Here is a 57,671-nt window from a genome sequence, read left to right on the forward strand (position 1 = left end):
TCGGTGACGTTGGCGTTCGGCGTCAGGGCCGCTGTCCAGGTGATGCCGCCGTCGCTGGAGCTGAGGTTGCTGAGCGCACCGTTGGCGACGCTGAAGTCTGCTATGCCAAGCCCGGTCACCGCCTCGCTGAAGGTGATGGTGACGCTGGTGTTCTGGTCCGCTCTCAAGGCGCTGTCGGCAACCACGATGCTGGCGCTTGGACGCTGGGTGTCGATGGCGTAGTTGTTGGAGTCGGTGCTGCCCGTGCCGGTGTTGCCGGCCAGGTCGGTGATGCCGGTATTGTCCAGAGTGATCAGGTTGGTCGTGTCGGTGACGTTGGCACTAGGCGTCAGGGTGGCGGTATAGGTGATGCCGCCATCACTGGAGCTAAGGTTGCTCAGAGCCCCGTTATCCACTTGGAAATCCGCTGTGGTCAGTCCGCTCACCGCTTCGCTGAAGGTGATGGTCACTGTGGCCGTTTCACCAGCAGCCAGTGCGCTATCGCTCAACTGGATGGTCGCGCTCGGGCGTTGGGTGTCGATGGCATAGTTGCTGGAACTCGTGGTGCCACTGCCGATGTTGCCAGCGGCATCCTGCACACCGGTGTTGTTCAGGGTGATGACATTGCTGCTGTCGGCGATATTGCCGCTGGGCGTCAGGATCGCCGTGTAGTTGATGTTGTCCGTAGTGCTCAGGTTGCTCAGGGTGCCGTTGGCAACGTTGAAGTCTGCCAGGCTCAGGCCCGTCACGGCTTCATTGAAGGTGATGGTCACTGCGGTGGTTTTACCGATGGAAAGGGCAGTGTCAGTCACCACTATGGTGGCCGTCGGCCGTTGGGTGTCGATGGCGTAGTTATTGGAGTCGCTGGTGCCGGTGCCGGTATTGCCTGCAGCATCGGTGTAGCCAGTGTTGTCCAGGGTAATCAGGTTGGTCGTGTCGGTGACGTTGGCGTTCGGCGTCAGGGTCGCTGTCCAGGTGATGCCGCCGTCGCTGGAGCTGAGGTTGCTGAGCGCACCGTTGGCGACGCTGAAGTCTGCTATGCCAAGCCCGGTCACCGCCTCGCTGAAGGTGATGGTGACGGTGGTGTTCTGGCCCGCTCTCAAGGTGGTGTCGGCAACCACGATGCTGGCGCTTGGACGCTGGGTGTCGATGGCGTAGTTGCCCGAATCGGTGCTGCCTGTGCCGGTGTTGCCGGCCAGGTCGGTGATGCCGGTATTGTCCAGGGTGATCAGGTTGCTGGCGTCGGTGACGTTGGCACTGGGCGTCAGGGTGGCGGTATAGGTGATGTTGTCCGAGGTGGACAGATTACTGAGCGCGCCGTTGGCCACACTGAAGTCGCCTGTGCTCAGGCCGGTCACCGCTTCGCTGAAGGTGATGGTGACGCTGGTGGTCTGCCCGGCTTTCAGCGCGCTATCACTGACCACGATGGTCGCCGTGGGGCGCAGGGTGTCGATGGCATAGTTGGCCGAATCGGTGCTGCCGCTGCCGATGTTGCCGGCCAGATCCATCACGCCACTGTTGTTCAGGGTGATCAGGTTGCTGGCATCGCTGACGCTGGCATCTGGTGTGAAGGTGGCCGTCCAGGTCAGGCCGCCATCGTTGCTGCTGAGGCCGCTGAGGCTGCCGTTGGCCACGCTGAAGTCGGCGATGTCCAGGCCCAGCACCGCCTCGTTGAAGGTCACGGTGACGGTGGCAGTCTCGCCGATGCGCAGCGCTGTGTCGCTGAGGTTGATGCTGCTGGCTGCCGGGCGCACACCATCCACCACCAGGGCCTTGTTGGCGCCCAGGGAACCGCTGGCCCCAGGTGTCGGCAGGGTAAGGAGGGCAGCCTGGCTGGTGCCGTCCTGAATGCTGCCGCCGTTGAGGCTCAGGGCCGCAGTGGAGGCGTAGTCGAGGTCGGCGGAGCTGTCACCGGCCTGTACGGTGTAGCTGAAGCTCAGGGTGTCGCTGCCCGAGCCGGAGACGTAGTTGAGTACGCGGTCGGTGCTGCCGGTTTCCAGGGTCAGGGTTGGGCTGCCGCTGACGTTCACGGCGCTGCTGAACTGGACGGTGACGACTATGGTGTCGCCGATTTTGTAGGTGCCGTTGGCCGTGCTGGACGAAACGCTGGTGACCGTCGGGGCGGTGGGGGCGGTCAGGGTCAGGTCATTGCCAGTGCCGCCGGCGTAGCGGGTGGTCAATTGGGTGCCATTGCCTGCCGCGTTGAAGGTGCCACCCTCGCTGAGGCCACTGAAGGTGCCGGTGATCGCATCGGCGGCATCATTGAGGATGACCTGGTAGGTCTCGCCATTGCCGGCCGCATAACCATGGTTGACCGCCAGGGTCGCATCTACAACCTCGACGGTGCCGTTCACCACGACTTGGTCGTAGCCGGTGCCAGCACTGGCGCCGTTGATATCCAGTGCCAGGGTGCTGCCTGCATCCAGGGTCAGGTTGCCATTGACGGTCATGGTGTCGGCGCCGCCGTTGCCTGGGGAGAGGGTGCCGCCGTTCTGCACGGTGACATCGCCACCCAGGGTGCCGCCGCCGGCCAGGGTGGCGCCATTGGCTACGGTGGTGGTGCTATTGGTGCTGCCGTCGACCAGCAGAGTACCGGCGGAAACGGTGGTGGCCCCACTGTTGGTGTTGCTGCCGGAGAGCGTCAGGCTGCCGCTGCCGGTCTTGGTCAGGCCGCCGCTGCCGCTGATCACCCCGGAGAGCGTCGCGGCGGCGCCAGCATTGAGGGTGGCCACGCCGGTCAAGGCCAGGGCATTGTCGATGGTGGTGTTGCCGGTGATCTGCAGGGTGGTGCCGTTGGCCAGGTTCAGGCTGCCGGCGCCAAGGTTGCCGTCACCGGCGACGCTCAGGGTGCCGGCATTGACGTTGGTGCTGCCGTTGTAGCTGTTGCTGCCGCTCAGGGTCAGGGTCGCGGCGCCGGTCTTGGTCAGGTTGTTGCTGCCGCTGATCACGCCGGAGAGTGTGGTATCTGCGCCTGTGTTGACCGTGGCGTTGCCGCTCAGGGCAATGGCGTTGTCGATGGTGGTGGCGTTGCTGGTGGCCAGGGTGCTGCTGGCAGCCAGGGTCAGTGTGCCGCTGCCCAGGTTGGCGTCGCTGGCCACGCTCAGCGTGCCGGCGCTGACGGTGGTGGCGCCGTAGCTGTTGCTGCCGGACAGGGTCAGGGTGGCGGCGCCCGCCTTGGTCAGGGTATAGGCACCGCTGACCACGCCGGACAGGGTGGCGTTGGCCGCTGCAGAAACCGTGGCATTGCCGCCGAGGACGATGGCGTTGTCGATGGTAGCTGCGCCGGTGAGGGTCAACGTGGTGCCGGCGGCCATATTGACCGATCCCGAGCCCAGGTTGCCGTCGCTGCTTACGCTCAGGGTGCCGGCATTGACATAGGTGGCGGCGTAGCTGTTGCTAGCGGCCAGGGTCAGAGCGCCTGCGCCGGTTTTCGTCAGGTCGTACGCGCCGCTGATGGCGCCACTGAGGGTGGCGGCGTCGCTGTTGTCGATGGTGCTGTTGCCGGTGAGGGCGATGGCATTGTCGATGGTCGTGGCGCCGGTGATTGCGAGTGTGCTGCCAGCCAGGGTCAGGTCGCCCGCGCCGAGGTTGCCATCACCGGTAATCGACAGCGTACCAGCAGAGACGGTGGTGGTGCCGCTGTAGCTGTTGCTGCCGGCCAGGGTCAGGGTGCCGTTGCCCTGTTTGACCAGCGAGCCGCTGCCGGACACTACGCCACTGACCGAGGTGGACGTATTGTCCCCGCCGGCGGACAGGGTATAGCTACCGAGCTGGATACTGGCGGTGGCGGTACTGCTGGCCAGGCTGCCGATGGTCTGATCCGAGAGCAGGGTCAGTACGCTGTTGCCGTTGACCCGTACCGCACTGCTGCTGGACACCGAGGCCTCGCCGTCGAGCTTCAGCCAGCCGTAATTGAGCAGCGTGGTACTGCCGATGTAGCTGTTGTTGCCGGAGAGGGTCAGCGCATGGCTGGCCGAGCCTGTCTGGTTGACAGACAGGCCACCGTTGCCACTGATATCGCCGGAGAACGTGGTGTCTGCGGTCTGTAGGGTGGTCAGGGTATTGCTGCCCAGGGTTATCGAGCCCGCACCGGAGAGGTTGCCGATGGTTTCGCTGCTCGATAGTGCCAGAGTGGCGCCTGCGGCGATGGACACGTTGCTGCTGTCGGAAAGGGCACTGCCTCCGGCAACAGTGAGCGTGCCGGCGCCGATGGTAGTGGCGCCGGAGAAGGTGTTGCCGCCGCCGCTCAGGGTCAGGTTGCCGATCCCTGCCTTGGTCAGTGCGCCGCTGCCGGTGACCAAGCTGACGATGGACGCGGTATCCCCCGCACCGTTACTGAAGGTCTGGGTAGTGCCGCCGGCCAGGGTGAGGGTGCCGCCGGTGAGGGTCAGGCCGCTGACCTGATCCAGGTCGAAGGTCAGGCTCTCGTTGATCGACACGCTATTGAGGTTGAGCGTCTGGCCGGCCAGGGAGGCATTGACGACGATGGTCTGGCTGCCGGTGGTGTCGGTGGCGGCGATGGCCACGGCTTCGCTGAAGCTCACACCGTTACTGACGTTGATGGTGGCCGTGTCGGTGGCGTTGGTTACGTAGATGAAATCGCTGGTGACCGTGGTGGTGGCGTTGGCGCTGGCTCCGGCGCCGTCATTGAGGGTGAAGCGGATGTTGGCATCACCGGCAGGGGTGTCGCTGCGGTAGGTGATGCGCTGTGCCACGTCGTTGATCAACGTCGTGGTGGCGTTGGTGGCGCTGCTGGTGAAGTTGATGGTCAGCACGCCACCGGTATTGGTGAAGGTGGCGAAGGTCTGCCCGTTCGCTTGCAGGTCGCTGCCGCTGACGGTGAACAGAGCGCCAGCGCTGGTGGTGTCGAAACCCAGTACATCGCTGCTCACTGCCGTGCCGTTGCGCTGGATCACCAGGCTGGCGCCGGACCAGTTGCCGTTGCCGCCGTTCAATGCGCCCAGCTCGGCATCGGTCAGGCTGGCGTTGCTGCCCAGGTCGAGGCGCACGGTGTTGCCGACGCCGTTCCAGGCCACGCTGTCGCCGTTGAGATTAGCGATGCTCGGTACACCGTTGGAGGTCAGGCTGATTGCGCTGCCAGGGCTGACGCCGACGCTGGTAGAGTCGCCGGTATTGGCGCTACCGCTCCAGTTGGACCGGTTGGTGATCCGTGCCAGCCAGGTCGCACGGTCGGCGGCAGAGGTGGGGCCGTTGTACTGCACGTTGTCTTGCTGGCTGGCACCGCCAGGTAGACCTACGGCATTGGTGCCGTTGGTCAGCGCGTTCTGGCTGCCGGCGCCGCCAGGGAGTGTCGAGTCTCTGAGGCTCGTAAAGCCCGAGGCGGTGTTCCAGTTATTGGCATCGATGTTCGAACCGGCACTGTTGTTCATGCCGAAAATGAAATAGGGATTGGCATCCGAATCCTGATAAATGAAGACACCGTCGCCAGCGAGGTTCATCGGATCGGCGACCGAGTAGCCGGTTATCACGATGTCGCCAGTGAGGTCGGTGTTCGCCGTTACGTTGGTCAGCGTCGTAATATCATCCGAGCCACCTAGGTACAGGTTGAGTACCGTGCCGGCATTGATGGTGCTACTCGTCGTCCAGGTGATCAGCCCGTCGCCGGTGTTCGTGCCGGTAAAGGCATTGCCCGCCGCATTCCAGCCCCAGTCGGTGATTTTAAGGGTGGTGCCGGCGGGAATGTCGACCAGCGTGGCGAAGGTGATCGTATCGTTCAGGGCGTTCCAGCCGAGAACGACCATATCGCCGGCATTCAGCGTATTGAGCACATGGCTGTAACTCGCATCGGCAAACAGGCTGGCGGCTTCGATGGCGCCGGTGCTGGTCTCCAGTACCCAGTCGCCGCCTTTGCTGGCATCGCCTGTCCAGTCGTTGGAGGCCGCGATGTCGGCGCCCGTGAAGGTGGCGAGTTGCTCGACGAAAACGGCCCCGTCCTCCCCCTTGCTGGTGTCGCAGCCGTAAATCAGGAAGTCACCGTTTTCCGCCAGGCTGCTGCCGATGGCAGAAAGCTGGCTTTGCGCGCTGGCCATATTGTCCAGACCGAGCCGGGTCGAGCCGACCTGCAGGCTGGCCTCGCCGCCGTGGGAAATGAAGTGGATGGCATCGATGCCGGAGCGACCATCGAGGTAGTCGGCCATCTGCTGCAGGCCATCGCTGCCGGCGTCCAGCACGACGACTTCCGTACCCGCGACCAGGCTATCGAGCAATGGCTGCTTGTCTTGGACGCTGGCGTCGATGAACACGACTTCATGGCGCTCGCCCGGTGTGGTCGAGGAGGGGGCGGCAGCCAGGTGTTCGGCTGTTGCATCGCTGTCGTGTGCGCCCGTTGCATCGGCGTTTGCGGCGACGCTCGCGTCTGCGGCTGTGGCCGCCACGGCGCCGTCGAACATCATGCGCGGCTCCAGGGACATGGCCAGAGGGACTTTGGTCACGGTTGCAGGGGAGCTAGCCAGAGATTTTTTGTTGCGAGTCCAGAACATGGTTTGCTCCCGGTGATGACAGCGTGACGCATCTAGGTGGGTGGAGGGCTGCGATAAGACCAGTCGGGTGTTGGGGCAGCGTCGTCATGGCGCTGAGCCTGCGTGATGAAAGCTGTCAGTTGCTACGCACAGGGAACACTCCCGTCAGCGCAATGATGAAGTTGGTGCCCAGGTAGGGGGTGCGAATCCCCACTGGGACGCTGCCAGCGGTATGTGTCGCGGTGGCTTGCACGGGGGCAGTGAAAGGTGCCAACGTCGTGTTTGCTGCGCTGTTGTACAGGCTGACTTCTGCGCCTGCGATTGCATCCACTGGTTTAGCCAGAACCGATGAGTTACCTGGAAGCTGAGCGCTGCCGTCTTCAGTGGAGGCCGGAATGGCTATGCTTGCCACGCCTGTGATGGATAGGGAGAACGCGGGGATATTGTCGTTTGACAGGGTGACAGTTTCCGCACCGCCGGTTGCGGCTTGAGCCACTGGCTGCAATCCAGTGCCCGTACCCATGCCGACGGGGGAGCGGCCCTGAAAATTGGGTAGGCCGAAGGTCGTTGTTCCGTTACCGCCATACAGGGTGCCTAGCACGGCATACAGCGCATCGTTCTGCGCGATCGCCATGATCTGCCCCTGACACATGGCATAGCCTTGGGGCGTGTAGTTACCGCCGAACATCTTGATTTCACCCAGGAATGGATCACTCATTTGCAGCTCCTTTTGCTTCGACGCTGGCGGATCGAGTCCGCCTGGATTCAATCCGGCTTTTCGCTATGGAACGAGGCGTGGAGTACCTTGCGCCCATCACGGCAGGGCAGCCCCGGGGTCATCAGCAAGAGCCAGCCTTCTTCGTTCTGGTGCGATACGCGAAAGACCGCCTGTGGCAGCTCATGGCCGACCGGCAGGGCGAAGTGGGCAGAAAAACACTGATGCCGAGGCGTCATCGGAATACCTTCGGACACCTCGATGAGCTCGACGTCGAGCGCACGATCAGGGCTGATCCAGAGTTGGAAGTGCTGCCCTGCGTTCTGCATGAGCATTTCCTGTGTCGGCATGCTGTACACGATGCATTCCTTGGCTATGGGGTGTTGGCCTGGTTGGCGGGGCGCAGCATCTTGAAATAAACGCCATCTGCTCCCGTGACCTCGAAACCCATGCGGCGATAGAGGTTTTGCGCGGGGTTGTAGCTTTCCACGTACAAGCCGGTATCGAGCCCCTGAGCGTCTGCGCGCGCGAGCCATTGCGCCAGTAACTGACTGCCTAGCCCCTGACCTCGATAGGAGGGGATGAGGCTGATATCGATAATTTGTAGATGGATATCACTCCATAGGAGATAGGCGCGCCCAATGGGCGTGCCGGCGGACTCTATGACCTGAAAGTCGGCATGAGGAAAGTGTGCCTGGTAATAATTATGCTGTGCAGCGAACTGTTGGTTGAGAAAGGCACTTTTGGATGATTGGTCCCATGGTAGCGCTTCGAGCTCACTCATGCGTGAGCTGCAATAGAGATCCTCTAGGAAAGATAAATCTCCGTTATTTATCGGGCGAAGATGAATCTTGTTTTTTTTATCCACAATGCAGGTTCCCTTGCGAAACGTCCCGCACACGTGCCCGGTGGCTACAGTCTGCCCGGGGGCATGAGGTGACTATAATGTAGTCATTGCTTGTCGTCATTACATTCGTTTGCGCAATCTGCACTATTTTTTATCGGGCAATTTTCCGTCGTCTCTATCTTTTATTCAGGCCGAGCGGCGCCTAGACCGAAGTACAAGCGCTGCACTGCGACCGGTGTTGAGACAACGTATCTGCACGCGATATCAGGTCTTTCGGGGCCCTCGAGTATGCGTTAGCAATTCCTCCGTAGGGGAAGGAAGTGCCTGCGGCAGTCGCAAGTGTCTCGGCATGGCATTCCGACTCATCTGGCTCTCCCTATGGCTCTCTTTCAAAAGCCGCTTTCCCGCACACCGAGCGCGGCGATTCGCCGCCAGGCCGCGCCCAGCAGGGATTGGTTTTGCCCCTCGAGCAGCACCACGCCGCGTAGTGGATGATCGGGATGGATGCCGTCATCGAGCAGCGTCAGGCGCACCCCATACTGCGCCTGTACGGGCTCGGCACGCTGCTGGGCGTCGCGGCGCACGGCGATAGGGCCGCCGTGGTCCGAGCTGAGCGCCTCCAGCTCCAGGTAGGCGGCGGCGGTGGGGTTCACTTCGTCCAGGCGCACCGGCATGGCCGGGCGTGCCGGGTCATCGGCAATGAAGCGCCCGCTGCTGCCGGCCTCGACCCGCCAGAGGTTCTCTTCTGCCAGGTAGCCGCGCAGGCGCAGACCGGGTTCGACGATGCGCGCCAGTGTTTCGCTGGGATGCAGCCAGCGACCCGGTCTCAGGTCGCGTTGCAGGTCGCGCACCATGCCGGCCTGTGGCGCCCGCAGTTGCAGGCGCTCACGTTGCGCGGCGTGGCCACGGTATTCGGCCACGGCCTCGGCCAGGCGCTGTTCGAGAACGCCGGCATCGGCCGCCGTCTCGCTGCGCGCCGACAGACGACGTAGCTGCAGCTGCAGGATCTCTATCTCCCGGCGGACGATGGCTTGACGCGAGTCCAGGTCGGGCGAGTCCAGTTCCAGCAGCAGGTCGCCCGCCGCCACGCTCTGCCCGTCCTCTACGTGCACCGCCTTCAGGCGCGCGGCCACCGGGGCGTGCAGGGCATGGGTACGGGAGGCTTCGAGCAGGGCGGGTATCTCCACCGAGCTGCGCCAGGGCACGACCAGCACCAGCAGTATTGCGCCCAGGCTCAGGCCGGTGAGCAAGGCCTTGCGCGGGTTGGCCTGTGCGCGGCGTTGCCACCACTCGCCCAGTTCACGCCAGATCGGCAGGCCGATGAACCAGAGCAGCTCCACCAGCATCAGGAAGATGCCGAGCACCTTGAAGAACAGGTGATAGACCGCCAGGGCGATGCCGAGGAACAGGATCGCGCGCCAGATCCACGCGCCATAGCCCCAGATCAGCAGGCGCCGGGCCATGCTGGGCGACCAGGGCTCGGGCGCCGGCTCGCCATAACCGAACAGTGCTTCGCGCAGGCGCCAGCGACACAGGGCGAAGGCGCGTTGTTGCAGGTTGTCCACGCCCCACAGGTCGCTGATCAGAAAATAACCATCGAAGCGCATGAAGGGGTTGAGGTTGATCACCAGGGTGGTGATCCAGGTGGCGCTGGCCAGCATGAAGGCCGCGGTGCGCGCCGGGCCATCCGGCAGCAGCGACCAGGCCAGCAGCGCCAGCACCGCCAGCAGCAGCTCGGCGAGCACGCCGCCGGCGCCGATCAGCAGCCGCGAACGGCGGTCGCGCACGCGCCAGGCGTCGCTGACATCGGTGTAGAACATCGGCAACAGCACCATGAACGCCAGGCCCATGCTCTGCACCCTGCAGCCGGCGCGCTTGGCCATGAAGGCATGGCCGAATTCGTGACAGAGCTTGGCGAAGGTCAGCGCCACGCCGAAGGCCAGGGCGCCGCCGAGGCTGAACAGATGGGGAAAGGTGGTGAGAAAGCGCTGCCAGTCGCGGATCACCAGGAACAGGCCGAGGGCGAACACCAGCGGCAGCCCCCAGCGCAGCAGCCAGGGGCCGTGGCGTTCCAGCACCGGCCAGGCGCGGTTGAGGAAGGGATCCGGGCGCCACAGCGGGATGCGGAAGAACAGGTACTGGTGCAGCACGCGCTTCCACGGGCTCTGGCGTTGGGCGGCGGCTTTCATGGCATAGCTGGCGCGCTGCTTGTCATCCAGAGCGGCGATCAGGTCATGCTGGCTGAGAAAACCCAGCAGCTCTTGCAGTTCCTCGGCGCCCAGGGGCTGACCGGGCTCGGCGTTGGCCGCTGCCAGCACGCGCTGTGGCTCGCCCAGCGCCCAGTGGCGCAGCAAGCGCACGGCGGCGGCGCCGAGCTTGAAGTAGCGCCCGCGTAGCGGGTCGGCCAGCGTCCACTGCGGCGCGCCATTGAGGCCAGGAGCGGCTGGCGAGAGCTGCAGGTCGGGGCGCAGCGCGGGCAGCATCACAGGCCCAGGCTCTGCCGCGCGGCGGCCAGGGGCCGGCGCAGCAGGTAGTAGGCCAGTGGCGCGCGGTCGCCGAACAGCTTGGCGGTGCCGCGCAGGCCGATGCGCGGCGGCGCGTCGACGAAGGCGGCGTCGAGACGGTAGGCCAGTTGCCCGGCGGCGGTGCTCTGCGCCTCATAAGCGGCGCGCTCCAGCCGCGCCTGGTGACGGTGCAGCGGATCGCTGTCGAGAAACAGTGCCACTTCGGCGCCAGGTTCCAGGGCGATGGCGTCACCCACCGGCAGCTCGATGCGCAGTTCGGCCTGCTCGGGGTCGGCAATCTGCATCAGCCGCTCGCCGGTCTGCACGGGTTTGCCGGTCAGGCGTTCGGCGTCGGCGAACACGGCGATCCCTGCGCGCTCGGCGCGCACCTCGCTGCGCGCCAGCAACTGCTGGGCATAGTCGCGTTCGGCACGCTTCTGCTCGACGCGCGCGGCGAGCAGGTCCAGGCGGGCGCTGGACTCGGCATCGGCGAAGGCGCGTTGGCTGTTGGCCTTGAGTTCGGCCTCGGCCACGCCCAGGGTGCGCTCGGCGACATCGGCCTGGGCCTTGAGGCTGGTGGCATCGAAGCGCACCAGCACGTCTCCGGCAGCCACCTGCTGGTTGGGTTTGACCAGAAACTCGGCGATCACCCCATCCAGAGGTGCGGCCACCACGCGACCATTCAGGGGCACCACTTCGGCGGGGGCCAGCACCGACTGGCGTACCGGGATCAGCAGCACGAGGGCGAGTGCGGCGGCAAGCGCCAGCAGCTTCTTGCGCGGCCAGCGCAGACGCCAGGGCTTGCGCGGTTGCAGGGCCAGCCAGGCGTGGGCGTAGCTGTCGGCCAACTGCGCCAGCAAGGACTGTTCGGCCTCGTTGAAGGGCTGCTCACGAGCCAGCCACAAGCCGCCGAAGGTTTCGCCGTTGCGGTTCTTCAGCGGCAGCCAGTAGGCGTGCGAGGCGGACAGCTCGTTCATGTCCAGGCGCGTCTGCTCGTCCAACTGCGCCGGGTCGACGTTGTGGTGCTGATCCAGCCGGTGCTGTTTGTGCAGGGCCCCGGCCGCGCGCTCGACGAAAGCGACGAAGGGAGCGTGGGGCTCCACCACGCTGACGCCGGTCAGCGCCCGCACCTTGCCGGCGATCAGCAGGGCGGCGTGGCGAAAGCCGAACAGCGCCTGGCCGTCATTGACCATGGCGAAGGCCAGTTGTTCGGTGGTGGCCGCCTTGCGCGCCTGCTGTTCGAGCCCGAGGAACTGGGCGAAGATGCGCTCCGCCGTAGCGGGCGCTGGCGCATTCATGGCGCCTCCTGGAACTGCGCGGTGCCGCTCATGCCGGCTAGCAGGCCCTTGGCGTCCTCTGGCAGGCTGCCGATCAGCAGCAGGGTCTGGCTGCCCTCATCGATCCGCGCGCCCAGGCGTTTGATCCTGGCCTTCAGCGGTTTGCCGGTTTCGTCGGGGATGAAATCGAACGCCTGTCCCGCTTGCAGGCGGCTGAGCCAACTGGAGGGCACCAGCAGATAGATTTCCAGCGTGGTGTTATCCACCACCTCCAGCAGCGGCGCGCCACTGGCAACGCTCTCGTGGGGCTGGGCACGGCGTTGCACCACGTTGCCGGCGAAAGGCGCGGTGACGCTGCAGCGTCTGACCTGCACCTGATACACCTGAGTTTCGGCCTGGGCCTGGGCCTGGCGGGCTTCGGCCAGTGCCACCTCGAAGCGGCCAACCGAGTTGAGGGCGGCCAGTTGCTTGTTGTGATTCAGTTCTTCACGGGTGGCCCGCGCGGCAGCCTGGGCGGCGTTGAGCTGAGCCTGGTAGGCGCTGCAGTCGAAGCGGGCGAGCAGGTCACCCTTGGCGAAACTCTGGCCGTCGCTGTAGGGCATCTCGACGATGCGCCCGGCCAGCTCGCTACTGATCACCGCATGATTATGGGCGCGCAACACGCCGCGGACCTGGCGCTCGCCGTCTTTGGTGGTGGTGTTGGTGGGGGCGAGGGGGCCAAGCAGCGAATCCTCGGCCCAGAGCGAGGGGCTCAAGGAGAGCGCGACAAGACCAAGAGTCAGCCAACGGGCAGAGCGAAGCAGCATGTCACACATCCTTGCTTGATAGATCCGTAGTCTATGGCAGGGCGGAGGTGTGGCAAATTCATCTAAAGGCGACAAAAAAGGGGGTTATTCGTCACGCTCTCGAGAGGGTAGATCCTACGCCTGGCGCGGGCGCCCGATCACGGGCGCCCGGCTCAACTTCGGGGGGCTAGCGCAACTTCGGAGGACTAGCGCGGAGATCGGACGGCTGGGGCGAATGCCTTGGGGCTCACTCCAGATCCTCGTCGAGCTCCTCGGCGGCATCCTCGTGAGACATGCGCAGACCGTGCGGCGGCAACGGCATGTTGTCCAGCGTCACCGTGCCCTCGGCGCCGAGCTTGATCCGGCCTTCGAGGAACCAGCGCACCGCTATCGGGTAGATCAGATGCTCGCGGGCGTGGACCTTGGCGATCAGGGCGTCGAGATCCTGCTCGGGCTCGACCTTGACCGCGGCCTGGATCACCACCGGCCCGCCATCCAGCTCTTCGGTGACGAAGTGCACGCTGACACCGTGTTCGGCGACGCCGTCGTCCAGCGCGCGCTGGTGTGTGTTGAGGCCTTGGTACGCGGGCAGCAGAGACGGATGAATGTTGAGCATCCGCCCGCGGTAGTGATCGACGAACATCGGCGTGAGGATGCGCATGAAACCGGCCAGCACCACCAGATTGGGTTCGTGGCGATCGATCACCTTGATCAGCGCGGCATCGAAGGCCTCGCGGGAGTCGTACTCGCGATGCGGCAGCGCCACGGCATCGACGCCGGCATCCTTGGCCCGCTTGAGCCCGAACGCGTCGGCCTTGTTGGAGACCACCGCGACGATCTCGCCACCCAGTTCGTCGTGGGTCTGGGCATCGAGCAGCGCCTGCAGGTTGCTGCCGTTACCCGAGATCAGCACGACCACGCGCGGCTTCTCGGCGGCCGCGGCCTCGAAGTCGTTCAGCGTATCCTGATGCGGAGAAGAGTGCTCTACGCTCATGCCGGCAGGTTCTCCAGCTGCACGGCGTCGTCACCCTCGTTGCGGGTGACGATCTCACCCAGACGATGGACCTGCTCGCCGGCGTCTTGAAGGTGGGCGATGGCGGCGTCGGCCTGGGCCGCCGGTACCACTACCACCATGCCGATGCCGCAGTTGAGCACGCGGTACATCTCGCGCTCGGCCACGTTGCCCTGCTGCTGCAACCAGTCGAACACCGCCGGGCGCTGCCAGGTGGTGACGTCGACCCGCGCGGCGAGGTTCTCCGGCAGCACCCGAGGCACGTTCTCGAGCAGGCCGCCACCGGTGATGTGCGAGAGCGCGTGCACGGCCACGTCGCTTTCGCGGATCAGCGAGAGCAGCGGCTTGACGTAGATGCGTGTAGGCGCCATCAGCAGATCGGCGAGCGGCTGGCCGTCGAGTGTCTCGTCGAGCTGGCCGCCGCCGACCTCGAGAATCTTGCGGATCAGCGAGTAACCGTTGGAGTGCGGCCCGGAGGAGGCCAGCCCCAGCAGCACGTCGCCGGCGGCGACCCGGCTGCCGTCGAGAATCTCGGACTTCTCCACCACGCCGACACAGAACCCGGCCAGGTCGTAGTCGCTGCCCTCGTACATGCCCGGCATCTCGGCGGTCTCGCCCCCCACCAGGGCGCAGCCGGCCTGGCTGCAGCCCTCACCGATGCCGGTCACCACGTCGGCGGCGATATCGACATCCAGCTTGCCGGTGGCGTAGTAGTCGAGGAACAGCAGCGGCTCCGCGCCGGCGACCACCAGATCGTTGACGCACATGGCGACCAGATCGATGCCGATGGTGTCGTGCTTGCCCAGGTCCATTGCCAGGCGCAGCTTGGTGCCGACCCCGTCGGTGCCGGAGACCAGTACCGGTTCGCGGTAGCCGCTGGGCAGCTGGCACAGGGCGCCGAAGCCGCCCAGGCCGCCCATCACTTCCGGCCGCGAGGTACGCTTGGCCACGCCCTTGATTCGCTCGACCAGCGCGTTGCCGGCGTCGATGTCGACACCCGCATCCCGGTAGGTCAGGGAGGGGGAGTTGGACGAACGGGGCGCGTTCGAAGAATCGGGAGAGGAGCGCGTCATAGTGGACCTTTCTCGCGGAGCCGGGGAGACGCTGCGGGTGACCCAGCGTCCCGCCAATGAATGGGGGTGATGTTCAGCGGGGCGCATTGTAGCATTGCCTACATCCTAGCGGGCAGTCAGGGAACGGCGAGAACGCGATGAGTAAATTACAGATAGGTGGGTTGATCGGTGCCGCGCTGGGGCTCTGGCTGCTGGTGCTGCTCGAACCGATCCTGATGCCGTTCTTCGTCAGCCTGATCCTGGCTTATCTGGGCGATCCGGTGACCGACTGGCTGGAGGCGCGAGGGCTGTCGCGGCGGCTCTCGGTGAGCTTGGTGTTTCTGCTGCTGGCGCTGGTGATGATCGGCTCCCTGCTGATACTGCTGCCGATGCTGGGGCGTCAGTTGGGGCAGCTGATCGCGGCGCTGCCGGAGGTGCTCAACTGGGTCCAGACGACGGTGCTGCCGGAGGTGCGCGAACTCACCGGGGTCGATTTCAGCGCCGACTTCGATCAGTTGCGCAACGCCCTGATGAGCAACTGGCGCGAGACCGGCACCTACGCCGCGGCCTTCCTGGCCCAGGCTTCGCGCTCGGGGCTGGCGCTGGCGATCTGGCTCGGCAATCTGGCGCTGATTCCGGTGGTCACCTTCTATCTGCTGCTCGACTGGGACCGGCTCAAGGGCTATGTGCGCGAGCTGCTGCCGCGCCATGTCGAACCCCGGGTCACGGCGCTGGCGATGGAGTGCGACGAGGTGCTCTCCGCCTTCCTGCGCGGCCAGCTGCTGGTGATGCTGAGCCTGGGCGTGATCTACGCCGTCGGCCTGAGCGTGGTGGGGCTCAAGTTCGGACTGCTGATCGGCCTGATGGCGGGGTTGGCGAGCATCGTGCCCTATCTCGGGGTCATTGTCGGCGTGCTCACCGCCGGCGTGGTGGCGTTCTTCCAGTTCGGTGAGTGGCTGCCGCTGGTGGGGGTGCTGGTGGTGTTCGGCATCGGCCAGGTGGCCGAGAGCACGCTGCTGCAGCCGCTGCTGCTGGGTGACAAGATCGGTCTGCACCCGGTGGCGGTGATCTTTGCCGTACTCGCCGGCGGGCAGCTGTTCGGCTTCACCGGTATCCTGCTGGCGCTGCCGGTGGCTGCGGTGATCATGGTGCTGCTGCGCTACGCCTATCACCGCTATCGCCACAGTCGCCTCTACGATCGAGCGCGCGCCGAGACGCTGACAGCGGGCTGGGACGGGGAGAGCGACAGCTGATGCGCCCGGGACCATCACAGCTGCCGCTAGGGGTGGGGCTGCGCGATGATGCTACCTTCGCCAACTACTTCCCCGGTGACAACGCCCCGCTGGTGGCGCATCTGGCCTCGCAGTTGGAGAGCGCCGGCGAGCCCTTCCTCTATCTCTGGGGGGGCAGCGGCGTGGGCTGTAGCCATCTGCTGCAGGCGGCTTGCCATGCTGCCGATGCCCGCGGCCAGCGCGCGCTCTACCTGCCGCTGGATGCCTTGGGGCACTTTCCGCCGGATATTCTCGAAGAGCCCGAGCGGCTCGATCTGCTGGCGATCGACGACCTGCAGCTGGTGGTCGGACGCAAGCGCTGGGAGGAGGCGCTGTTCCATGGCTTCAACCGCCTGCGTGACGCCGGCAAGCGGCTGGTGATCGCCGCCGACCGCTCGCCGCGCCAGCTCGATATCAAGCTGCCGGACCTGGCCTCGCGCATGACCTGGGGCATGGTCTTTCATGTCCAGCCGCTGGATGACGCCCAGCGGCTGGGGGCGCTGCAACTGCGCGCGCGGGTGCGCGGCATGCAGCTGCCCGACGAGGTCGCGCGCTATATCCTGCATCGCGGTCCGCGCCAGCTCGACCAGCTCTCCGACGTTCTGGCGCGCCTGGACCGCGCCTCGCTCTCCGCCAAGCGCAAGCTCACCATTCCCTTCGTCAAGCAAGCGCTGGAGTGGTGAAGCCTTGCGTGCTGTGTGTCGTTGGCATTGGGTCTTCGTTACTCTGAATATCAAAGTTTAATTAAGTTTTGTGTGCTGCCGCCGATATCAGGGCTGGCCTTTGCTTTTACTTGTATGAGGCGCCCCTCGTATCACGACAGAACTCCCTGCCGCTCGCCTTGGCGGCCACAGGGAGTCTTTCCATGGCCAGGAGGGCCATCATGAGCGCATCAAAAACTCCCTCGCGCCGTCTGACGGTAAGCCTGCAGACCAAGGTCCTAGCCCTGGTATTGATACCCCTGCTGCTGCTCAGCGTACTTTTGATCACCTTCAATATCTTCAAGACTCACCAGGCCAGCGATGCTGCCCTGGAGGCTCAGCGTCAACGTCTTATAGACGACCGCGAGCAGTCAGTGAAGTACGTGGTCGAGACGGCCAAGTCGGCGATCATGCCGCTGGTGCAGCACCCGCCCAACGGCGATGTGGCCGCGGCAAAACGCCAGGCAGAGGCGCTGATTCGGGGTATCACTTTCGAGGGTGACAACTACGTCTTCGTCTACGCCTACGATGGTACCAATCTGGTCCAGCCGCGCCGGCCGCAGCTCGAGGGCAGTGACATGAACCAGGTGCGCGATGCCGAGGGCAACCACATCTTCTCGCATATGCTCGAGACCGCGCGTCAGGGGGGAGGTATCTATCGCTATCTATGGCGCAACCCTGCCACCGGTGCCGATGAGCACAAATACTCCTACGTCGAGGGTATCGATGCCTGGGGATGGGTGATCGGTGCCGGAGTCTACGCCACCTCGATCAATCAGGACATGGAGAGTGTCGAGGCCGACGCCGCTCAGCATCTGCGGGCGTCGATCTGGGAGTCGGTGCTGCTAGGCGGCGCCGCGATGAGCATCGCGGCCCTGTTCACGATCTGGCTGGTGCGGCGGCTGCTTGGCCCGATCCGGCGCACCGCTACGGCGATGGGGGATATTGCCAGCGGCCAGGGCGACCTGACACGCTGTCTGGACGTCGACAGCCGCGATGAGGTGGGTGAACTCGCGACCCAGTTCAACGCTTTCGTCGGGCGTATGCAGGAAACTCTGCGTGACGTGCGCTCGAGCACCCACAGCGTTCATGCAACTTCATCCCAGATCGCCGATGCCAGCGGTGAGCTGGCATCGCGCACCGAGCAGTCGGCGGCGAGTTTACAGCAGACCTCCGCGTCGATGGAGGAGATCACCACCACGGTGGCGCATGCCGCCGATTCGGCCGCCCAGGCGAGTCAGTTGGTGCAGTCGACCAGTCAGGTGGCTCAGGAGGGTGAGCAGGCGATGGCTCAGGTCGAGGCGCGAATGAGCGAGATCACTAAGTCGGCGGCGCAGATCGAGGAGATTATCGGGCTGATAGACTCCATCGCCTTCCAGACCAATATCCTGGCGCTGAATGCCTCGGTCGAGGCGGCGCGCGCCGGTGAGCACGGGCGCGGTTTTGCGGTAGTGGCCAGTGAGGTGCGCTCACTGGCGGGGCGCTCGGCGGAGGCGTCGAAAAATATTCGTGAGTTGATCGCGCAGTCGGCCGAACATACCCGCAGCGGCAGCGAGCTGGTGAATCGGGCCGGGACCACCATGCGCGAGATCGTCGGCAGCGTGAATCGCGTCGCAGACGTGATCGGTGAGATCAGCGCCGGGGCCAAGGAGCAGAACAGCGGTATCGGCCAGATCAATACGGCGGTGGCGGAGATGGATGCGATGACCCAGCAGAACGCGGCCATGGTTCAGCAGTCGGCAACCGCGGCGGCCGATCTACAGCAGGAAGCCGAGCGCCTGCGCGGCTTGATCGATACCTTCGTGCTCGGCGAAGACGCCGACGCGGGCAATGCCTCGGCGCCCGATCCCAGGCCGAAACCCGCCGGCGCGCAGCCGGCAGCGCTAACGGTCAAACGCACTCCCCAAGACGAAGAGGAGTGGCAGACATTCTGATCCGGGGGTAAATCTTAGGTTCTGCACGAAAAGTCAGCGAGCGAAGGCAAGACAAGGCAAAAATCGGCGAAAACGCGGAGTTTACGGGGTGTAAATGAGCATGTGACTCGCTCCGCTCACCCTCCGGGCGTCCTTCGGACGTTCTGAACGTTGTTCAGTGAGCCGATTTTTAACGCCGTATTGCCGAGCGCAGGTAGTTTTCGTACAAAACCTAGCTCGAGGGGCGGCCACTGGCCGCCCCTTGCGTTTGCCTACCGGGGCTGTGAATCCGGTCTGACTCTCGGCGCCGAGTCAGGCCGGCATGTCGACCCGCGATCGATCGCTACGGCGCTGGCGGCATGACTGTCGAGTCGAGAGCTTCACCAGCCGAGCTGGTCGCGCATCCGATAGTACCAGGCGCCGAGGGCGGTCAGCGGCACACGGAAGAGGCGGCCGCCGGGGAAGGGGGTGTGCGGCAGATCGGCGAAGGCGTCGAAGCGCTCGAGTTCGCCGCTCAGCGCCTCCGCCATCAGCCGTCCGGCCAGATGGGTGCAGGTCACACCGTGCCCGGAGTAGCCCTGGGCGTAGTATACGTTGTGGTTGATGCGGCCGAACTGCGGCAGGCGATTGAGCGTCAGCAGGAAATTGCCGCTCCAGGTGTAGTCGACCTTGACCCCCTTGAGCTGGGGAAAAGTCTTTTCCAGATTGGGCCGAATGACCGCTTCGATGCTCGCCGGATCGTGGCCCCCATAGGTCACGCCACCGCCGTAGATGAGTCGGTTGTCGGCCGAGAGGCGGTAGTAGTCGAGCAGATAGTTGCAGTCCTCGACGCAGGCATCGTTGGGCAGCAGCTCGCGGGCGGTGTCGGCATCCAGCGGCGCGGTGGCCAGCACCTGGGTGCCGCAGGGCATGCTCTTGCCCTCGAGCTCCGGCAGTAGACCATTGAGATAGGCGTTACCGGCGACGATCACGCGCTCGGCGCGGACCTGCCCCTGGGCGGTGTGGATCACTACTGGGTCGCCGTGGCGGATCTCGACCACCGGCGAATGCTCGTGTATCACCCCGCCGAGGGACTCGAACGCGGCGGCCTCACCGAGTACCAGGTTGAGCGGGTGCAGGTGCCCCCCGGAATGGTCGAATAGCGCGCCCACGTAGCGCTCGGAGCCGATCTCGCGGCGGTAGCCCTGAGCATCGAGCAGTTCGAGCTGGCGGTGCCCGTAGCGCTCCCACAGCGCCTTGTGCTCGACCAGCCCCTGCATCTGCTTGTTGCTGCAGGCAGCGAACAGGTTGCCTTCCTTGAGATCGCAGCGAATGGCGTAGTCGGCGATGCGCGAGCGGATGATCTGGTTGCCTTCGAACGCCATGCTGCCCAGCGCCTGGGCAGTGGTCTGGCCGTACTTGGCCTCGATCACGTCCATATCGCGGCTGTAGCTATTGACGATCTGCCCGCCGTTGCGCCCCGAAGCGCCGAACCCGATGCGCGTCGCTTCCAGCACCACCACGCGCAGCCCGCGCTCGGCCAGATGCAGCGCCGAGGAGATACCGGTGAAGCCGCCACCGATCACGCACACATCGGCGTCGATCTGGCCGCTTAGCGGCGGACGTTCCGGGGCCGGGTTGGCCGAGGCGGCGTAGTAGGAGTCGACGTGACGCTCGGGGAAGGTCGCAGCAGAGGCTTGAGGCACGATGGCGGGCTCGCGTGTTGAATTTATTCGACGGATGCCAAGAGGGTAGCCGGTCCCGTCACGCGGCTCAACCGGCACCCGGCGTAAACACGACCGCGCCGGCAGAAGCTGCCGGCGCGGTGAGAGAAAGCACTGTGGGCGGGGATGTCAGGCGCCGCCGGCACTCTGCCACTGGGGCTCGCCGTTGCGCATGGAAACGCGGTCGCCTTCGGGCTTCTTGTCGAGCTTGGCCTCGTGGACTTCGCCATCGTAGCGGTAGCGCACGTCGTAGCCGACGGTCTCCTGTTTGGTGTCCTTGACCGTGTTGCAGCGCTGCTCCGTGGTGGTGTAAGTGTCACCCTGCTGCATCTGGCCCTGGACCTGATTACCGGCGATACCACCACCGACCGCACCGGCGGCCGTCATGATTTTCTTGCCACTGCCGCCGCCGAACTGGTTGCCCACGACGCCGCCGACGATGGCGCCGATGGCGGTGCCGGCGATGCGGTGCTCGTCCTGCACCGGGCGGCGGTGAGTGACGGTCACGTTATGACACTCCTGACGGGGTGTCTCGGAGGTCTGAGTGATGGGGTCGACGCTGATGATGTCGGCGTACTGCGGCTGGCTGTCGCCGGACTGGTAGGCGCCGATGGCGACACCGCCGGCGACGCCGAGGGCGGCGATGACGCCGCCGATGATGATCGATTTCTGCATGGCCTTGCTCCTCTTGCGGACCGGCTCGTGTTCCGTCGAGCCCGAGACGGAAACCCCGCGATTTGTTCTGATCCCAAGCACGGATAGCGAGTGCCGATGGCGTCTGCTCGCTGTCTGCCGGACGTTCGTCGCGGTAACTGGGGGAACAACGCGCTACGGGTGACGTCCCTGTCGTGATAGCGGCGAACCGCCTTCCGTCGGTGGCAGCGGCGTGGAAGACGCCGCCACTCGGTAGGCTCAGTTTAGTTCAGGCGGAGGCGAAGAGAAGGGCGCAACGAATTGTTGAACGCTGTTTTCATATTGATAAATGGGTGTCTGCTCGCGGCGACATTGGCGCCGAAGGCCCCGTGAAGCGGGGCTTTCGGCGGCAGCCGCCGACGTGTCTCAGCGGTTGCGGGCTTCGTTGGCCAGCTGCTGGAGCAGTTGCAACTGGTCGCCTTCCAGCTGGGGCGCCGGCGTCAGCTTGACGCGCTGGGCGTCGCTAAGCTGCGAGGCCTGGCGCAGGTCGGCGCTGAGCAGTGGCAGTGCTGCCTGATTGGGGGTGCGGTAGTAGGCGTAGGTGGCCGAGCGTGCAGCGTTCTCCGGGCGCAGCATGAAGCTGATGAATTCACGCGCCAGCTTCGGGTGGGGCGCGCGCTTGGGGATCGCCAGCGTATCCACGCCGAGCTGCGAGCCCTCCTCGGGGATGAAGAACTCGAGCTTGCCGTAGGTCTCGGGCGCGTCCGCCTTGCGATAGTCGAGATCGCCACTGTAGGTGACCGCGGCGCGGGTGACGCCGCGGGCGATCTGATCGATGGCGGCGGTGCTGTCGGCGAAGCCGCTGAAGTTGGGACGATGCAGGGTCTGGCTCACCAGCTTGGCGGCGGCAATCCAGTCGTCGCGCTGGGTGCAGTCGAAGCCGTGGCCTTGATAGGCGCAGGCCATGCCGAACAGCACCTGCGGGTCACCGCCGAGCAGGGCGAAAGGCTGGTCCGGGTTGACCTTCGGGTCGAGCAGCAGTGACCAGGAGTGGGCGGGGTCGGGGAAAACCGTGGTGTCGTAGACGATCCCGGTGACGCCCCACAGATAGGGCACGCTGTAGGCGTCCTGGGGGTCGTAGCTGGGGTGGCGGAAGGCCGGCATCAGGTTGTCACGCCCCTGGATGTCGTCGCCCAGCGGCTGGATCAGCCCGGCTGCTACCAGCCTCGGCACGTAGTAGTCGGTGGGCACCACCACATCGAACTGGGCGTCGCCGCCGGCGACCAGCTTGGAGAACATCTCGGCGTTGGAGGTGAAGTAGCTCTGCACCACCTCGACCCCGTACTGCTTCTCGAAGTCCTCGATCACGCCGGGGTCGGCGTACTCGGTCCAGTTGAAGAGGTAGAGCTTGTCCGGCGTCTGGGCCTGGGCGGCGGCGCTCAGCGACAGGCAGAGCGCGCTCAGGCAGAGGGCGGCGGTCGTGCGCATGCGGTATCACCTCGTGTCGGGGCGGCCGCGCGACGCTGAAAGCCAGACATCGCGCGGCCACCGTTGGGGGTCAGACCCGCAGCAGCAGGTGCTCGCGCTCCCACGAGCTGATGACCCGGAAGTAGGCCGAGTGCTCGGCGCGCTTCACCGCCAGGTAGCTGCGGGTGAAGCGTTCGCCCAGCAGGTCCGCCAGCGGTGCGCACTCGCTCAACGCATTGAGCGCGGGGCCGATGTCGTCGGGCAGGGTATGGCCCATCGACCATGCCGAGCCGGTCAGCGGCGGGCGCGGCTCGATCTGCGAGAGCATGCCCAGATAGCCGCAGGCGAGCGACGCCGCCATCACCAGATAGGGGTTGGCGTCGGCGCCGGCGAGGCGGTTCTCGACCCGCGTGCCGGGCGCCGGGCCCACCGGCACGCGCAGGCCCACGGTGCGGTTGTCGTAGCCCCACTCGGTGTTGATCGGCACCGAGCTGTTGCTGCCGCCGGGCATCAGCCGGCGGTAGGAGTTGACGTTGGGGGCGAAGAACGGCATCGCCGAGGGCAGGTACTGCTGCAGCCCGCCGATGTAGTGATGGAACAGCTTGCTGGGGCTGCCGTCGGCGCCGGCGAACAGGTTGTCGCCGCTGTCGCGGTCGAGCAGGCTCTGGTGCAGATGCATCGAGCTGCCCGGCTCGTTGGCCATCGGCTTGGCCATGAAGGTGGCGTACATGTTGTGGCGCAGCGCGGTCTCGCGCAGGGTGCGCTTGAAGATCACCACCTGGTCGGCGAGACGCAGCGGGTCGCCGTGGCGGAAGTTGACCTCCATCTGCCCGGCACCCTCTTCGTGGGTCAGGGTGTCGATATCCAACTGCTGCGCTTCGCAGTAGTCGTACATCTGCTCGAACAGCGGATCGAACTCGTTGACCGCGTCGATGGAGAACGACTGGCGGCTGCTCTCCTGGCGTCCCGAGCGCCCGATCGGCGGCTCCAGCGGGTAGTCGGAGTCGGTGTTGGTCTTGACCAGGTAGAACTCCAGCTCCGGGGCCATGATCGGCTGCCAGCCGCGGGCCTCGTAGAGCGCGAGGATGTGCTTGAGCACGTGGCGCGGCGAGAGTTCCACCGGCTCGCCGTTCATGTAGAGGCAGTCATGGATGATCTGCGCGGTGGGGTCGTCGGCCCACGGCACAAGATAGGCGGAGTCGGGGTCCGGCACCAGCTGCATGTCGAGCTCGGCCGGGTTCCAGAAGCGGATATCGTCGTCGTCGGGGTAGCCGCCGGTGACCGTCTGGATGAAGATCGAGTCGGGCAGTCGGGTATGCCCGCCGCGCAGATACTTGCCGGCGGGCATGATCTTGCCCTTGAGGATACCGGTGAGATCGGAGACCAGGCACTCAACCTCGGTGATGCCGTGGCGGCTGAACCACTCTTCGAGCACGTGATGCGGTGTTTCGCTCATGACGCTGTCCTTGTGGCGCACGTGGCGCCGTCTGGGAAGCCGCCGGCGCCGCGGGCACCGGCGGTTGACGCTTGCTTACCGCGATTGCACTTCCTGCCACAGCTGCTGGAACAGCTGCAGATTCTGACCGCCCAGGCTGGGCGAGAACTTCAGCCGCGCCAGGTCGGCCTCGTCGGGCAGCGCCGGCGGCTGGGTCAGATCGGCGTCGAGATATGGCTGGGCTGCCTTGTTGGGGCTGGCGTACTGGACGTAGTTGGAGAGCTCGGCGCCGATCTTGGGGTCGAGAATGAAATTGATGAACTTGTGCGCCAGTTCCGGGTGCGGCGCCTTGGCCGGGATCATCATGTTGTCGACCCACATCTCGGTGCCTTCATCGGGGATCATGAAGGCGATGTGCTTGAACGCTTCCGGGTTCTCGCGCTTCTGCTGCAGGTAGTCACCGTTGTAGGAGATGCCGGCACGCACCACGCCGCGCTGGATCTGCTGCAGTACCGGCGTGCCGTCGGTGAAGCCGCTGAAGGTGGCGCGGTGCTTGGTGTCGAGGATCAGTTTGGCCGCCGGCTTCCACGCCTCGGCCCCGGTGCAGTCGTAGCCCGAGCCGAGATAGGCGCAGGCGGCGCCCATGTTGACCTGGCCGTCGCCCATCAGAGCGAAGGGCTGGTTGGCGTTGACCTTGGGGTCGAACAGCAGCGACCAGCTCTTGGGCGCATCGGGGAAGACATTGGTGTCATACACGATCCCGCTGGTGCCCCACTGATAGGGCACCGAGTACTGCGCGCCCGGGTCGTAGCTGGGGTCGGAGAACTGCGCCATCACGTTGCTCAGGTTGGGGATCTGCGACCTGTCGAGTTTCTGCACCAGGCCGCTGTCGATCAGTCGCGGTACGTAGTAGTTGGAAGGCACGATGATGTCGTATTGGGACACGCCGCCGGCGTTGAGCTTGGCGGTCATCTCCGGCAGCGAGTTGTAGTAGCTCTGCACCACCTCGACCCCGTACTTCTTCTCGAAGGCCTCGATGACCTTGGGGTCCATGTACTCCGTCCAGTTGAACAGATACAGCTTGTCGGCGCTCTGGGCGGAAGCCGACCCGGCCAGCAGCATGCCACCCAGGGCCAGGGCGACTCGGGTTGTGATTGTTGTGCGCTTCATCGACGAATACCTCCCGGGGTGATGTCGATACCGGGCCCGACAGGGCTCGGCGGAAAGGGGTCATGCGGGTGCGCCGGCCACCTCGGCCGGCGCGATGTCAGTGCTGCTTTTGCCGATTGAACAGCAGGCTCAGGATCGCGGCGATCAGCACTGCGCCGATCATCAGCGTGGCGATGGCGTTGATCTCCGGTGATACGCCGCGGCGGATCGCGCCCCAGATGTAGATCGGCAGGGTGGCGTTCTCGGGGCCGGCGTTGAAGAAGCTGATCACGAAATCGTCCACCGACAGCGTGAACGAGAGGAAGAAGGCGGCGATCAGCGAGGGCTTCAGCGTCGGCAGCAGGAAGAACCGGGCGCGCTGGAACGGCGAGGCGTAGAGATCCTTGGCCGCCTCGAACAGCGTCGGGTCGAGACCGACGAAGCGCGAGTAGACGATCAGCGCCACGAACGGAATCTGGAAAGTGACGTGGGCGATGATCATGGTCAGCAGGCTGGGGCCGAGAATGCCGAACTGGCGATCGATGCTGATGAAGAACGCCATCTCCGAGATCCCGAAGACGATGTCCGGCATCACGATCGGCAGGTAGATCAGCACGATCAGCCAGCCGAGCTTGCGTGCGCGATGGCGATACATGCCATAACCGATCAGGGTGCCGATGACGAGCGCCAGGAGAGAAGAGGTGATCCCCAGTACCAGGGTATTGCCGAGGGCATCGAGCAACTGGTCGTTGTGGATCAGCTTGTCGTACCAGCGCAGCGAGAAGCCGGCGAAGTAGGCCGAGCTGTTGGCCGAGTTGAACGAGTAGAACACGATGACCGCCAGCGGCAGATAGAGAAAGGCCATCACGACCCACCAGAACAGTGCCAGGCCGCGGTGAAAGGCGCCGCGTTTCATATCACCACCTCCTCACCGCCGCTCAAGCGCTTGCCGATACGGCGCATGGCGAACAGCCCGCCGAAGGTGGCGAGCAGCATGATCAGCGCCCCCGCCGCTCCCAGCGGCCAGTTGGAACCGCCGGCGAACTGGCTGGCGACCAGGTTGCCGAGCATCATCGCGCGGCCGCCGCCGAGCAGCTCCGGCACCACGTACATGCCGAAGGCGGGGATCGACACCAGTACCGTGCCCGCCAGCAGCCCCGGCAGGGTCTGCGGGAAGACCGCCAGCCAGAACGCGCGCAGCGGCGAGGCGTAGAGATCCCGCGCCGCCTCGACCAGGGCGTAGTCGAGTTTCTCGAAGGCGGCGTAGAGCGGCAGCACCATGAACGGCAGGAAGTTGTAGATCAGCCCCAGGGTGACCGCGAAGTTGGACGGGTAGAGGCCCATATTGGGGCCGATCAGGCCGAAGAACTGCGCCAGCTCGGCCAGCGGCGTGCCCGGAGAGAGCAGATTCATCCAGCCGAAGGCGCGGATGACCTGGTTGGTCCAGGAGGGTACCACCACCGCCAGCAGCATCAGCGCGCGCCACTTCTCGCGGCTGATCGAGATGCGATAGGCGAGCGGGTAGGCGACCAGGATCACCAAGCCGGTGGCGAGCAGGGTCTGCCATAGCGAGCGCAGCAGGGTATAGAGATTGCCCGGGCTCCAGCCGAGGAAGCCGAAACCGGCGAGCTGGCTGAAGGCGTCCAGGGTCAGCGGCATCTGCGGCTGGCCGTAGGGGCCGTTGGTCATGAAGGCGACGCCGATCAGATAGAGGCTCGGCAGTACCAGGAAAACGACGATCCAGATCACGCCGGGGGCGACGCTCCACAGCAGATGGCGCGTGTCCGGCGACAGCGAGCCGCTGTGGGCGGCCAGCGGATAGGGGGATTCGGGCTTGCTCATGCGCGTCTCCTCAGGCGTCGAGCCTGACGATGTCTTCGGGGCAGATACTCACCGTCACCCGGTCGCCGACCGCATGCAGGCGCTGGCCGAGGTTGCTGGCGGTGGCCAGCAGCACCACGCCATCGACCTCGAGGCGGTACTCCACCCGACTACCGCGGTAGAGGCGCTCGCGCACCACGCCCTGCAGCGCATTGTAGCCCTCCGGCACTTCCGGCCCCAGCTCGATCACCTCCTGGCGGATCAGCAGCATGCCGTGGCGCTCGTGCTCTGCCAGCGGTTTTTCCAAGCGCAGCTGGCCCAGCGCGGTGGTCACTCGGTCGCCGTTGACCGAGCCGATCTCGAACAGATTGACGTGCCCCATGAAGCGCGCGACGAAGGCGTTGACCGGCGTCTCGTAGACGGTCTGCGGCGGCCCCACCTGCTGGATCACGCCGCCGTCGAGCACGGCGATGCGATCCGACATCACCATCGCCTCCTCCTGGTCATGGGTGACGAAGACGAAGGTCATGCCGAGGCGCTTCTGGGTGCGCTGCAGTTCGACCTGGAGCTGGTTGCGCAGACCGGCGTCGAGCGCCGACAGCGGCTCGTCGAGGAGCAGCACATCGGGCTCGCAGACCAGCGCCCGGGCCAGGGCGACGCGCTGGCGCTGGCCGCCGGAGAGCTGATTGACGCGACGCTCCATCAGCGCGCCGAGCTTGATGAAGTCGGCAATCTCCTGCACCCGGCGCTCGCGCTCGGCGACCGCCACGCCTTTCATGCGCAGGCCGAAGGCGATGTTGTCGTGCACCGACAGGTGCGGAAACAGCGCGTAGGACTGGAACACGGTATTGACGCTGCGCAGATGCGGCGGCGTCGTGGTGACATCCTTGCCGCCGATGGTCAGCGTGCCCTCGTTGGGCGCTTCGAGCCCGGCGAGAATCCTAAGCAAGGTAGTCTTGCCGCAGCCGGAGGGGCCGAGCAGGGTGAAGAACTCGCCGGCGTGAATGTCGAGATCGACACCATCGAGGGCGACGGCGTCGCGTCCGAAGCGCTTGTGCAGGTTGCGCAGGGCGATCGCCGAGGCGTCACGCACCTGCTGGGTGCCGGCGGCGTCGGGCTCGGCAGAAGGAGGCACAGTCATAGGTCACGAGATTCCCATACCCGGTGGTCGAGGCTGTCGATGCCAGCGAGACCGACCCGCGCGAAGCGGTCGGCATGGCGGTGGCGCGACAGGACGAAGCGTAACCCAACGTCAGCCGCGATGCAGCGGGGAACTGTCCCAATCTTGTCGCTGCGGGTGACGGGGTGCTGGGCGGGCCGGGTGAGTGAGACGGGGCGTTGTGATTGTCATACCGTTCTCCTGGGCCTGTATCCGGTGAATGTGTTGGATGAATGTATCCGCTGAGGGTGTCGCAGATAGCGCGTGCTATCAGGTGTTGCGCAAGTACCAGCGATATTCCAAAGCGCTGATCGCCTGGCGCGAGAGTTCGTACTCCGCGCGCCGGTTGGCGTGATAGACCTGGTGGAAGGTCTCGCCGAAGCTGTCGATGAAGACCTCGCTCTCGAGCCAGGCGTCGAGCGCCTGGGGCCAACTGATCGGCAGGCTCGGCTCGACCTGCTCGTAGGCGTTGCCGGTGATCGGCGCTGGCGGCGTCAGTTCGCGTGCCATGCCGTGCTCGATCCCGGCGAGCAGCGCGGCCACCAGCAGATAGGGGTTGGCGTCGGCGCCAGCGACCCGATGTTCGATGCGCCGCGCCCGCGGCGAGCCCGACGGGATGCGCAGCGCCACCGAGCGGTTGTCGTAGCCCCAGGTCGGCGCCATCGGCACGTACAGGCTGGGCTGAAAGCGCCGGTAGGAGTTGAGATTGGGGGCGAAGATCGCCATCGACGCCGGCATCAGCTCGGCCAGCCCGGCGATCGCCTGCTGCAGCCGCGGGCTGCCCAGTTCGCCGCCGTCGGCGGTGGCGAAGACGTTGTCGCCGGCGGCGTCGAGCAGGCTGATGTGCACGTGAGTGCCGTTGCCCGCTTCCTGGCTGTAGGGCTTGGCCATGAAGGTGGCCTCGAAGCCGTGGCGGATCGCCACGCCCTTGATCAGGCGCTTGAGCATCACCGCCTCGTCGCAGGCGCGCAGGGCGTCGGCATGGTGCAGCAGGTTGACCTCGAACTGCCCCGGGGCGCACTCCTTGAGCGCGGTGTCTATCGGCAGTCGCTGGGCCTGCGCGGCGAGGGTGATGTCCTCGAGGAAGTCGGCGTACTCGTCGAGCTCGATCACCGAGTAGAGCTGGCTCTGGCTGGCGCGCTCGCCGGTGGCAGGTGAGCGCGGCGGCTGCGGCGCGCCGACGCTGTCGCGCTCGCGGTCGATCAGATAGAACTCCAGCTCCACCGCGATCACCGGGGTCAGCGCCATGGCCGAGAAGCGGCTCAGCAGACGCTTGAGCAGCTGGCGCGGATCGCAGGCGAAGGGCGTGCCGTCATCCTCCTCCATGGTCATCAGCATCTGCGCCTGGTTGCCGTGCTTGGCCCAGGGGGTGGTGACAAGGGTGCCGGCAACCGGGCTGCAGGTGCGGTCGCCGTCGCCGGAGGCCAGCCCCAGGCCGGTCTCCTCGATGGTATTGCCGCACACGTCGAGGGCGAATACCGAGGCTGGCAGGCGCATGCCGGCATTGAGCACGCCGATCACGTTGTCACGCGGCACGCGCTTGCCGCGAAGCACGCCGTTGAGGTCGCTGATCAACAGATCGACGCTCTGCACCTCGGGGTGCTGGGCCAGGAAATCTTGGGCTTCCTGGAGACGATCGGAGTCGCACATGGGGGCACACGATGAGGTGATGGAGTCTCTTCGTTATTCCAAATGGGCCCGCTGTTGTCAAACTTGCTATGAAATATTTTACACCTGCTTGGCGCTAGGAAAGCGCTTTGCTACCCAGTGAGCCGACCACCTGGCAGTTATGAAGCGTCCAGTGGCGAGGGATGTTAGGGGGATGCCCGGGCTGGGCATTATTCTTGACAGGCGCTCGGAGGGTTGGTCGTAGCAACGTGCGGGTGATAGCGCGCGGGCAGCGGTCTGAGGGGGCGTGGGGGCTAGTCAGGGGCGGGGCTGGCAATCGCCGTGATCAGCGCCAAGCACTTGGCGCTGATCACGGCGTGCGGATCAGACGGTGAAGTCGGGCAGCTTGCGTGCGACCCGGGCCTTCTCCAGCTTGGCCACCTTGGGCAGGCCATTCTCGAACGGCGGGAAGTCCTCACCCTGGATCAGCGGGGCCAGATAGCGGCGTCCGGCCTCACTGATGTAAAGACCATCCTCGCTGATGTAATCGCGCGGCATGAACTTCTCATGGTTGGCGATCTCGGCCAGCGGCGCCGCCTCGATCTGCCACTCATAGGGGCTCTCGGAGACACGTTTGATCGCCGGCATCATCGCATTCTGACCGTCGAGTGCCAGCTCTACCGCAGCCTTGCCCACAGCGTAGGCCTGCTCGACGTCGGTGCGCGAGGCGATATGCCGCGCGGCGCGTTGCAGGTAGTCGGCCACCGCCCAGTGGTACTTGTAGCCGAGATCCGCCTTGACCATCCCGGCCAGGGTCGGCGCCACGCCGCCGAGCTGCTTGTGGCCGAAGGCGTCGGTGCTGCCGGCATCGGCGAGGAAGGTGCCGTCGGCGTACTGGGCGCCTTCGGAGATCACGATTACGCAGAAGCCGTGGCGCTTCACCGCTTCATCGATGCGCGCCATGACCGCGGCGCGGTCGAAGGCGATCTCGGGGAAGATGATCACGTGGGGCGCCTGCTCGGCACTCTCGCCGGCCAGGGCACCGGCCGCCGCGATCCAGCCGGCATGGCGGCCCATGACTTCGAAGATGAACACCTTGGTCGAGGTGGCGCACATCGATTCGATATCGAGCGCCGCTTCGCGGGTGGAGGTGGCGACATACTTGGCCACGCTGCCGAAGCCGGGGGAGTTGTCGGTGATCGGCAGGTCGTTGTCGACCGTCTTGGGCACGTGGATGGCGGTGAGCGGATAGCCCATCTTCTCGGAGAGCTGTGACACCTTGAGGCAGGTATCGGCGCTGTCGCCGCCACCGTTATAGAAGAAGTAGCGGATATCGTGGGCCTTGAACACCTCGATCAGGCGCTCGTACTCGGCGCGGTGGCTCTCGATCGATTTCAGCTTGTAGCGGCAGGAGCCGAAGGCACCCCCCGGGGTGTGGCGCAGGGCGGCGATGGCGGCGTCGCTCTCCTGGTTGGTGTCGATCAGGTCTTCGGTGAGGGCGCCAATGATGCCGTTGTGGCCGGCATAGACGTGCCCGATGCGGTCGGCATGGCGGCGGCAGGCTTCGATCACACCACAGGCGCTGGCGTTGATGACGGCGGTGACGCCACCGGACTGGGCGTAAAAGGCGTTGTGCTTGGCCATATCGGCTCTCATCTCCTGGGATTGGTATCTCATGCACGGCGTCGGGCCGGCCAGGCCGGCAGCGGCGGGGCAGCGTCATCCGTGGCGCCGCCGAATCGAGCCGTACGACGCCCATGTCGACGGGCGCAGCGCGGCCGCGAAGGGCAAGTGTCGGGGGTGCGAGTCTCGGTTGCGCGGCCAAGCATAGCCGAAAGGCCAAGGGCTGTTAATACGAGGCGCTGGTCACCGCGGCGGTCATTTTTCTGGGCCGCGCGATGAGGGAGAGAATGAGAGGCGGTGAAGCGCCGTGCGAGCGTAGATGCCGGGGATGTACTCGCGGCCATGGGCCTGGGCGCTTTGTGGTTCGCCCGCTGCTGGCGTGCTAGGCTCGCCGCTTCGTCATCGCGGCCAAGGCGGCCGCCGTCATTGCGTCAATCGTCCCGAGGGAGAGGGCATGCACGTTCACGTTCTGGGCATCTGCGGCACCTTCATGGGTAGCCTGGCCCGTCTGGCCAAGGCGCTCGGGCATCGGGTGACTGGCTCCGACGCCAACGTCTATCCGCCGATGAGCCATCAGCTGGAGGATGCCGGTATCCAACTGAGTGAGGGCTACCGCGCCAATAATCTGATCCCAAGGCCCGATCTGGTGGTCGTCGGCAACGCCCTGTCCCGCGGCAACCCGGAAGTCGAGGCGCTGCTCAATGCGCGCATCCCTTATGTCTCCGGGCCGCAGTGGCTGGCCCAGTACGTGCTCGGCGGACGCCCGGTGGTGGCGGTGGCCGGGACCCACGGCAAGACCACCACGGCCAGCCTGCTGGCATGGATTCTCGAGGCCGCAGGGCTCGAGCCGGGCTTTCTGATCGGTGGTGTGCCGCGCAACTTCGGCGTCTCTTCAAGGCTGGGCGGCAACGGCGCGCCTTTCGTGATCGAGGCCGACGAGTACGACACCGCCTTCTTCGACAAGCGCTCGAAGTTCGTCCACTACCATCCGGATGTCGCTGTTCTCAACAATCTCGAGTTCGATCACGCGGATATCTTCGAGGATCTGGCGGCGATAGAGCGTCAGTTCCACCATTTCGTGCGTACCGTGCCCGGCGATGGCCGGCTGATCGTGGCCGCCGGCGAGCCCGCCCTGGAACGGGTACTGGCGCGCGGCTGCTGGACCCCGGTGGAGCGGGTCGGCACGCTGCCGGAGAGCGTCTGGCGCCTGGCGCTGGATGCCGACGACAGCCGCGCCTTCGCCCTCGAGCATGGCGGTGAGCGCTACCCGGTGAGCTGGGCGATGAGCGGCAGCCACAATGCCGCCAATGCCGCCGCCGCAGTGGCGGCGGCGAGCCACTTCGGGGTGACGCCGGCAGTCGCATGCCGCGCGTTGGCCGATTTCCTGGCGCCCAAGCGGCGTCAGGAGCTGCGCGGCAGCGTCGCCGGTATCCAGGTGATCGACGACTTCGCCCACCACCCCACGGCGATCGCGCTGACCCTGGAGGGGCTGGCGCGGGATCATCATGGCGGGCGCCTGCTGGCGGTGATCGAGCCGCGCTCCAATACCATGCGTCAGGGCACCATGAAGTCGCGCCTGGCTGAGAGCGTGGCCTTGGCCGAGGCGGTCTGGTGGTATCAGCCGCCGGGCCTTGACTGGTCGCTGAGCGAAGTCGTGGCGGGGCATGCGGGTAGCCGCGTGGCGACCGACCTGGATGCGCTGGTTGGCGAGGTGGTGGTTGAGGCACGTCCGGGCGATCGCGTCGTGGTCATGTCCAACGGCGGCTTCGGTGGCATTCACGCCAAGCTGCTCGCGGCGCTGGAGGTGCAGCATGCAGAGTGACACCCCGCTCGGCGGGCCGGTGGCGGTGGCGTTGACCGGCGCCTCGGGCGCCCAGTACGGGCTGCGCCTGATCGAGTGTCTGGTCGCCGCCGGGCAGCCGCTCTACGTGATGATCTCCAAGGCCGCGCATCGGGTGATCGCGATCGAGACCGAGCTCGACTTGCCGGCTCAGCCCGAGCGTCTGGCTGCGGCCCTGAGCGAGCGCTTCGGCGCAGAAGCGGGGCAGATCCGCTGCTTCGGGCGTGAGGATTGGCTGGCGCCGGTGGCCTCCGGTTCCGGCGACTGGCGCGCGCTGGTGGTCTGCCCCTGCTCCACTGGCACGCTATCGGCGATCGCCTGCGGCGCCAGTGACAACCTGATCGAGCGTGCTGCGGACGTAGCGCTCAAGGAGCGCCGCCCGCTGATCGTGGTGCCGCGGGAGATGCCACTGTCGCAGATCCATCTCGAGAACATGCTGACGCTGACGCGCATGGGGGCGGTGGTCATGCCCGCCTCGCCGGGGTTCTATCATCGCCCGCAGAGTGTCGCTGATATGGTCGACTTCGTGGTCGCGCGGATGCTCGCCCAGCTCGGCATTCCGCAGCGCCTGATGCCGAGCTGGGGCGAGTAGGCCATTTTCCCTAGTTACTGCTACCGGCTCATACCGGCGGGAACAGTATGATGCGGGCTGTCTCCAGCACCAGCGACGCCAGCGCCAGCCACGGCCAGGGCGGCATCGCCAGATCCGGGCGCTGCCAGCGCTGGTAGCTGATGCGGGTCAGCGCGCACACGATCAGCCCGAGCAGGGCGCCCCCGATCAGATCGCTGGCCCAGTGCACACCGATCACCAGCCGCGACAGCGCCATGGGCGTGCACACCAAGATGCCGGCCCAGTAAGCGTAGGCGCGGTAGCGCAGCGGCATGACCTGAGCGGCGAAGGCAGCGGTCAGCCCTACCACCACCACGCTGGTAGAGGTGTGGGCGCTGGGATAGGACATCGAACCGGTGAGATAGTCCGGTGTGTCCGGCCTGGCTCGCCCGGCCAGCGCCTTGAACAGGGTGTTGGCCACGGCCACCGTGACCAGCGCACCGGCCAGATGCAGCAGTGCGGCGAAGCGCCGAGCCCAGGCCAGCCATAGTAGCCAGGGCGCCATCAGCAGCGTGATCCCCAGCGCATCCCCGATCTTGGCCAGCGTCTCGCTGGTGCCCAGTAACCACTGATGCTGCAGCATCGCCGCCAACGCGTGGATCTGACGATCCATCGGCAGCGGGCCGTGGTGGATCAGCACCCAAGTGGTCCAGCCGATCAGTGCGACCAGGCTGGTCAGCAACAGCGAGAGCGACGCCAACGGGAACTCGTTGGCCGGAGGCGGCGAGCGCAGTGCGCGCCACAGACGAGCGCAGGCCGGGTGGCGCTGCTGGTAGCGCTCGAGCCAGCGATGCAGGCGGCCCTGGCCGCTCAACTGGTAGCGGAACCAGGAGAACAGCACCCCCAGGGCCAGCAGCGAGAGCGACAGCACCAGCAGCCAGTGCTCGGCCCCCGGCGGCAGCTGCATCAGCTCGCTCCAGGAGCGTCCCAGCCAGTAGCCTGGCAGCAGATAGACCGGTGCCCAGAGACACGCCGAGAGGGCGTTGACCAGCGCGAAGCGCCGGCTCGGCATCGACAGCATGCCCGCCACGAGTGGCACGAAAGGCCGCACCGGGCCGACGAATCGACCGATCACCACTGACATGGTGCCGTGACGCTGGAAGAAATCGATGCCGCCCTCGAGCCACTCCGGGTGGCGGTCGAGCGGCCACCAGCCGGGAATACGCGTGCGCTGCGAGCGCCCCAGCCAGAAGCTCAGGTTGTCTCCGGCGAACGCGCCCAGGGTGCCGGCGATCAGCACCAGCGCGATCGGCATGTCAGCGTGCCCTGCAAGGCTGGCGGCGGCGCCGAGCAGGACCACGCCGGGCACGACGATACCCACCACCGCCAGCGATTCGAGCAGTGCCACGCCGGCGATGATCAGCAGCAGAAGGGTGGGCGACGGGGAGAGCGAGTAGAGCCAATGGGTGAAGTTCAAGCGAGCGGTTCCAGCAGTTTGGTGGCGGCATTGTCGAGCCGGGTCAGGAAGTGCGCCGTGGCTTCACCGGGTTGGAGCATGCAGACGCGGCTGAAACTCTCCAGCGGGCCGGTCTCCGGGCGCGATATGGTGGCCACGGTAGCGGTCAGTCGGCGACCGGCGGCCAAGGCGCCACTCTCGCCGGCATTGGGCAGTATCAGGCAGAAAACGTTCTCGCGGTACTCACCCAGCAGGTCGCTGTGGCGGCTGTCGTTGACCACTGCGTGGCTGAAGGCGTGGGATAACGCCTCGCGCAGCTCGGTGCCGAACTGGTCATCGGCCTGGTCGATCTGGGGGACGTAGAGCACCAGCACGCTGAGTGGGCGGCCGAGCGCGTGGGCGCGCGCGATTTCGATCGACAGGCTGCGCTGCAATGCCTGGCGCGGCAGCTTGGGGTCGCGGCGCCACTGCGGCAGGAGTAACGCCCGGCGGCGTCGGGCATCTAGACTGCTCAATACCAGTGCGGCGCTGAGTGACAGCCACCAGCCCATGCTGAGGGTCAACAGCGACACATGCGTGCCGCCCAGCAGTAGCATCCAGGCGGGTACCAGGGCGACATTGAGCAGCACCGCCAGAGGTAATGACAGCACCAGCAGGCTGACCGCCGCCGGTAGTCCCAGCCATAGCATGCCGTTGACGCAGCCGGGCGCTTCGATGGCAAACAGAGTCAGCGCTCCTACCAGCATCAGGTAGTCGGCCAGCGCCGGACGCAGCCGGCCGAGCCACTGCAGCGGCAACGACGCCAGCAGCCCGCAGGCCAGCAGCGCCGGGGGCAGGATCAGATCATAGTGGCGCATCAGGTAGTGCCACAGTGCCAGCCCGGTGAACATCGCCAGTGCCAGCAACTGCGCGGCGAGCTTGTAGCGGCTCATGCCCATGGCTGACTCTCGCGACGCTGACTGGTGCGTTTGGTGCGGTAGCGCGCGAAGCGATCGCCAAGCTGTGGCAGCGGTGTGTGCGAGACGATGCGATGGGGAGCGATCGCATGCTGCAGCTGGTGGCGGCGCTGCTCCGCCAGCTTGTCGTCGTTGGCCACCAGCAGGACTGCGATACCATAGTCGTTGAGCCGGTAGGCGCGCTCGTAGAGGGCCAATTGGTCATACAGCAGGCGGCTGAGCTCGCGCATATCGCTGGGCGTGGAGTGAGCGCAGCCGAAGATCACGACCTCGCCATAGAGCGACTCGCGCTCCACACGGCGCTGCTCGTGACGCGCGTCGGCGTCCAGCATCGACGCTGGCAGCAGCCATTGGGCGCCCTGGCGATTGAGCAGCGGCCGGGTTCGCAGGCGCTGTTCCTGAGCCAGTAGCCAGACAATGACCAGTGACGTCGCGGCCAGCAGCGTGGCCGGCAGCGAAAAGTGACGGGCGATGAACGCCACGCCGAGCACGAAGACGGTCAGGTTGAGTGCCACCCCCGCGCGCCCTCTCAGCGGCTGCAGGCACAGCGGCAGTAGCCAGATCCAGGGCAGGGTGGTCGGGTGGCCGGTGGCGAGCAGGGTCGCGGCCAGCACCGCGGCGACCGGGGCGATCCAGCTGCTGCTACGCGCACCGCAGGCGAGTGTGGCGAGCAGCGCTACGGCACCGCCCCAGGCGATCAGCCGCACGCTCCCGTCGGTGAACGCCCCCGTGGCGGCGGCAGCGACCACGCAGGCGAGAGTCAGCGCCACTGTCCCGGGGCTTTTGTACTGGCTTGGCATGGTGGCTTATATTGGGCCGATGGTTCTGCGTGGTTCGGAACGCCGTCTGGCCTTCGCGCAGACGACAGGCGGCATGGCGCTTGCGCCAGGGCGAGTCGCTCGAGCGATGCCATGCGCGACCGTCGCCCCAGCGGGGCAGCGGCTTGCGTCGTGGGCGTCGCGCTATGCGATCGAGCCCGGGCGGATTCCATGCTGCAACTATCGCACGGGCTGTCACTGACCGTACACTGTGAATCACGATTCGAGACAAACTCTTGCCTGCAGCGGTTACGGCCGGGCGAGCATCGTCAGGCAACGTCGGACACGGCGCGCCGGGGCGTGCGTGCCTTGATGCCATCGCTGCCCGGCACCCTTGAAGAGATACCACGTCATGTCACACTCCGCGACCGATAGCGTCGACGACATCCCGCTTTATATGCAGCGTCTCGGGGAGCGTGCCCGCGCTGCCAGTACCGTGCTGCGTGCGCTCGACAGCGGACGCAAGAATGCCGCGCTGGCGGCCATCGTGGCGCGGCTCGATGCGGCCCGCCCGGCGCTCGAAAGCGCCAACGCCGCCGATCTCGAGCGCGGCCGTGCGCGCGGGCTCAGCGAGCCACTGCTCGACCGTCTGGCACTCACGCCGGCACGCATCGATGCCATGCTCGCAGGCGCCCGTCAGGTTGCGGCGCTGCCCGATCCGGTGGGTGAGATCGAGGGGCTGCGCTATCAGCCCAGTGGGATCCAGGTAGGGCAGATGCGGGTGCCGCTCGGGGTGGTCGGGATCATCTACGAGTCTCGCCCCAACGTGACGCTGGAAGCGGCCAGCCTGTGCCTGAAGTCCGGCAATGCCTGCATTCTGCGGGGGGGCTCCGAGGCCGCTGCCAGCAACGCCGCGATCGCAGCCTGCATCCGTGACGGCCTGCGCGATGCGGGGGTGAACGAAGACGCGGTGCAGGTCGTTGCGACCACCGATCGCGCCGCGGTGGGCGAGCTGATCCGTCTCACCGCCAGCGTCGACGTGATCATCCCGCGCGGCGGCAAGTCGCTGATCGCACGTATTGCCGACGAGGCGACGGTGCCGGTGATCAAGCATCTCGACGGTGTCTGCCACGTCTATATCGATGCCGCTGCCGACAGCGACAAGGCGGTGGCGATCGCCGATAACGCCAAGACCCAGCGCTACTCGCCGTGCAACGCCATGGAGACGCTGCTGGTCCACGTCGAGGCGGCGCCGCGGGTGCTGCCGCGACTGGCGGCGATCTATCGCGAAAAAGGGGTGGAGATGCGCGGCTGTGCGCTGACCCGCGAGTGGATCGCCGACGCCGTGGCCGCCGACGAAGCGGACTGGGACGCCGAGTACCTGGCACCGATCATCGCCATCCGCGTGGTCGAGGATTTCGATCAGGCGGTGGCCCATATCAATCGCCATGGCTCGCAGCATACCGATGCCATCGTCACCGAGAGCGTCACGCTGGCGCGGCGCTTTCTCGCCGAGGTCGACTCGAGTTCGGTCATGGTCAACGCTTCGACTCGCTTCGCCGACGGCTTCGAGTATGGCCTGGGCGCCGAGATCGGTATCTCGACCAACAAGCTGCACGCCCGCGGCCCGGTGGGGCTGGAGGGGTTGACCACCCGCAAGTACGTCGTGTTTGGCGATGGTCATGTCCGTCAGTGATGTCAGTGGTGTCAGTGATGTGGGTATGAGCGGTCGGGCGCCGCGCATCGCCATGCTCGGGGGTACCTTCGATCCGGTGCACCTGGGCCATCTGCGCAGCGCGGTCGAGTTGCGTGAGGCGCTGGCGCTGGACCGGGTGCACATGATTCCTGTGCATGTGCCGCCACATCGCGCAGCGCCCGGTATCGCCGCCGGCGATCGCCTGGCGATGCTCGCCGCGGGTATCGGCGACACCCCGGGGCTGCTGGCGGACGACCGCGAGATTCGGCGCAGCGGCCACTCCTTCTCGGTGGATACCCTGGCCTCGCTGCGCGAGGAGTACGGCGAGCAGGCGCGGCTGGTGATGGCCGTGGGGCACGACGCCTTTCTCGGCCTGCCGCAGTGGCATCAATACCAGCGCCTGCTGTCGCTGGCGCACGTGGTGGTGCTCGACCGGCCCGACCATGACGCCCCACTGGCCCCTGAACTGGCGGCGTTGATCGCCGGGCGCGAAGTCGCCACCGCCGAGGCGCTGATGAGTGCACCCGCGGGTGGGGTGCTCAGGCTCAGCCTGCCCAGCCGCATGGCGATCGCCGCTACCGAGGTGCGCCGCCGGCTGCAGCGCGGACAGAGCGTGCGCTACCTGCTGGCCGAGGCGACCGAACGTTATATCGCCGCCCAGGGGCTCTATCGCGAGACGACCGCTGGTGCTGACGAGAGCTGATCCGCGGCGCAGACGAGAGTGTCCGTGGTGCTAGCGAGAGTCGAACAGTGGCGTCGGCGTCTCATCGGAGTAGAATGCGCGTTTCCCTGAATTCGGGGCAGCGATTCCCAAACGAGGAGCTATGCAGACAGATTCTCTCAAATCATTGGTCGTCGACGCGCTGGAGGAGTTGAAAGCGCGCGACGTGGTCGAACTCGACGTTGCCGCGTTGACCAGCGTGACCGACGTCATGGTAGTGGCCAGCGGCACCTCCTCGCGTCACGTCTCGGCACTGGCCGGCAACGTGGTCGAGAAGGCCAAGGAGGCGGGCCTGCGTCCCTTGGGTGTCGAAGGACAGCAGGGCGGCGACTGGGTGCTGGTCGATCTGGGTGACGTCGTCGCCCATGTGATGATGCCGGAAACTCGCCAGCTCTACGATCTCGAGCGGCTGTGGGCCGACCTGCCCGTCGATCGTCAGCAGGGAGCCGGCCACGGCGAGCGGCACGAGTCGCGCGGATGAAGGTACGGCTGCTGGCGGTTGGCACGCGGATGCCTGCCTGGGTCGAGGCGGGTGTCGAGGAGTACCGCAAGCGGCTGCCGCGCGAGATGCCGCTGGAGATCGTCGAGATCGCCCCCGGTGCGCGTGGCAAGAATGCCGATATCGCCCGGGCGATCCACAGCGAAGGCGATCGCATGCTGGAAAAATTGCGCGATCAGGAACATGTGGTCGCACTCGAGGTCAAAGGCTCGGCGTGGACCACCGAGCAGCTGTCGCAGCAGCTCGGTGACTGGCGCCAGGGCGGGCAGGACGTGGCGCTGCTGATCGGCGGCCCCGACGGACTCGACCCGCGCCTCAGCGCCCGTGCGCGCCAGTCGTGGTCGCTCTCGGCGTTGACGTTGCCGCACCCGCTGGTGCGGGTGCTGCTGGCCGAGCAGCTCTATCGTGCCTGGACATTGCTTGCCGGGCACCCGTATCACCGTTGAGTCAGAGAGTCAGTCGCTTGCCGTTATTCGACGCCCCGCAACGCTGTGCCCCCCGCGGGCCGAACACCGCCCTGATCCGGCGCCGTCATGCGTAAGCGCCGCGAGCGAGTCAAGGATCACGAGCAGGAAGTCCGCGTCTTCCGCAACCGTTCTCTGGTTGCCGCCGTACTGATCGTGCTGATGGCCGGCGCCCTGGTGTCGCGACTGTTCTATCTGCAGGTGGTCGAGCACGATGTCTTCATCACCCGCTCCGACAACAACCGCATGCGGGTCGAGCCTCTGCCGCCCCGGCGCGGCCTGATCTACGACCGCAACGGTCAGCTGCTGGCGGAAAACCGCCCCACCTACAATCTCACCATCGTGCGTGAGCGGGTCGATGATCTCGACGCCACGCTCGAGCGTCTGGTGCAGATCCTCGGTCTGCCCGAGGACGAGGTCGAGACCTTCCGCGAGCGCTCGCTGCAGCGTCAGCGGCCCTACCAGCCGGCGCTCTTGATGAGCGACCTCACCGAGGACCAGATCGCCCGCCTGGCGGTCAACCGCTATCTGCTCAGCGGGGTCGAGGTCGAGGCGCAGCTGATGCGTTACTATCCCGATCCGATCGTGATGTCCCACGTGCTCGGCTATGTTGGGCGGATCAACGCCGATGAGCTCGCCGAGCTCGATCCGGGCAACTATGCCGGTACTCACTTCATCGGCAAGACCGGGGTCGAGTACACCTACGAGGACCAGCTCCACGGCAAGGCCGGGTTGCGCAAGGTCGAGACCAACGCCCGTGGGCGCGTGCTGCGCGAACTCGACCGCGAGCCGCCGGTGCCGGGCAAGGATCTCACCCTGACCATCGACAGCCGTCTGCAGCACCTGGCCTACGACCTGCTCGGCGGTCGCCGCGGCGCCATCGTCGCCATTCAGCCCAAGACCGGGGATATCCTGGCGATGGTCTCGGCCCCCGGGTTCGACATCAACAAGTTCGTCACCGGTATCTCCTACGCCGACTACCGTGCGCTGCAGGACGATATCGATCTGCCGCTCTACAACCGCGCCGCCCGTGGCCAATACCCGCCGGGCTCCACGGTCAAGCCGTTCGAGGCGCTGGCGGCGTTGCAGGATCGGGTCGTCGATGCCAACGATATCGTCTACGACCCCGGCTACTTCCAACTGCCCAACGATACCCGGCGCTACCACAACTGGCTGCGCTGGGGGCACGGGCGGGTCGACCTGCGGCGAGCGATCGAGGTCTCCAACAACACCTATTTCTATACCATGGCCTACCGTCTGGGCATCGACCGGCTGTCGTCGTTCATGCACGAGTTCGGCTTCGGCGAGGTCAACTCGCTGGATGTCCAGGGGGCGCTGCCGGGGCTGATGCCGTCGCGGGAGTGGAAGCGCGAGAAGTACAACCAGCCCTGGTTCCCGGGGGAGACCCTCTCCGCGGGCATCGGTCAGGGCTATTTCATGGCCACGCCTCTGCAACTGGCCGCGGCGACCGCGACGCTGGCCAATCATGGCCACTGGGTGCGCCCGCATCTGGCCGAGCGTATCGGCGACCAGCCGGTGAAGCCGCCGTTCCCCGATACCAAGCCGGATGTGCAGGTCGACAAGGCGCAGTGGTGGAACGACGTCTACGAGGGCATGGAAGAGGTCATGAGCGGCCGCGAGGGCACGGCGCGCAAGGCTGGCGCTGGCCTCGAATACACCATGGCGGGCAAGACCGGGACCGCGCAGGTCTTTTCGCTGGGGCAGAATCAGAAGTACAACGCCAGCGAGCTGGCCGAGCGCCTGCGCGACCACGCGCTGTTCATCGGTTTTGCGCCGGTGGAGGATCCGCAGATCGCGGTGGCGGTGATCGTCGAGAACGCCGGCGGCGGGGTGTCGGGGCTCGGCCGTGAGCTCACCGATGCCTGGCTGTTGCCCCAGAGCGAGCTGCACGACCAACCCGGTGCCACCGTTCCTGAAGAGGTCGAGAGTCTCGATGGCGATTGATTTTCAACGCACTGCGCCGAATCACGGCGCGCGGGTCGGCCGCAAGCGCTCGCTGTGGCTGCGGCTGCACCTCGACCCCTGGTTGCTGTCGATTCTGCTGCTGCTGATCGCCTTCGGCCTGGTAGTGCTCTACAGCGCCAGTGGCATGTCGGCGCAGACCACCATGGCCCAGGCGATCCGTATGGGGATCGCGCTGGTCGGGGCGATAGTGATCGCCCAGTTCTCGCCGGCAACGCTTTATCGTTGGACCCCGCTGGCCTATGGCGGGGGGCTGCTGATGCTGATCGCGGTGGAGATCATGGGCGATATCGGCATGGGCGCGCAGCGCTGGCTGGAGATCGGTCCGCTGCGCTTCCAGCCTTCGGAGCTGATGAAGATCGCCATGCCGATGATGCTGGCGGCCTATCTGCATCGCCGCCCGCTGCCGCCATCCTGGCGTGACCTGCTGGTGTGCGGGGTGATCATCGCGGTGCCGGTGCTGCTGATCGCGCGCCAGCCCGATCTGGGCACCTCGATGCTGGTGACCGCGGCGGCGGTGTTCGTGATCCTGCTGGCGGGGCTGTCGTGGCGCTTCATCCTCAGCCTGGCGGTGATGGCAGGGGCGGCGATGCCGCTTTTATGGCTCAACATGCACAACTATCAGCGCCAGCGGGTGCTGACCTTCCTCAACCCCGAGAGCGACCCGCTGGGCGCCGGATGGAACATCATCCAGTCAAAGACCGCCATCGGTAGCGGCGGACTCGAGGGCAAGGGCTGGGGACTGGGCACCCAGTCGCAGCTGGAGTTCCTGCCCGAGCGCCACACCGATTTCATCGTCGCGGTGCTGGGCGAGGAGTTCGGCCTGATCGGCATGGCGACCATTCTGGTGCTCTATCTGCTGCTGGTCTCGCGCGGGCTGGTGATGGCCAATCAGGCCCAGGATACCTACGGCCGCCTGCTCGCCGGCAGTATCGTGCTGACCTTTTTTATTTACGTCTTCGTCAATATCGGCATGGTCAGCGGTATCCTGCCGGTGGTCGGGGTGCCGCTGCCGCTGGTCAGCTATGGCGGGACCTCCAGCGTGACCTTGATGGCCGGTTTCGGTATTCTCATGTCGATTCACACGCACCGCCGCCTGCTCAAGCATTGAGCGTCGCGGCGGGCTGCAGCAGGGAGCACTGGCGCATGGCGCTGCGTTGGAAACAGGGAAGTCTGACCCGGGCAATGGCTCTGGTGGTGGCTCTGGTGGTGGCTCTGGCAGGAGGGCTCTCGAGCGCCGGGACGGCGCTGGCAGAGAGCGATTTCGACCCGGCGACGCACCCCCAGGTGCGCGCCATGCTCGATACCTTGAGCGCGCAAGGGTTGTCGTCGCAGCAGCTCGACGATGCCATGCGTGCCGCCAGCTACCGGCCGCAGGTGCTCGAGGCGATGAACCATGCCGCCGAGCGTCGGCTGCGCTGGGATCAGTACCGCGATATCTTCATCCAGCCCGATCGCGTGGCCCAAGGCGTGGCGTTTCTCCAGCAGCACCGTGAGGCGCTGGATCGTGCCCAGCGCGAGTATGGCGTGCCGCCCGAGGTGATCGTGGCGATTCTCGGCGTCGAGACCCGCTATGGGGCGCACAAGGGTAGCCATCGGGTGCTCGACTCGCTCTCCACGCTGGCCTTTCATCATCCGACCCGCGGCGACTTCTTTCGCCGCGAGTTGATGGCGTTTCTGACCATCACGCTGGGTCAGGGCGTCGACCCTGCGTCGCGCTATGGCTCCTATGCCGGCGCCATGGGCTATCCGCAGTTCATCCCCACCAGCTATCAGGCCTACGCGGTCGATTTCGATGGCGATGGGCTCAAGGATCTGTGGAACGACCCCACCGATGCCATCGGCAGCATCGCCAACTACTTCAGCGAGCACGGCTGGCGCCGCGGGCAGGCGGTGCTGGTCGAAGCCAGCGGGCCGGCGACGCCGCCGGCTCGACTGACGTTCAATCAGACCGAGCCGCCGTCGGTCCGCGTGTCCGAGCTGGCGGCGGCGGGCGTCCGTCCCACCGCCGGCTCGCTCACGCCCGATGACAAGGTAATGCCGCTGGCGCTGGACTACGCCGACGGGCACGTGCGTTACGTGCTCGGGCTCGACAACTTCTACGTCATCACGCGCTACAACCACAGCCATCTCTACGCCATGGCGGTGGCCACCCTGGCGCAGCGCATCCAGCTCGCGCTGGAGGCGGCAAAGACGTGAGACGACTGTGGCTGATGCTGGCCGCCGCGCTGCTGCTCAGCGGCTGTGCCGGCGGCCCTGGCGGCAGCGGGGGCGGGCGCTATGCGGCGAGTCAGGATGGCTATCCCGATGCTCCCCGTGACGTCTCCCGGGTGCCGGATGCGGTGCCCAAGGTGGAGCCGCGCTCGCGCAGCGGCAATCGTCCGACCTACCGCGTGTGGGGCAAGACCTACCACGTGCTCAGCGACCCCAGCGGCTATGTCGCCGAGGGTCGGGCCTCTTTCTACGGCACCAAGTTCCAGGGTTACGATACCGCCAGCGGCGAGCCCTACGACATGTACAAGATGTCGGCGGCGCACCGCTCGTTGCCGTTGCCGACCTATGCCCGGGTGACCAATCTGGACAACGGACGCCAGGTGATCGTGCGTATCAACGACCGTGGACCTTTCCACGACGATCGCCTGATCGATCTCTCCTACGCGGCGGCGGCGCGGCTGGACATTCTCGGCCACGGCACCGGGCGGGTGCGGGTCGAGGCGATCGACCCGGTGGCCTGGGCGAAGACCCACGGCGGTAGCCGCTCGGGGCCCCGGGTCGCCGCCGCGCCGGCCGCACCCGCGCGGGTAGCGGGCACCGCGCAGACCTCGGCGGCACCCCGGCGCAACGATCCGCTGTCGACCGCCGTCGACCGCGCTGCCGCGGCTAGCGACCCGGGTACCCGCGCTGCCGTTGCCGCGCCAGGCCCGGTGACGCAGACCGGTATGACGCAGACCAGAGTGGCGCAGGGTGCACGCGGCGTGCGCTATCTACAGGTCGCTGCGCTGGGCTCGCAGGACAAGGCCCTGGCGCTCCAGTCGAGGCTGCAAGACTTGCTGTCGCAGCCAGTGCGCATCGACAATAGCGCCTCTCTCTATCGCGTTCAGGTCGGCCCGATCGATGACCTGGCATCCCTGGAAACCGTTCGGGCAACCTTGAGTGACGCCGGCTTCGGTCAGACGTTCGTGGTATCGCCCACCCAGTAACCTTCGTTCAACGAGAATTCGATTGTCATGAAAGCGCTGTTCACTTCGTCACTTCCCCGCTGGGTCCTCTCGGCCTCGCTGTGCCTGGGGCTGCTCACGTCCCCGGCCGGCGCGCAGCAGCAACCCACCCCGGACAGTCAGATGCCCGAGGGCAGCAACCCGCAGCCTGAGCAGATGATCCCTTCGCCGCCGGATCTCGCCGCTTCTTCCTGGGTGTTGATGGATGCCGCCACCGGCCAGCTGCTGGTCAATCACAACGGCGATCAGCGCCTGCCGCCGGCTAGCCTGACCAAGATGATGACGGCGTACATCGTCGAACAGGAGATCGAGCGCGGCAATATCCATGACAGCGACATGGTCAGCATTAGCGAGAACGCCTGGCGCACCGGCGGGTCGCGCATGTTCATCCGCGAAGGTACCCAGGTCAGCGTCAAGGATCTGCTCCACGGCGTGGTGATCCAGTCGGGCAACGACGCCAGCGTCGCGCTGTCCGAATACATTGCCGGCAGCGAGTCGGCGTTCGCCGATCTGATGAACCAGCAGGCGCAGCGCATGGGGATGCAGAATTCGCACTTCATGAACCCCACCGGCCTGCCGCACGATGACCACTACTCCTCGGCCCACGATCTCGCGATCCTGGCCCGTCACATCATCGAAGACTACCCCGACCACTATAAGGTCTACTCGCAGAAGTACTTCACCTACAACGATATTCGCCAGCCCAACCGCAACCGTCTGCTGTGGCGCGACCCTGACGTCGATGGCCTCAAGACCGGTCATACCGAAGCGGCTGGCTTCTGTCTGGTGGCCTCGGCCAAGAAGCAGGACACGCGTCTGATCGCGGTGGTGATGGGAACCCAGTCTGACGAGGCGCGTGCCGCCGAGACCCAGCGACTGCTCAACTACGGCTTCCGTTTCTATCAGACACGCAAGCTCTACGACGCCGGCTCGGTGCTCAATCAGGCGCGTGTCTGGGGCGGTGCGCAGGACACGGTGCGTCTGGGCGTGCAGCATGAAGTGAGCATGACCGTGCCGCGGGGCAGCGCCGACAATCTGACCGCGCGTCTGAATATCCCCGAGACGCTGCACGCGCCGATCCAGGCGGGCCAGCAGATCGGTACGCTGGAGATCAAGTCCGGCGACAAGGTGCTGGGTCAGGAGCCGCTGGTGGCGCTGGAAGGCGTCGAAGAGGGCAGTATCTTCAAGCGCGTGTGGGATAGCATCGTGCTGTTCGTCACCGGCCTGTTCAACTGATCCAAGTCATCTGACGCCCGCCGCGGCACGCCGGTTCGACCCGGCGGCCGCGGCGGGCGTGTTGGTGCATGCGGCGTTCTTGCGTAGAATGGGCGGAAATCGCAGCCGGTTCGTAACTCGATGACCCAGACCCCCGATAATGTCGATCTGCCGCGACCCAAGATCGAATTCCCGTGTGACTATCCCATTCGCGTCGTCGGTGACGCGGCCGAGGATTTCGTCGCTGCCATCAGCGCGGTGATCGCGCGCCACTCGCCGGGCTTCGACAGCTCGGCGGTCACGCTCTCGGATAGTCGCAATGGCCGCTTCCAGTCCGCTCGGGCGGTGATCCGGGCGACCAGCGAGGCGCAGCTCAACGCGCTGTTCGAAGAGCTCAAGGCGACCGGTCGCGTGCATATGGTGCTGTGACCGCCATGGCCGAGCTGGAGCTCTATCGCCTGGGCCGCGCGCCATATCGCCCGGTGTGGGAGGCGATGTCGCGCTTTACCGACACCCGCGACGGCGCGAGTGTCGATCAGCTGTGGCTGGTGCAGCACGACCCGGTGTTCACCCAGGGGCGGGCGGGCAAGCCCGAACACCTGCTGCTGCCGGGAGACATTCCGGTGGTGGCGAGTGATCGCGGTGGCCAGGTGACCTACCACGGCCCGGGGCAGATCGTACTCTATCCGCTGCTCGACGTTCGCCGGCTGGGCGTCGGCGTGCGCGAGCTGGTGAGCCTGCTGGAGCAGGCGGTGATCGATCTGCTGGCCGTTCACGGCATCGATGCCCGGGCGCGGGCCGATGCCCCCGGCGTCTATGTCGGTGCGCGCAAGATCGCCTCGCTGGGGCTGCGCATCCGGCGTGGCTGCAGCTTTCACGGCGTCGCGCTCAACGTGGATATGGATCTGGCCCCGTTCTCGCGCATCAATCCGTGCGGTTATGCCGGGCTCGAGATGACCCAGCTGCGTGACCTCGGTGTGGCGACGCCGGATCTCGACGCGGAAGCCACCCGGCTTGCCGGCTGCTTCGCCGCGCGCCTGGGCGCCACCCTGGTCGAGCGCACTGACCGGCCGGCGGCCCTGACAGCGGACGCGATGGCCTGAGCGGCATCGTCAGGGCGCGCGAGACGCCGCCCGAACTCAATGAATCATCAGGATGGGACTTATGACCGAGACCACCGTCATGCAAACGCCCGATTCGAAAAAGCCCGGGCGTGTCGAGCGCGGCGTCAAGCTGCGCGGCGCGGAGAAGGTCGCGCGCATCCCCGTCAAGGTCATCCCGACCGAGACGCTGCCCAAGAAGCCCGACTGGCTGCGCGTGCGCATGCCGGTCTCGCCACAGGTCACCCATATCAAGCAGACGCTGCGCAAGCACGGTCTGCACACGGTGTGCGAGGAGGCCTCGTGCCCCAACCTGGGCGAGTGCTTCAGCGGTGGCACCGCGACCTTCATGATCATGGGCGACATCTGCACCCGGCGCTGCCCGTTCTGCGACGTTGCCCACGGGCGCCCCAATGCGCTCAACGACAAGGAGCCGCGGGAGCTGGCCGAGGCGATCGCCGAGATGGGCCTCAACTACGTGGTAGTGACCTCGGTCGATCGTGACGACCTGCGCGACGGCGGCGCTCAGCACTTCGCCGACTGTATCCGCGAGATTCGCCGCGACAGCCCCGAGATCGAGATCGAGGTGCTGGTGCCCGACTTCCGCGGGCGCATGCAGGTGGCGCTGGACATCCTCGAAGGGGAGGCACCGGACGTCTTCAACCACAATCTGGAGACGGTGCCGTCGCTCTACCGCAAGGTGCGTCCCGGGGCCGACTACCAGTGGTCGCTGGACCTGCTCAAGGGTTACAAGGCGCGCCGCCCCGAGGTCATGACCAAGTCTGGTCTGATGCTCGGCGTCGGCGAGACCGACGAGCAGGTGATCGAGGTCATGCGCGATCTGCGCGCTCATGACGTCGACATGCTCACTCTGGGCCAGTACATGCAGCCGTCGCGCAACCACCTGCCGGTGGATCGCTGGGTGCATCCGAGCATCTTCGACTGGTTCGCCGAGCAGGGTAGGGCGATGGGCTTCACCCATGTGGCTTCCGGGCCGCTGGTGCGCTCCTCCTATCACGCCGACAAGCAGGCCCACGGCGTCGAAGTGAAGTGAGTTTGCGCTGAGGCCGGCGCGCTCACGCAGCGCGCCGGTCTCCATGCCCCTCCGGGCGTGGGCCGCAAGACAATCGGGACGCGGCCGCTGGAACCGGCGCCGCGCCTTTCGGCGGTGTGCCGCCGCGTTCGCAGAGGTCCTGACATGATTGCCCCTTCATCCCCCGATAACGAGCAGACGCGCCTTTCCGCGCTGCACAAGCTCGAGCTGCTGGATACCCAGGCTGACGAAGGCTTCGACCGTTTGACCGAACTGGCCACACGAATCTTCGACGTACCGATGTCGATGATCACTCTGGTCGACGAGGATCGCCAATGGTTCAAGTCGCGTCAGGGCCTGAGCGTGTGCGAGACGCCGCGGCGTATCTCATTCTGTGGGCACGTGGTGGCCGATGGGGTGCCGCTGGTGATCCACAACGCGCTGAAGGATGCGCGCTTCGCTGACAATCCGCTGGTGCTCGGCTCACCGTTCATTCGCTTCTATGCCGGCTATCCGCTGTTCGTCGAGTCCGGGGCATGCATCGGTACGCTGTGCCTGATTGGCACCTTGCCGCGGGCCTTCGATGAAGGCGACATGGATCGCCTGCGCCTGATGGCGGCACTCGCCGAGGAGCTGGTGTCACTGCACGTGCTGCGCGTGCAGACGGCCCGCGGCGGCACCTGAGCGTCGCCGGGGCGGTATTTACCAGGGCGCCGTTCAGGCGTCGGCGCTGGGTAGGCAGACCAGGGTCGGAGTGTCGATCGGGGTCATCGGTGCACGGAAGTGAGCGTTGAGTTCCGGTAGTAGCTCGCGCACGAAGCGCAGGAACAGCTCCGTCACCGGGGTGGGGTAGCGATCCTTGGGGTAGACGGTGCACCACGAGCGGCGTAGCGGGAAGCCCGGCAGGGTGGGGCTGGCGAGCAGGTTCGAGGCCAGTTCGAGCTGTACTGCCAGACGCGGCAGTACCGCCACGCCGAGATGCGCCATCACCCCCTGCTTGATCGCCTCGTTGGTTCCCAGCTCGATGGTGTGGTGCAGCGAGATACGCTCGCGGGCGGCGAAATCCTCGAACGCCGTGCGCGCTCCCGAGCCGGGTTCGCGCATCAGGATGTAGTGGCGCGCGAAGTCCTCCAGCGTCGGCCGTTCGGCGGTCACCAACGGATGCCCCGGCCACACCACCGGAATCAGCTCGTTGTCCAGGATCGGCATGAACACCAGGTTCGGGTCGTCCGGTACCATCCCCATGATCACCAGATCGTCGCGCCGCTCGGCGAGTCGCTCCAGCGCCTGCACCCGATTGCACACGCGCAGCCGCACCTGCACCTCCGGATAGCGCGCGCGAAAGCGCGCCAGGATATGCGGCACCACATACTGCGCGGTGGAGACCGCCGCCAGATTGAGTTCCCCGCGAATCGTCCCCGCCAGCTCTGAAAGCTCCATCTGCAGGCTCGATACCTGACCGAAGATCGACTGTACCGAGGCCGAGAGTGCATCTGCCGCCGGCAGCACGTGCAGCGTCTTGCCCGCGTATTTGAACAGCGGCTGGCCGAGGGCCTGCTCGAGCTGGCGGATCTGCGCGCTTACCGCGGGCTGCGTCAGCCCCAGCTGCTCGGCGGCCCGCGAGTAGGACTGCTGCCGATGAACGGCCTGGAACACCTGGAGCTGCCGGAATGTCAGGCGGTTGAGCAGGTTGGGGCGCGACATGATGGACGTCCTCGCGGTCAGGTATAAGGTCTAGCTTATAGGTCGGCAAAGAAATATCAATTTTTCTATTGGCTCACGGGTGGCTAGCGTAGAAAGCCGATGACAAAGGCGATAGTGAAGCCGATAACAATGACGACGCACAACTCGGAGGGCAGACGGTGTTCAAGAAGCTGCTAATTGCCAACCGCGGCGAGATCGCCGTGCGTATTGTACGAGCCTGTGCCGAGATGGGCATCCGTTCGGTGGCGATCTATACCGAGCCGGATCGCTTCTCGCTCCACGTCAAGGGGGCGGACGAGTCGCACTTCGTCGGCGAGGAGCCGCTGGCGGGCTATCTCGACGCCCACCGGCTGGTCAACCTGGCCCGCGAGACCGGCTGCGACGCGATCCATCCCGGTTATGGCTTTCTTTCCGAGAGCGCCGACTTTGCGCGTATCTGCACCCAGGCGGGGATTACGTTCGTCGGCCCCAGCGCCGAGGTCATCGCGCGCATGGGCGACAAGACCGCTGCGCGTGCGGCGATGCGCGAGGCCGGAGTGCCGGTGACTCCGGGGTCGGCGGGCAATCTGCCGGATCGCGACGCGGCGCTGGAAGTCGCCGCGGAGATCGGCTACCCGGTGATGCTCAAGGCGACCTCCGGCGGCGGCGGGCGCGGCATTCGCCGCTGTGATGACGAGAACCAGCTCAAGCAGGCCTGGGAGCGGGTGATCTCGGAGGCGACCAAGGCCTTCGGCAGTGCCGAAGTGTTCATGGAGAAGTGCGTCGTCGATCCTCACCATATCGAAGTGCAGATCCTCGCCGACGCCCACGGCAACGTGATTCACCTGTTCGAGCGTGACTGCTCGATCCAGCGTCGCAACCAGAAGCTGATCGAGATCGCGCCCAGCCCCCAGCTCACCCCGGAACTGCGCAGCTACGTGGGCAAGATGGCGGTGCGCGCGGCCGAGGCGGTGGGCTACGAGAATGCGGGTACCGTGGAGTTCCTCGTCAAGGACAACGAGGTCTACTTCATGGAGATGAACACCCGGGTCCAGGTCGAGCACACCATCACCGAGGCGATCACCGGCATCGACATCGTGCGCGAGCAGCTGCGCGTGGCGGCGGGAGAGCGCCTCGCCTTCCGCCAGGCGGATGTCGTCCACCACGGCTATGCGATCCAGTTCCGGATCAACGCCGAGGATCCCAAGAACGACTTCCTGCCCAGCTTCGGTCGCATCACCCGCTACTACGCGCCGGGCGGGCCGGGGGTGCGTACCGACACCGCGATCTACACCGGCTACACCATTCCGCCCTATTTCGACTCGATGTGTCTCAAGCTGATCGTGTGGGGCATGACCTGGGAGGAAACGCTGGATCGCGGCATTCGCGCGCTCAACGACATGCGCCTGCAGGGGGTCAAGACGACCACCCCCTACTATCAGGAAATTCTGCGGCATCCCGATTTTCGCGCCGGCCACTTCGATACCGGCTTCGTGCCGGCGCATCCGGAGCTGCTCAACTACTCCGTCAAACGCAACCCGGAAGAGGTAGCGCTGGCGATCGCCGCGGCGATCGCCGCGCATGCCGGCCTTTGAGGCGCCGTGCCGACAGTCATGAGGAGAGAGACAATGAACAACGCCAAGACGACGCCGGTCAAGATAAGTGATGTGGTGCTCCGCGACGGCCACCAGTCGCTGATCGCCACGCGCATGCGCACCGAGGACATGCTGCCGATCTGTGCCAAGCTCGATGCCATCGGTTTTCACGCGCTGGAAGTGTGGGGCGGGGCGACCTTCGACGCCTGCGTGCGCTTCCTCAAGGAGGACCCGTGGGAGCGTTTGACCGCGTTGCGTGAGGCGCTGCCCGATACCCCGCTGCAGATGCTGCTGCGTGGCCAGAACCTGCTCGGCTACCGCCACTACGCCGATGACGTGGTCGAGCGCTTCGTCGCCCGCGCCGCCGACAACGGCATCGACATCTTCCGAGTCTTCGATGCGCTCAACGACCTGCGCAATCTGGAGACCGCGATGAAGGCGGTCAAGGCGAGCGGCAAGCACGCCCAGGGCACGATCTGCTACACCGTGAGCCCGGTGCATACCCTGGAGAGTTATCTGGAGCAGGCCCAGCGCCTGGTCGACATGGGCGCCGACTCGATCGCAATCAAGGACATGGCTGGGCTGTTAACCCCTTACGCCACCAGCGAGCTGGTCGCCGGGCTGGTCGAAACGGTGGACGTGCCGGTGCACCTGCACGCCCACGCCACGGCCGGGCTCGCCTCGCTGTGCCAGTTGAAGGCGGTGGAGGCGGGTTGCCGGCATATCGACACCTGCAACTCGGCCTTTGCCAACGGCACCAGCCACCCCTCCACCGAGGCGATGGTCGCTGCCTTCCAGGGCACGCCCTATGACACCGGCCTCGATCTGGTGGCGCTCAAGGAGATTGGCGACTACTTCCGCGAGGTGCGCAAGAAGTATGCGGCCTTCGAGAGCGAGTACACCCGCGAGGATGTCAGCGTGCAGATCTGGCAGGTGCCCGGCGGGATGATGTCCAACCTGGCCAACCAGATGAAGGAGCAGAACGCGCTCGGCCGTATCATGGACGTGTTCGACGAGATTCCGCGGGTGCGCGCCGACCTCGGCTACCCGCCGCTGGTCACTCCGACCTCGCAGATCGTCGGTACCCAGGCGGCGATGAACGTGCTCACCGGCGAGCGCTACAAGTCGATCACCAATGAAGTGAAGCGCTATCTGCTGGGGGGCTATGGCCAGCCGCCGGCCGCGGTAGACGAAGAGGTGCGGCGCAAGGCGATCGGTAGCGAGCCGGTCGACGAGGGGCGGCCCGCCGACCAGCTGCAGCCGGAAATGGCGCGCCTGGAAAAAGAGATCGGCGAACTCGCCGAGCGCGAGGAGGATGTGCTCACCTTCGCCATGTTCCCGGACCTGGGGCGCGATTTCCTCAAGGGCCGGCGCGACGGGACTCTGGTGCCGGAGGCGATTCCTGCGCCCAGCAGTGGCGGCGGTGGCGGCGAGCGCCCGGTCTCCGAGGGCGTGCCGACGGAGTTCGTCATCGACGTCCACGGCGAATCCTACGAGGTGCAGATCACCGGCGTGGGTAGTGGCAGCGGCAGCAAGCGCCGCGTCTACCTGACCCTGGACGGCATGCCCGAAGAGGTGGTGTTCGAGGCCAAGAACGAGTTCGTTCAGGAGGGCAAGGGCGCGGGGCGTGCCAAGGCCAGCGCGCCGGGGCATGTCACCACCTCGATGCCGGGCAATATCGTCGACGTGCTGGTGGCCGAGGGCGACAGCGTCGAGGCCGGCCAGGCGGTGCTGATCACCGAGGCGATGAAGATGGAGACCGAGGTGCAGTCGCGCATCAAGGGCACGGTCAAGGCGGTTCACGTCGCCAAGGGTGATCGTGTCACGCCGGGTGAGGTACTGGTCGAGATCGAGTGAGGGGCGGCGGCCTCCGCCGCCTTCCCGTCAAGCCCGAGACAAGACGGCGCGGCGTCGAAGGACGCCGCGCCGTCTGTTTCGTTGCCCGCTGCTGCGAGCCGCCTATCGCTAGGCGGCGCCTGGCGCGCCGCCGGCAGGGGCTCAGGCCTCGACCTGAATGATCTTCATGGTGTTGGTCCCGCCGTGGGCATTCATGTGGTCGCCGCGGGTCAGGATCACGTGATCGCCCTTGGCCGCCAGACCGCGGTCCACCAGCTCGTCGATGGCACCGGCGTTGATCTCGGTCAGCGGGAAGCGCGAGCTATCGAACACCAGCGAGACCACGCCACGGTAGAGCGCCATGCGCCGCTGCACCGCCGCGGTCTCGGCCAGCGCCACGATCGGCAGCCCCGAGCGGATGCGCGAGGCGATCAGCGGGGTATAACCGGTGGCGGTGAGACAGGCGATGGCGACCACGCCGGAGAGGTGGTTGGCGGCGTACATCGCCGACAGCGCCACGGTCTCGTCGATGCGCGAGAAGCCCTCGTGGATGCGGTGCTTGGACTCCTGGGCGCTGCGCTCGCGCTCGGCGCCGAGGCACAGCCGGTCCATGGCGCGGATGGTCTCGACCGGGTAGTCGCCGGCGGCGGTCTCGGCCGAGAGCATCACCGCGTCGGTGCCGTCGAGCACCGCGTTGGCGACGTCGAACACCTCGGCGCGGGTCGGCAGCGGCGAGTCGATCATCGACTCCATCATCTGGGTGGCGGTGATCACCACCTTGTTGAGCGAGCGGGCGCGGCCGATGATGCGCTTCTGCACGCCGATCAGCTGGGCGTCGCCGATCTCGACCCCGAGATCGCCGCGGGCGACCATCACCGCCTCCGAGGCGCGGATGATGTCATCCAGCGTCTCCGGGTCGGCGACCGCCTCGGCGCGCTCGATCTTGGCGACCAGACCGATCTCCTGGCCAGCCTCGCCGAGCAGCTCGCGGGCGTACTGCATGTCGGCCCCGCTACGCGGGAAGGAGACCGCCAGATAGTCGACGCCGATATCGATCGCGGTCTTCAGGTCCTCCTTGTCCTTCTCGGTCAGGGCCGCGGCGGAGAGGCCGCCACCCTGCTTGTTGATGCCCTTGTTGTTGGTCAGCTTGCCACCCACCTTTACCTTGGTGACGATCTTGCTGCCGTCGAGGCGTTCGACTTCCAGTACCAGGCGGCCATCGTCGAGCAGCAGCACGTCGCCGGCGTCGACGTCATCGGCCAGCTCCTTGTAGTCGCAGCCCACCTGCTCGCTGGTGCCTTCGTCACGCCCCAGCGAAACGTCGATCACGAATGGCTGGCCCTTTTCCAGCTTGACGCCACCTTCGGCCTTGAAGCGTGCGATACGGATCTTCGGCCCCTGCAGGTCGCCGAGGGCAGCAACCGCGCGGCCCTGGCGTTCGGCGGACTCGCGCACCGCCTTGAGGCGGCGGCGGTGGTCTTCCGGGTTGCCGTGGGAGAAGTTCAGGCGAACCACATCGACACCCGCTTCGATCAGGGCATCCAACACGCCTTCGCGGTCCGTGGCGGGACCTAGCGTAGCGACGATCTTGGTGCGACGAATCGGGCCGTGAAAGGCGTGCTGCATGGAAAATCTCCTGGCGACTGGATGGTGCATCCCGCGTCGACGCGTGTCTGGCGGCGGGTGCGATGACAGGTGGTTATTTTACAACATCGGCTGCGCCTTGTCCGAGGCGATGGCGTCCGGCTGTCTCCGGCGGCGCGCCGTCTCGACCCGAGTGTAACGCGCCAGCGCCGCGAGCGACACGCAAGGCGCGTGGCGCCACTCGATACTCGGGCACCCGCTCGCGGTGGCAAATCCTGGCGTATGGGCAGATTCCGGCTAGGGTATTCACAGATGCCGCCAGCGTGCCGCGTACTCGAAGAGGCCTAGACGCGCGGTGATACATGGCTGGACCGGTGCTTGGAATTCGGCACCGGCAGCCCAATAACGCGGTTCCCGGCGACGGCCAGCGCCGCGTCGTGAAAGTCAAGCTACGGCTGGCGCCGTGTGGAGCGCTAGGGTAGGGTAGGCGGATTTTCCGGCCGCCTCCCTCTGACTCGCGCCATCTCGAGCACGCGTCGACCGGAGCCGCCGCTATATAGAAGAAGCAGGAGCGCTATGGGCAAGTCACTGGTTATCGTCGAGTCTCCGGCCAAAGCCAAGACCATCAACAAGTATCTCGGCAACGACTTCGTCGTGAAGTCGAGTGTCGGGCATATTCGTGATCTGCCGACCAGTGGCTCGTCCAAGCAGGCCAGCGATCCCAAGGAGCGTGCGCGGCAGGCCGCAGCGACGCGCAAGATGTCGCCGGAGGAGAAGGCCGAGTACAAGAAGCAGAAACAGTGGGACCAGCTGGTGCGGCGCATGGGCATCGATCCCGAGCACGGCTGGCGCGCCAACTATGAGGTGCTGCCGGGCAAGGAGAAGGTGGTCGAGGAGCTCAAGAAGCTGGCCGACAAGAGCGACACCATCTATCTCGCGACCGATTTGGACCGCGAAGGGGAGGCGATCGCCTGGCACCTCAAGGAGACCATCGGCGGCGACGACAAGCGCTACAAGCGGGTGGTGTTCAACGAGATCACCAAGAACGCCATCCAGGAGGCGTTCAAGCAGCCCGGCAGCCTCAACGTGGCCCGGGTCGAAGCGCAGCAGACGCGTCGCTTCCTCGATCGCGTGGTCGGCTTCATGGTCTCGCCGCTGCTCTGGAGCAAGGTCGCCCGGGGGCTCTCCGCCGGTCGCGTGCAGTCGGTGGCGGTGCGTCTGATCGTCGACCGCGAGCGTGAGATCCGCGCCTTCGTGCCGGAGGAGTTCTGGGACGTTCATCTCGACACCGCCACCGCCGACGGCGAGGCGGTGCGCTTCGAGGTGGTGCGCGAGAAGGGCGAGACCTTCCGCCCGACCTCCGAGCGCGAGACGCTCGAGCGCATCGCCCCGCTGCGGCGCGACGCCTTCACGGTCACCGAGCGCGAGACCCGGCCGACCCGCTCCAAGCCCAACGCGCCCTTCATCACCTCGACTTTGCAGCAGGCCGCCAGCGGGCGCCTGGGGTTCTCGGTGAAGAAGACCATGACCCTGGCGCAGCGCCTCTATGAGGCGGGCTACATCACCTATATGCGTACCGATTCCACCAACCTGTCCCAGGATGCGGTGGCGAGTGCGCGTGACTACATCCACAGCGAGTACGGCGAGCGCTATCTGCCCGAAGAGGCCATCCGCTATTCGAGCAAGCAGAACGCCCAGGAAGCACACGAGGCGATCCGCCCCTCCAACGTCAAGCAGCGCGCTGATGACCTGCCGGTGGAGCGCGACGCACAGCGTCTCTACGAGCTGATCTGGCGCCAGTTCGTGGCCTGCCAGATGGTGCCGGCGGAGTATCTGGCCACCACCCTGACCATCGAGAGCGATGGCTTCGAGCTCAAGGCGCGGGGCCGTGTGCTCAAGTTCGACGGCTACACCCGGGTGATGAAGCCGATGGCGAAGAAGGATGACGCCACCCAGCTGCCCGACATCGACAAGGGCGATCGCCTCGAGGTGGTCCAGCTCGACCCGCAGCAGCACTTCACCAAGCCGCCGGCGCGCTACACCGAGGCGAGCCTGGTCAAGGAGCTGGAGAAGCGCGGTATCGGCCGCCCCTCGACCTACGCCGCGATCATCTCGACCATTCAGGACCGCGGCTACGTCAAGCTCGACAGCCGCCGCTTCTACGCCGAGAAACTCGGTGAGATCGTCACCGATCGCCTGGTCGAGTCGTTCAACGACCTGCTCGACTACGGCTTCACCGCGCGCATGGAGGATCGGCTCGACGAGGTCGCCGAGGGGCACGAGAACTGGCAGCAGCTGCTCGACGCCTTCTACGCCGACTTCAAGCGCAAGCTCGATCACGCCGAGGGCGA

Annotated in this window: 45 protein-coding genes (1 of these 45 running past the window's edge); 21 read left to right on the forward strand and 24 right to left on the reverse strand. The window is 66.0% G+C overall.

Annotation, left to right across the window (positions count from 1 at the left end):
* The 9 genes from J0A90_RS00005 to purM all read right to left on the reverse strand — a co-directional run.
* Positions 1 to 6,392 (reverse strand): Ig-like domain-containing protein (locus tag J0A90_RS00005; protein WP_233076363.1); only part of this gene is annotated, 6,392 nt, incomplete at its 3' end.
* Positions 6,393 to 6,594: 202 nt separating this feature from the next.
* Entirely contained in the window at positions 6,595 to 7,176 is a 582-nt protein-coding gene (locus J0A90_RS00010; protein WP_207030894.1) for a phage tail protein, read from the reverse strand.
* A 47-nt stretch (positions 7,177 to 7,223) separates the two neighbouring features.
* A complete protein-coding gene (locus tag J0A90_RS00015; RefSeq protein WP_207030892.1) occupies positions 7,224 to 7,532 on the reverse strand; it encodes a hypothetical protein in 309 nt (102 codons plus the stop codon).
* 14 nt (positions 7,533 to 7,546) lie between these two features.
* Positions 7,547 to 7,957: a GNAT family N-acetyltransferase gene (locus tag J0A90_RS00020; RefSeq protein ID WP_207030890.1), complete on the reverse strand. Its 411-nt coding sequence runs from the start codon at positions 7,955 to 7,957 to the stop codon at positions 7,547 to 7,549.
* Positions 7,958 to 8,409: 452 nt separating this feature from the next.
* A complete protein-coding gene (locus J0A90_RS00025; RefSeq protein ID WP_233076364.1) occupies positions 8,410 to 10,503 on the reverse strand; it encodes an efflux RND transporter periplasmic adaptor subunit in 2,094 nt (697 codons plus the stop codon).
* Positions 10,503 to 11,822: an efflux RND transporter periplasmic adaptor subunit gene (locus J0A90_RS00030; protein ID WP_207030886.1), complete on the reverse strand. Its 1,320-nt coding sequence runs from the start codon at positions 11,820 to 11,822 to the stop codon at positions 10,503 to 10,505. The genes J0A90_RS00025 and J0A90_RS00030 overlap by 1 nt, the downstream gene beginning before the upstream one ends.
* Positions 11,819 to 12,607 (reverse strand): efflux RND transporter periplasmic adaptor subunit, encoded by a 789-nt coding sequence (locus tag J0A90_RS00035; protein WP_207030884.1) that lies wholly within the window; start codon positions 12,605 to 12,607, stop codon positions 11,819 to 11,821. The genes J0A90_RS00030 and J0A90_RS00035 overlap by 4 nt, the downstream gene beginning before the upstream one ends.
* Positions 12,608 to 12,833: 226 nt before the next feature.
* Positions 12,834 to 13,580 (reverse strand): phosphoribosylglycinamide formyltransferase, encoded by a 747-nt coding sequence (gene purN, locus J0A90_RS00040; protein ID WP_207030882.1) that lies wholly within the window; start codon positions 13,578 to 13,580, stop codon positions 12,834 to 12,836.
* Positions 13,577 to 14,671 carry a phosphoribosylformylglycinamidine cyclo-ligase gene (gene purM, locus J0A90_RS00045; RefSeq protein ID WP_207030880.1) on the reverse strand — a complete coding sequence of 365 codons (1,095 nt, stop codon included), beginning with the start codon at positions 14,669 to 14,671 and terminating at the stop codon, positions 13,577 to 13,579. Before purM ends, purN begins: the two co-directional genes overlap by 4 nt.
* A 137-nt stretch (positions 14,672 to 14,808) precedes the next feature.
* Here purM and J0A90_RS00050 point away from each other — a divergent pair, with 137 nt between their 5' ends.
* The 3 genes from J0A90_RS00050 (at position 14,809) to J0A90_RS00060 (ending at position 18,556) form a co-directional block, all read left to right on the forward strand.
* The gene (locus tag J0A90_RS00050) at positions 14,809 to 15,903 is read left to right on the forward strand and encodes an AI-2E family transporter (RefSeq protein ID WP_207030878.1); all 1,095 of its coding nucleotides are present in this window, start codon (positions 14,809 to 14,811) and stop codon (positions 15,901 to 15,903) included.
* Positions 15,903 to 16,604: a DnaA regulatory inactivator Hda gene (hda, locus tag J0A90_RS00055; RefSeq protein WP_207030876.1), complete on the forward strand. Its 702-nt coding sequence runs from the start codon at positions 15,903 to 15,905 to the stop codon at positions 16,602 to 16,604. The genes J0A90_RS00050 and hda overlap by 1 nt, the downstream gene beginning before the upstream one ends.
* 200 nt (positions 16,605 to 16,804) lie before the next feature.
* On the forward strand, positions 16,805 to 18,556 hold the full coding sequence (locus J0A90_RS00060; protein ID WP_207030873.1) for a methyl-accepting chemotaxis protein: 1,752 nt from the start codon (positions 16,805 to 16,807) through the stop codon (positions 18,554 to 18,556).
* A 359-nt stretch (positions 18,557 to 18,915) separates the two neighbouring features.
* On the opposite strand, the gene J0A90_RS00065 is transcribed toward J0A90_RS00060, so the two are convergent.
* From J0A90_RS00065 to J0A90_RS00110, 10 genes are all read right to left on the reverse strand, one after another.
* Positions 18,916 to 20,223 (reverse strand): NAD(P)/FAD-dependent oxidoreductase, encoded by a 1,308-nt coding sequence (locus tag J0A90_RS00065; protein ID WP_370635759.1) that lies wholly within the window; start codon positions 20,221 to 20,223, stop codon positions 18,916 to 18,918.
* A gap of 144 nt (positions 20,224 to 20,367) precedes the next feature.
* Positions 20,368 to 20,913: a glycine zipper 2TM domain-containing protein gene (locus tag J0A90_RS00070; RefSeq protein WP_207030869.1), complete on the reverse strand. Its 546-nt coding sequence runs from the start codon at positions 20,911 to 20,913 to the stop codon at positions 20,368 to 20,370.
* 384 nt (positions 20,914 to 21,297) lie between these two features.
* Complete coding sequence (locus J0A90_RS00075; RefSeq protein WP_207030867.1) at positions 21,298 to 22,359, reverse strand: spermidine/putrescine ABC transporter substrate-binding protein; 1,062 nt, start codon at positions 22,357 to 22,359, stop codon at positions 21,298 to 21,300.
* A 70-nt stretch (positions 22,360 to 22,429) separates the two neighbouring features.
* On the reverse strand, positions 22,430 to 23,794 hold the full coding sequence (locus J0A90_RS00080; protein ID WP_035474455.1) for a glutamine synthetase family protein: 1,365 nt from the start codon (positions 23,792 to 23,794) through the stop codon (positions 22,430 to 22,432).
* Positions 23,795 to 23,869: 75 nt separating this feature from the next.
* A complete protein-coding gene (locus J0A90_RS00085; protein WP_207030865.1) occupies positions 23,870 to 24,943 on the reverse strand; it encodes a PotD/PotF family extracellular solute-binding protein in 1,074 nt (357 codons plus the stop codon).
* A 97-nt stretch (positions 24,944 to 25,040) separates the two neighbouring features.
* Positions 25,041 to 25,838 carry an ABC transporter permease gene (locus J0A90_RS00090; RefSeq protein WP_207030863.1) on the reverse strand — a complete coding sequence of 266 codons (798 nt, stop codon included), beginning with the start codon at positions 25,836 to 25,838 and terminating at the stop codon, positions 25,041 to 25,043.
* Positions 25,835 to 26,764, reverse strand: a complete 930-nt coding sequence (locus J0A90_RS00095) for an ABC transporter permease (RefSeq protein ID WP_051896082.1) — start codon at positions 26,762 to 26,764, stop codon at positions 25,835 to 25,837. The genes J0A90_RS00090 and J0A90_RS00095 overlap by 4 nt, the downstream gene beginning before the upstream one ends.
* A gap of 10 nt (positions 26,765 to 26,774) precedes the next feature.
* Complete coding sequence (locus J0A90_RS00100; RefSeq protein ID WP_207030861.1) at positions 26,775 to 27,884, reverse strand: ABC transporter ATP-binding protein; 1,110 nt, start codon at positions 27,882 to 27,884, stop codon at positions 26,775 to 26,777.
* Positions 27,885 to 28,172: 288 nt separating this feature from the next.
* The gene (locus J0A90_RS00105) at positions 28,173 to 29,552 is read right to left on the reverse strand and encodes a glutamine synthetase family protein (RefSeq protein ID WP_207030859.1); all 1,380 of its coding nucleotides are present in this window, start codon (positions 29,550 to 29,552) and stop codon (positions 28,173 to 28,175) included.
* Between the two features lie 342 nt (positions 29,553 to 29,894).
* Positions 29,895 to 31,154: a 6-phosphofructokinase gene (locus tag J0A90_RS00110; protein ID WP_207030857.1), complete on the reverse strand. Its 1,260-nt coding sequence runs from the start codon at positions 31,152 to 31,154 to the stop codon at positions 29,895 to 29,897.
* Between the two features lie 433 nt (positions 31,155 to 31,587).
* Here J0A90_RS00110 and mpl point away from each other — a divergent pair, with 433 nt between their 5' ends.
* The gene (mpl, locus tag J0A90_RS00115; protein WP_207030855.1) at positions 31,588 to 32,955 is read left to right on the forward strand and encodes a UDP-N-acetylmuramate:L-alanyl-gamma-D-glutamyl-meso-diaminopimelate ligase; all 1,368 of its coding nucleotides are present in this window, start codon (positions 31,588 to 31,590) and stop codon (positions 32,953 to 32,955) included.
* Positions 32,945 to 33,565 (forward strand): flavin prenyltransferase UbiX, encoded by a 621-nt coding sequence (locus J0A90_RS00120; RefSeq protein WP_207030853.1) that lies wholly within the window; start codon positions 32,945 to 32,947, stop codon positions 33,563 to 33,565. The genes mpl and J0A90_RS00120 overlap by 11 nt, the downstream gene beginning before the upstream one ends.
* A 28-nt stretch (positions 33,566 to 33,593) precedes the next feature.
* Here J0A90_RS00120 and J0A90_RS00125 read toward each other — a convergent pair whose 3' ends face one another.
* The 3 genes from J0A90_RS00125 to J0A90_RS00135 are packed head-to-tail and all read right to left on the reverse strand — an operon-like array spanning position 33,594 to position 36,705.
* Positions 33,594 to 35,000 carry a bifunctional DedA family/phosphatase PAP2 family protein gene (locus J0A90_RS00125; protein WP_207030851.1) on the reverse strand — a complete coding sequence of 469 codons (1,407 nt, stop codon included), beginning with the start codon at positions 34,998 to 35,000 and terminating at the stop codon, positions 33,594 to 33,596.
* Positions 34,997 to 35,911 (reverse strand): diguanylate cyclase domain-containing protein, encoded by a 915-nt coding sequence (locus J0A90_RS00130; RefSeq protein ID WP_207030849.1) that lies wholly within the window; start codon positions 35,909 to 35,911, stop codon positions 34,997 to 34,999. Before J0A90_RS00130 ends, J0A90_RS00125 begins: the two co-directional genes overlap by 4 nt.
* Positions 35,908 to 36,705, reverse strand: a complete 798-nt coding sequence (locus tag J0A90_RS00135; protein ID WP_207030840.1) for a hypothetical protein — start codon at positions 36,703 to 36,705, stop codon at positions 35,908 to 35,910. The genes J0A90_RS00130 and J0A90_RS00135 overlap by 4 nt, the downstream gene beginning before the upstream one ends.
* A 400-nt stretch (positions 36,706 to 37,105) precedes the next feature.
* Here J0A90_RS00135 and J0A90_RS00140 point away from each other — a divergent pair, with 400 nt between their 5' ends.
* From J0A90_RS00140 to J0A90_RS00200, 13 genes are all read left to right on the forward strand, one after another.
* Positions 37,106 to 38,389, forward strand: coding sequence for a glutamate-5-semialdehyde dehydrogenase (locus tag J0A90_RS00140; RefSeq protein ID WP_207030838.1), 1,284 nt, complete (start codon positions 37,106 to 37,108; stop codon positions 38,387 to 38,389).
* Positions 38,376 to 39,092 carry a nicotinate-nucleotide adenylyltransferase gene (gene nadD, locus J0A90_RS00145; RefSeq protein WP_233076365.1) on the forward strand — a complete coding sequence of 239 codons (717 nt, stop codon included), beginning with the start codon at positions 38,376 to 38,378 and terminating at the stop codon, positions 39,090 to 39,092. Before J0A90_RS00140 ends, nadD begins: the two co-directional genes overlap by 14 nt.
* A 121-nt stretch (positions 39,093 to 39,213) precedes the next feature.
* Positions 39,214 to 39,591 carry a ribosome silencing factor gene (rsfS, locus tag J0A90_RS00150; protein WP_207030836.1) on the forward strand — a complete coding sequence of 126 codons (378 nt, stop codon included), beginning with the start codon at positions 39,214 to 39,216 and terminating at the stop codon, positions 39,589 to 39,591.
* Positions 39,588 to 40,055: a 23S rRNA (pseudouridine(1915)-N(3))-methyltransferase RlmH gene (gene rlmH, locus J0A90_RS00155; protein ID WP_207030827.1), complete on the forward strand. Its 468-nt coding sequence runs from the start codon at positions 39,588 to 39,590 to the stop codon at positions 40,053 to 40,055. The genes rsfS and rlmH overlap by 4 nt, the downstream gene beginning before the upstream one ends.
* Before the next feature lie 87 nt (positions 40,056 to 40,142).
* A complete protein-coding gene (gene mrdA, locus J0A90_RS00160) occupies positions 40,143 to 42,038 on the forward strand; it encodes a penicillin-binding protein 2 (protein ID WP_207030824.1) in 1,896 nt (631 codons plus the stop codon).
* Complete coding sequence (rodA, locus tag J0A90_RS00165) at positions 42,028 to 43,167, forward strand: rod shape-determining protein RodA (RefSeq protein ID WP_207030822.1); 1,140 nt, start codon at positions 42,028 to 42,030, stop codon at positions 43,165 to 43,167. The genes mrdA and rodA overlap by 11 nt, the downstream gene beginning before the upstream one ends.
* A 35-nt stretch (positions 43,168 to 43,202) precedes the next feature.
* A complete protein-coding gene (gene mltB, locus J0A90_RS00170) occupies positions 43,203 to 44,255 on the forward strand; it encodes a lytic murein transglycosylase B (protein WP_233076369.1) in 1,053 nt (350 codons plus the stop codon).
* Positions 44,252 to 45,256, forward strand: coding sequence for a septal ring lytic transglycosylase RlpA family protein (locus J0A90_RS00175; RefSeq protein ID WP_207030820.1), 1,005 nt, complete (start codon positions 44,252 to 44,254; stop codon positions 45,254 to 45,256). Before mltB ends, J0A90_RS00175 begins: the two co-directional genes overlap by 4 nt.
* 27 nt (positions 45,257 to 45,283) lie before the next feature.
* Entirely contained in the window at positions 45,284 to 46,510 is a 1,227-nt protein-coding gene (locus J0A90_RS00180; protein WP_207030818.1) for a D-alanyl-D-alanine carboxypeptidase family protein, read from the forward strand.
* Between the two features lie 120 nt (positions 46,511 to 46,630).
* Positions 46,631 to 46,918, forward strand: a complete 288-nt coding sequence (locus tag J0A90_RS00185) for a YbeD family protein (RefSeq protein ID WP_207030816.1) — start codon at positions 46,631 to 46,633, stop codon at positions 46,916 to 46,918.
* A gap of 5 nt (positions 46,919 to 46,923) precedes the next feature.
* Positions 46,924 to 47,592, forward strand: coding sequence for a lipoyl(octanoyl) transferase LipB (gene lipB / locus J0A90_RS00190; RefSeq protein WP_207030814.1), 669 nt, complete (start codon positions 46,924 to 46,926; stop codon positions 47,590 to 47,592).
* Positions 47,593 to 47,653: 61 nt separating this feature from the next.
* Entirely contained in the window at positions 47,654 to 48,643 is a 990-nt protein-coding gene (gene lipA / locus J0A90_RS00195) for a lipoyl synthase (protein WP_207030813.1), read from the forward strand.
* A gap of 144 nt (positions 48,644 to 48,787) precedes the next feature.
* On the forward strand, positions 48,788 to 49,306 hold the full coding sequence (locus J0A90_RS00200; RefSeq protein ID WP_207030811.1) for a GAF domain-containing protein: 519 nt from the start codon (positions 48,788 to 48,790) through the stop codon (positions 49,304 to 49,306).
* 33 nt (positions 49,307 to 49,339) lie between these two features.
* On the opposite strand, the gene J0A90_RS00205 is transcribed toward J0A90_RS00200, so the two are convergent.
* Positions 49,340 to 50,326: a LysR family transcriptional regulator gene (locus J0A90_RS00205; protein WP_035474498.1), complete on the reverse strand. Its 987-nt coding sequence runs from the start codon at positions 50,324 to 50,326 to the stop codon at positions 49,340 to 49,342.
* Between the two features lie 158 nt (positions 50,327 to 50,484).
* On the opposite strand from J0A90_RS00205, the gene J0A90_RS00210 reads away from it, so the two are divergent.
* Both J0A90_RS00210 and oadA read left to right on the forward strand, forming a co-directional pair.
* The gene (locus tag J0A90_RS00210) at positions 50,485 to 51,900 is read left to right on the forward strand and encodes an acetyl-CoA carboxylase biotin carboxylase subunit (protein WP_233076371.1); all 1,416 of its coding nucleotides are present in this window, start codon (positions 50,485 to 50,487) and stop codon (positions 51,898 to 51,900) included.
* Between the two features lie 33 nt (positions 51,901 to 51,933).
* Entirely contained in the window at positions 51,934 to 53,757 is a 1,824-nt protein-coding gene (oadA, locus tag J0A90_RS00215) for a sodium-extruding oxaloacetate decarboxylase subunit alpha (protein ID WP_207030809.1), read from the forward strand.
* A 141-nt stretch (positions 53,758 to 53,898) separates the two neighbouring features.
* Here oadA and pyk read toward each other — a convergent pair whose 3' ends face one another.
* Positions 53,899 to 55,362, reverse strand: coding sequence for a pyruvate kinase (gene pyk, locus J0A90_RS00220; protein WP_207030808.1), 1,464 nt, complete (start codon positions 55,360 to 55,362; stop codon positions 53,899 to 53,901).
* A gap of 534 nt (positions 55,363 to 55,896) precedes the next feature.
* Between pyk and topA the strand changes: the two genes are divergently transcribed.
* A protein-coding gene (gene topA, locus J0A90_RS00225) for a type I DNA topoisomerase (protein ID WP_207030806.1) crosses the window boundary here: on the forward strand, positions 55,897 to 57,671 show its 5' portion. The gene runs 847 nt beyond the window's last position; only the first 1,775 of its 2,622 coding nucleotides appear in the window; the start codon lies at positions 55,897 to 55,899; its stop codon lies off the right edge, out of view.

Source organism: Salinicola sp. DM10, from assembly GCF_017306975.2.
In the GTDB taxonomy this organism is placed as follows: domain Bacteria; phylum Pseudomonadota; class Gammaproteobacteria; order Pseudomonadales; family Halomonadaceae; genus Salinicola.

Excerpts from the sequence above, each read along its gene's own strand:
- lipA (WP_207030813.1), top strand. The coding sequence starts at position 47,654 with ATGACCGAGACCACCGTCATGCAAACGCCCGATTCGAAAAAGCCCGGG.
- pyk (WP_207030808.1), bottom strand. The coding sequence starts at position 55,362 with ATGCAGCACGCCTTTCACGGCCCGATTCGTCGCACCAAGATCGTCGCT.
- hda (WP_207030876.1), top strand. The coding sequence starts at position 15,903 with ATGCGCCCGGGACCATCACAGCTGCCGCTAGGGGTGGGGCTGCGCGAT.
- J0A90_RS00130 (WP_207030849.1), bottom strand. The coding sequence starts at position 35,911 with ATGAGCCGCTACAAGCTCGCCGCGCAGTTGCTGGCACTGGCGATGTTC.
- purN (WP_207030882.1), bottom strand. The coding sequence starts at position 13,580 with ATGAGCGTAGAGCACTCTTCTCCGCATCAGGATACGCTGAACGACTTC.
- J0A90_RS00095 (WP_051896082.1), bottom strand. The coding sequence starts at position 26,764 with ATGAGCAAGCCCGAATCCCCCTATCCGCTGGCCGCCCACAGCGGCTCG.
- J0A90_RS00070 (WP_207030869.1), bottom strand. The coding sequence starts at position 20,913 with ATGCAGAAATCGATCATCATCGGCGGCGTCATCGCCGCCCTCGGCGTC.
- J0A90_RS00105 (WP_207030859.1), bottom strand. The coding sequence starts at position 29,552 with ATGTGCGACTCCGATCGTCTCCAGGAAGCCCAAGATTTCCTGGCCCAG.
- J0A90_RS00050 (WP_207030878.1), top strand. The coding sequence starts at position 14,809 with ATGAGTAAATTACAGATAGGTGGGTTGATCGGTGCCGCGCTGGGGCTC.
- rsfS (WP_207030836.1), top strand. The coding sequence starts at position 39,214 with ATGCAGACAGATTCTCTCAAATCATTGGTCGTCGACGCGCTGGAGGAG.
- J0A90_RS00080 (WP_035474455.1), bottom strand. The coding sequence starts at position 23,794 with ATGAGCGAAACACCGCATCACGTGCTCGAAGAGTGGTTCAGCCGCCAC.
- purM (WP_207030880.1), bottom strand. The coding sequence starts at position 14,671 with ATGACGCGCTCCTCTCCCGATTCTTCGAACGCGCCCCGTTCGTCCAAC.
- J0A90_RS00120 (WP_207030853.1), top strand. The coding sequence starts at position 32,945 with ATGCAGAGTGACACCCCGCTCGGCGGGCCGGTGGCGGTGGCGTTGACC.
- lipB (WP_207030814.1), top strand. The coding sequence starts at position 46,924 with ATGGCCGAGCTGGAGCTCTATCGCCTGGGCCGCGCGCCATATCGCCCG.
- J0A90_RS00035 (WP_207030884.1), bottom strand. The coding sequence starts at position 12,607 with ATGCTGCTTCGCTCTGCCCGTTGGCTGACTCTTGGTCTTGTCGCGCTC.
- J0A90_RS00110 (WP_207030857.1), bottom strand. The coding sequence starts at position 31,154 with ATGGCCAAGCACAACGCCTTTTACGCCCAGTCCGGTGGCGTCACCGCC.
- J0A90_RS00060 (WP_207030873.1), top strand. The coding sequence starts at position 16,805 with ATGAGCGCATCAAAAACTCCCTCGCGCCGTCTGACGGTAAGCCTGCAG.
- J0A90_RS00030 (WP_207030886.1), bottom strand. The coding sequence starts at position 11,822 with ATGAATGCGCCAGCGCCCGCTACGGCGGAGCGCATCTTCGCCCAGTTC.
- J0A90_RS00025 (WP_233076364.1), bottom strand. The coding sequence starts at position 10,503 with ATGCTGCCCGCGCTGCGCCCCGACCTGCAGCTCTCGCCAGCCGCTCCT.
- J0A90_RS00010 (WP_207030894.1), bottom strand. The coding sequence starts at position 7,176 with ATGAGTGATCCATTCCTGGGTGAAATCAAGATGTTCGGCGGTAACTAC.
- J0A90_RS00185 (WP_207030816.1), top strand. The coding sequence starts at position 46,631 with ATGACCCAGACCCCCGATAATGTCGATCTGCCGCGACCCAAGATCGAA.
- mpl (WP_207030855.1), top strand. The coding sequence starts at position 31,588 with ATGCACGTTCACGTTCTGGGCATCTGCGGCACCTTCATGGGTAGCCTG.
- J0A90_RS00020 (WP_207030890.1), bottom strand. The coding sequence starts at position 7,957 with ATGAGTGAGCTCGAAGCGCTACCATGGGACCAATCATCCAAAAGTGCC.
- J0A90_RS00180 (WP_207030818.1), top strand. The coding sequence starts at position 45,284 with ATGAAAGCGCTGTTCACTTCGTCACTTCCCCGCTGGGTCCTCTCGGCC.
- nadD (WP_233076365.1), top strand. The coding sequence starts at position 38,376 with ATGTCCGTCAGTGATGTCAGTGGTGTCAGTGATGTGGGTATGAGCGGT.
- J0A90_RS00075 (WP_207030867.1), bottom strand. The coding sequence starts at position 22,359 with ATGCGCACGACCGCCGCCCTCTGCCTGAGCGCGCTCTGCCTGTCGCTG.
- J0A90_RS00100 (WP_207030861.1), bottom strand. The coding sequence starts at position 27,884 with ATGACTGTGCCTCCTTCTGCCGAGCCCGACGCCGCCGGCACCCAGCAG.
- mrdA (WP_207030824.1), top strand. The coding sequence starts at position 40,143 with ATGCGTAAGCGCCGCGAGCGAGTCAAGGATCACGAGCAGGAAGTCCGC.
- oadA (WP_207030809.1), top strand. The coding sequence starts at position 51,934 with ATGAACAACGCCAAGACGACGCCGGTCAAGATAAGTGATGTGGTGCTC.
- J0A90_RS00090 (WP_207030863.1), bottom strand. The coding sequence starts at position 25,838 with ATGAAACGCGGCGCCTTTCACCGCGGCCTGGCACTGTTCTGGTGGGTC.
- rodA (WP_207030822.1), top strand. The coding sequence starts at position 42,028 with ATGGCGATTGATTTTCAACGCACTGCGCCGAATCACGGCGCGCGGGTC.
- rlmH (WP_207030827.1), top strand. The coding sequence starts at position 39,588 with ATGAAGGTACGGCTGCTGGCGGTTGGCACGCGGATGCCTGCCTGGGTC.
- J0A90_RS00200 (WP_207030811.1), top strand. The coding sequence starts at position 48,788 with ATGATTGCCCCTTCATCCCCCGATAACGAGCAGACGCGCCTTTCCGCG.
- J0A90_RS00205 (WP_035474498.1), bottom strand. The coding sequence starts at position 50,326 with ATGTCGCGCCCCAACCTGCTCAACCGCCTGACATTCCGGCAGCTCCAG.
- mltB (WP_233076369.1), top strand. The coding sequence starts at position 43,203 with ATGGCGCTGCGTTGGAAACAGGGAAGTCTGACCCGGGCAATGGCTCTG.
- J0A90_RS00085 (WP_207030865.1), bottom strand. The coding sequence starts at position 24,943 with ATGAAGCGCACAACAATCACAACCCGAGTCGCCCTGGCCCTGGGTGGC.
- J0A90_RS00140 (WP_207030838.1), top strand. The coding sequence starts at position 37,106 with ATGTCACACTCCGCGACCGATAGCGTCGACGACATCCCGCTTTATATG.